This window comes from Pseudonocardia oroxyli, from assembly GCF_900102195.1.
Classification (GTDB): domain Bacteria; phylum Actinomycetota; class Actinomycetes; order Mycobacteriales; family Pseudonocardiaceae; genus Pseudonocardia; species Pseudonocardia oroxyli.
Genome location: NZ_FNBE01000012.1, coordinates 1 through 55,379 on the forward strand (window position 1 = coordinate 1; position 55,379 = coordinate 55,379).

Annotated in this window: 59 protein-coding genes, 2 tRNA genes and 1 rRNA gene (1 of these 62 running past the window's edge); 39 read left to right on the forward strand and 23 right to left on the reverse strand. The window is 72.0% G+C overall.

What is annotated here, in order from left to right; all coding sequences use genetic code 11:
• The 5 genes from BLS43_RS18085 to BLS43_RS18105 form a co-directional block, all read right to left on the reverse strand.
• Positions 1-299: ribosomal RNA gene (locus BLS43_RS18085) — 16S ribosomal RNA — on the reverse strand; the annotation flags it as partial.
• Positions 300-1,066: 767 nt separating this feature from the next.
• A complete protein-coding gene (locus BLS43_RS18090; RefSeq protein WP_245707562.1) occupies positions 1,067-1,552 on the reverse strand; it encodes a hypothetical protein in 486 nt (161 codons plus the stop codon).
• A 93-nt stretch (positions 1,553-1,645) separates the two neighbouring features.
• Entirely contained in the window at positions 1,646-2,098 is a 453-nt protein-coding gene (locus tag BLS43_RS18095) for a MarR family winged helix-turn-helix transcriptional regulator (RefSeq protein ID WP_245707563.1), read from the reverse strand.
• Between the two features lie 69 nt (positions 2,099-2,167).
• The gene (locus tag BLS43_RS18100; protein ID WP_093086343.1) at positions 2,168-3,133 is read right to left on the reverse strand and encodes an iron-siderophore ABC transporter substrate-binding protein; all 966 of its coding nucleotides are present in this window, start codon (positions 3,131-3,133) and stop codon (positions 2,168-2,170) included.
• 25 nt (positions 3,134-3,158) lie between these two features.
• On the reverse strand, positions 3,159-3,593 hold the full coding sequence (locus BLS43_RS18105) for a Fur family transcriptional regulator (protein ID WP_093086346.1): 435 nt from the start codon (positions 3,591-3,593) through the stop codon (positions 3,159-3,161).
• A 92-nt stretch (positions 3,594-3,685) separates the two neighbouring features.
• Between BLS43_RS18105 and BLS43_RS18110 the strand changes: the two genes are divergently transcribed.
• The 10 genes from BLS43_RS18110 (at position 3,686) to BLS43_RS18155 (ending at position 11,941) form a co-directional block, all read left to right on the forward strand.
• Positions 3,686-4,183, forward strand: coding sequence for a Dps family protein (locus BLS43_RS18110; RefSeq protein WP_093086349.1), 498 nt, complete (start codon positions 3,686-3,688; stop codon positions 4,181-4,183).
• Between the two features lie 154 nt (positions 4,184-4,337).
• Complete coding sequence (locus BLS43_RS18115) at positions 4,338-4,682, forward strand: YciI family protein (protein WP_093086351.1); 345 nt, start codon at positions 4,338-4,340, stop codon at positions 4,680-4,682.
• Positions 4,679-5,854, forward strand: a complete 1,176-nt coding sequence (locus BLS43_RS18120) for an RNA polymerase sigma factor (protein WP_093086354.1) — start codon at positions 4,679-4,681, stop codon at positions 5,852-5,854. Before BLS43_RS18115 ends, BLS43_RS18120 begins: the two co-directional genes overlap by 4 nt.
• A gap of 263 nt (positions 5,855-6,117) precedes the next feature.
• Positions 6,118-7,971 (forward strand): hypothetical protein, encoded by a 1,854-nt coding sequence (locus BLS43_RS18125; protein WP_093086356.1) that lies wholly within the window; start codon positions 6,118-6,120, stop codon positions 7,969-7,971.
• A gap of 50 nt (positions 7,972-8,021) precedes the next feature.
• Positions 8,022-8,738, forward strand: a complete 717-nt coding sequence (locus tag BLS43_RS18130; protein WP_218129889.1) for a class I SAM-dependent methyltransferase — start codon at positions 8,022-8,024, stop codon at positions 8,736-8,738.
• 22 nt (positions 8,739-8,760) lie between these two features.
• Entirely contained in the window at positions 8,761-9,573 is an 813-nt protein-coding gene (locus BLS43_RS18135; RefSeq protein WP_093086358.1) for an alpha/beta fold hydrolase, read from the forward strand.
• 14 nt (positions 9,574-9,587) lie between these two features.
• Positions 9,588-10,268, forward strand: coding sequence for a class I SAM-dependent methyltransferase (locus tag BLS43_RS18140; protein ID WP_093086360.1), 681 nt, complete (start codon positions 9,588-9,590; stop codon positions 10,266-10,268).
• Positions 10,265-10,783: a GNAT family N-acetyltransferase gene (locus BLS43_RS18145; protein WP_093086362.1), complete on the forward strand. Its 519-nt coding sequence runs from the start codon at positions 10,265-10,267 to the stop codon at positions 10,781-10,783. The genes BLS43_RS18140 and BLS43_RS18145 overlap by 4 nt, the downstream gene beginning before the upstream one ends.
• Before the next feature lie 5 nt (positions 10,784-10,788).
• On the forward strand, positions 10,789-11,832 hold the full coding sequence (locus BLS43_RS18150) for a DNA cytosine methyltransferase (RefSeq protein ID WP_093086364.1): 1,044 nt from the start codon (positions 10,789-10,791) through the stop codon (positions 11,830-11,832).
• 36 nt (positions 11,833-11,868) lie between these two features.
• Positions 11,869-11,941: transfer RNA gene (locus BLS43_RS18155), tRNA-Gly, on the forward strand.
• A 1-nt stretch (position 11,942) separates the two neighbouring features.
• On the opposite strand, the gene BLS43_RS18160 is transcribed toward BLS43_RS18155, so the two are convergent.
• Positions 11,943-12,521 (reverse strand): TetR/AcrR family transcriptional regulator, encoded by a 579-nt coding sequence (locus BLS43_RS18160; RefSeq protein WP_093086366.1) that lies wholly within the window; start codon positions 12,519-12,521, stop codon positions 11,943-11,945.
• Between the two features lie 105 nt (positions 12,522-12,626).
• On the opposite strand from BLS43_RS18160, the gene BLS43_RS18165 reads away from it, so the two are divergent.
• Positions 12,627-15,296, forward strand: a complete 2,670-nt coding sequence (locus BLS43_RS18165; protein WP_176921399.1) for an MGH1-like glycoside hydrolase domain-containing protein — start codon at positions 12,627-12,629, stop codon at positions 15,294-15,296.
• A gap of 703 nt (positions 15,297-15,999) precedes the next feature.
• Positions 16,000-17,235, forward strand: a complete 1,236-nt coding sequence (locus tag BLS43_RS29460; RefSeq protein ID WP_143030106.1) for a hypothetical protein — start codon at positions 16,000-16,002, stop codon at positions 17,233-17,235.
• Positions 17,236-17,871: 636 nt separating this feature from the next.
• On the opposite strand, the gene BLS43_RS18170 is transcribed toward BLS43_RS29460, so the two are convergent.
• The 3 genes from BLS43_RS18170 to BLS43_RS18180 all read right to left on the reverse strand — a co-directional run bounded on the left by BLS43_RS18170 (position 17,872) and on the right by BLS43_RS18180 (position 20,905).
• Entirely contained in the window at positions 17,872-19,221 is a 1,350-nt protein-coding gene (locus BLS43_RS18170) for a hypothetical protein (protein WP_143030107.1), read from the reverse strand.
• 247 nt (positions 19,222-19,468) lie between these two features.
• A complete protein-coding gene (locus BLS43_RS18175; RefSeq protein WP_093086371.1) occupies positions 19,469-20,137 on the reverse strand; it encodes a YdcF family protein in 669 nt (222 codons plus the stop codon).
• A 3-nt stretch (positions 20,138-20,140) separates the two neighbouring features.
• Positions 20,141-20,905, reverse strand: a complete 765-nt coding sequence (locus BLS43_RS18180; RefSeq protein WP_093086374.1) for a GntR family transcriptional regulator — start codon at positions 20,903-20,905, stop codon at positions 20,141-20,143.
• 191 nt (positions 20,906-21,096) lie between these two features.
• Here BLS43_RS18180 and BLS43_RS18185 point away from each other — a divergent pair, with 191 nt between their 5' ends.
• From BLS43_RS18185 to BLS43_RS29470, 9 genes are all read left to right on the forward strand, one after another.
• Positions 21,097-21,477: a hypothetical protein gene (locus tag BLS43_RS18185; RefSeq protein ID WP_093086377.1), complete on the forward strand. Its 381-nt coding sequence runs from the start codon at positions 21,097-21,099 to the stop codon at positions 21,475-21,477.
• A gap of 352 nt (positions 21,478-21,829) precedes the next feature.
• The gene (locus BLS43_RS29465; RefSeq protein WP_143030108.1) at positions 21,830-22,033 is read left to right on the forward strand and encodes a hypothetical protein; all 204 of its coding nucleotides are present in this window, start codon (positions 21,830-21,832) and stop codon (positions 22,031-22,033) included.
• A gap of 2 nt (positions 22,034-22,035) precedes the next feature.
• The gene (locus BLS43_RS18190) at positions 22,036-23,454 is read left to right on the forward strand and encodes an FtsK/SpoIIIE domain-containing protein (protein ID WP_093086380.1); all 1,419 of its coding nucleotides are present in this window, start codon (positions 22,036-22,038) and stop codon (positions 23,452-23,454) included.
• On the forward strand, positions 23,455-23,670 hold the full coding sequence (locus BLS43_RS18195; protein ID WP_093086383.1) for a hypothetical protein: 216 nt from the start codon (positions 23,455-23,457) through the stop codon (positions 23,668-23,670).
• Positions 23,667-24,236: a hypothetical protein gene (locus BLS43_RS18200; protein ID WP_143030109.1), complete on the forward strand. Its 570-nt coding sequence runs from the start codon at positions 23,667-23,669 to the stop codon at positions 24,234-24,236. Before BLS43_RS18195 ends, BLS43_RS18200 begins: the two co-directional genes overlap by 4 nt.
• Positions 24,233-25,561, forward strand: a complete 1,329-nt coding sequence (locus BLS43_RS18205) for a replication initiator (protein WP_093086389.1) — start codon at positions 24,233-24,235, stop codon at positions 25,559-25,561. Before BLS43_RS18200 ends, BLS43_RS18205 begins: the two co-directional genes overlap by 4 nt.
• On the forward strand, positions 25,558-25,740 hold the full coding sequence (locus BLS43_RS18210) for a helix-turn-helix transcriptional regulator (protein WP_093086392.1): 183 nt from the start codon (positions 25,558-25,560) through the stop codon (positions 25,738-25,740). The genes BLS43_RS18205 and BLS43_RS18210 overlap by 4 nt, the downstream gene beginning before the upstream one ends.
• Positions 25,740-26,915, forward strand: coding sequence for a site-specific integrase (locus BLS43_RS18215; RefSeq protein ID WP_093086396.1), 1,176 nt, complete (start codon positions 25,740-25,742; stop codon positions 26,913-26,915). Before BLS43_RS18210 ends, BLS43_RS18215 begins: the two co-directional genes overlap by 1 nt.
• Before the next feature lie 46 nt (positions 26,916-26,961).
• Positions 26,962-27,786 (forward strand): hypothetical protein, encoded by an 825-nt coding sequence (locus tag BLS43_RS29470; RefSeq protein ID WP_143030110.1) that lies wholly within the window; start codon positions 26,962-26,964, stop codon positions 27,784-27,786.
• A 97-nt stretch (positions 27,787-27,883) separates the two neighbouring features.
• On the opposite strand, the gene BLS43_RS18220 is transcribed toward BLS43_RS29470, so the two are convergent.
• Positions 27,884-27,956, reverse strand: a tRNA-Lys gene (locus BLS43_RS18220).
• 162 nt (positions 27,957-28,118) lie between these two features.
• Here BLS43_RS18220 and dusB point away from each other — a divergent pair.
• Both dusB and BLS43_RS18230 read left to right on the forward strand, forming a co-directional pair.
• Entirely contained in the window at positions 28,119-29,276 is a 1,158-nt protein-coding gene (gene dusB / locus BLS43_RS18225) for a tRNA dihydrouridine synthase DusB (RefSeq protein ID WP_237194332.1), read from the forward strand.
• Between the two features lie 116 nt (positions 29,277-29,392).
• Complete coding sequence (locus BLS43_RS18230) at positions 29,393-30,205, forward strand: GGDEF domain-containing protein (protein WP_093086835.1); 813 nt, start codon at positions 29,393-29,395, stop codon at positions 30,203-30,205.
• Between the two features lie 68 nt (positions 30,206-30,273).
• Here BLS43_RS18230 and BLS43_RS18235 read toward each other — a convergent pair whose 3' ends face one another.
• Complete coding sequence (locus BLS43_RS18235; RefSeq protein ID WP_143030111.1) at positions 30,274-30,486, reverse strand: hypothetical protein; 213 nt, start codon at positions 30,484-30,486, stop codon at positions 30,274-30,276.
• 843 nt (positions 30,487-31,329) lie between these two features.
• Here BLS43_RS18235 and BLS43_RS18240 point away from each other — a divergent pair.
• The 4 genes from BLS43_RS18240 (at position 31,330) to phoU (BLS43_RS18255) (ending at position 34,398) form a co-directional block, all read left to right on the forward strand.
• On the forward strand, positions 31,330-32,688 hold the full coding sequence (locus tag BLS43_RS18240) for an LCP family protein (protein ID WP_176921400.1): 1,359 nt from the start codon (positions 31,330-31,332) through the stop codon (positions 32,686-32,688).
• Between the two features lie 80 nt (positions 32,689-32,768).
• A complete protein-coding gene (phoU, locus tag BLS43_RS18245) occupies positions 32,769-33,425 on the forward strand; it encodes a phosphate signaling complex protein PhoU (protein ID WP_093086404.1) in 657 nt (218 codons plus the stop codon).
• Between the two features lie 29 nt (positions 33,426-33,454).
• Positions 33,455-33,664 carry a dodecin gene (locus BLS43_RS18250; RefSeq protein WP_093086407.1) on the forward strand — a complete coding sequence of 70 codons (210 nt, stop codon included), beginning with the start codon at positions 33,455-33,457 and terminating at the stop codon, positions 33,662-33,664.
• Positions 33,665-33,738: 74 nt separating this feature from the next.
• The gene (phoU, locus tag BLS43_RS18255; RefSeq protein ID WP_093086410.1) at positions 33,739-34,398 is read left to right on the forward strand and encodes a phosphate signaling complex protein PhoU; all 660 of its coding nucleotides are present in this window, start codon (positions 33,739-33,741) and stop codon (positions 34,396-34,398) included.
• A gap of 54 nt (positions 34,399-34,452) precedes the next feature.
• Here phoU (BLS43_RS18255) and pstB read toward each other — a convergent pair whose 3' ends face one another.
• The 6 genes from pstB to BLS43_RS18285 form a co-directional block, all read right to left on the reverse strand.
• Positions 34,453-35,232, reverse strand: a complete 780-nt coding sequence (gene pstB, locus BLS43_RS18260; RefSeq protein WP_093086413.1) for a phosphate ABC transporter ATP-binding protein PstB — start codon at positions 35,230-35,232, stop codon at positions 34,453-34,455.
• A gap of 11 nt (positions 35,233-35,243) precedes the next feature.
• Positions 35,244-36,344: a phosphate ABC transporter permease PstA gene (gene pstA, locus BLS43_RS18265; RefSeq protein WP_093086415.1), complete on the reverse strand. Its 1,101-nt coding sequence runs from the start codon at positions 36,342-36,344 to the stop codon at positions 35,244-35,246.
• A 1-nt stretch (position 36,345) separates the two neighbouring features.
• Positions 36,346-37,296 (reverse strand): phosphate ABC transporter permease subunit PstC, encoded by a 951-nt coding sequence (gene pstC / locus BLS43_RS18270; RefSeq protein WP_176921401.1) that lies wholly within the window; start codon positions 37,294-37,296, stop codon positions 36,346-36,348.
• A 99-nt stretch (positions 37,297-37,395) separates the two neighbouring features.
• Positions 37,396-38,499 (reverse strand): phosphate ABC transporter substrate-binding protein PstS, encoded by a 1,104-nt coding sequence (pstS, locus tag BLS43_RS18275; RefSeq protein WP_093086420.1) that lies wholly within the window; start codon positions 38,497-38,499, stop codon positions 37,396-37,398.
• Between the two features lie 234 nt (positions 38,500-38,733).
• The gene (gene mshD / locus BLS43_RS18280; RefSeq protein ID WP_176921402.1) at positions 38,734-39,606 is read right to left on the reverse strand and encodes a mycothiol synthase; all 873 of its coding nucleotides are present in this window, start codon (positions 39,604-39,606) and stop codon (positions 38,734-38,736) included.
• A gap of 61 nt (positions 39,607-39,667) precedes the next feature.
• Positions 39,668-40,456: a winged helix-turn-helix transcriptional regulator gene (locus BLS43_RS18285; RefSeq protein ID WP_093086424.1), complete on the reverse strand. Its 789-nt coding sequence runs from the start codon at positions 40,454-40,456 to the stop codon at positions 39,668-39,670.
• Positions 40,457-40,800: 344 nt separating this feature from the next.
• On the opposite strand from BLS43_RS18285, the gene BLS43_RS18290 reads away from it, so the two are divergent.
• From BLS43_RS18290 to BLS43_RS18315, 8 genes are all read left to right on the forward strand, one after another.
• A complete protein-coding gene (locus tag BLS43_RS18290; RefSeq protein WP_176921403.1) occupies positions 40,801-41,592 on the forward strand; it encodes an LmeA family phospholipid-binding protein in 792 nt (263 codons plus the stop codon).
• A 4-nt stretch (positions 41,593-41,596) separates the two neighbouring features.
• Entirely contained in the window at positions 41,597-42,004 is a 408-nt protein-coding gene (locus BLS43_RS18295; RefSeq protein WP_093086428.1) for a thioredoxin family protein, read from the forward strand.
• Positions 42,005-42,067: 63 nt separating this feature from the next.
• Positions 42,068-42,139 (forward strand): Ms5788A family Cys-rich leader peptide, encoded by a 72-nt coding sequence (locus BLS43_RS32075; protein WP_374205002.1) that lies wholly within the window; start codon positions 42,068-42,070, stop codon positions 42,137-42,139.
• A gap of 37 nt (positions 42,140-42,176) precedes the next feature.
• Positions 42,177-42,599 carry a DUF4395 domain-containing protein gene (locus tag BLS43_RS18300; RefSeq protein WP_093086431.1) on the forward strand — a complete coding sequence of 141 codons (423 nt, stop codon included), beginning with the start codon at positions 42,177-42,179 and terminating at the stop codon, positions 42,597-42,599.
• A gap of 53 nt (positions 42,600-42,652) precedes the next feature.
• The gene (locus tag BLS43_RS18305; RefSeq protein ID WP_093086433.1) at positions 42,653-43,489 is read left to right on the forward strand and encodes a sulfurtransferase; all 837 of its coding nucleotides are present in this window, start codon (positions 42,653-42,655) and stop codon (positions 43,487-43,489) included.
• Positions 43,489-43,788 (forward strand): DUF1416 domain-containing protein, encoded by a 300-nt coding sequence (locus BLS43_RS18310; protein WP_093086435.1) that lies wholly within the window; start codon positions 43,489-43,491, stop codon positions 43,786-43,788. Before BLS43_RS18305 ends, BLS43_RS18310 begins: the two co-directional genes overlap by 1 nt.
• 62 nt (positions 43,789-43,850) lie before the next feature.
• Complete coding sequence (locus BLS43_RS30090; RefSeq protein WP_176921404.1) at positions 43,851-44,009, forward strand: hypothetical protein; 159 nt, start codon at positions 43,851-43,853, stop codon at positions 44,007-44,009.
• Entirely contained in the window at positions 44,006-44,626 is a 621-nt protein-coding gene (locus BLS43_RS18315) for a heme-binding beta-barrel domain-containing protein (RefSeq protein ID WP_093086437.1), read from the forward strand. The genes BLS43_RS30090 and BLS43_RS18315 overlap by 4 nt, the downstream gene beginning before the upstream one ends.
• A gap of 4 nt (positions 44,627-44,630) precedes the next feature.
• Here the strand turns inward: BLS43_RS18315 and BLS43_RS18320 are convergent, their stop codons facing one another.
• Both BLS43_RS18320 and BLS43_RS18325 read right to left on the reverse strand, forming a co-directional pair.
• Positions 44,631-46,031: a hypothetical protein gene (locus BLS43_RS18320; protein WP_093086440.1), complete on the reverse strand. Its 1,401-nt coding sequence runs from the start codon at positions 46,029-46,031 to the stop codon at positions 44,631-44,633.
• A gap of 45 nt (positions 46,032-46,076) precedes the next feature.
• Complete coding sequence (locus BLS43_RS18325) at positions 46,077-47,195, reverse strand: hypothetical protein (RefSeq protein WP_143030112.1); 1,119 nt, start codon at positions 47,193-47,195, stop codon at positions 46,077-46,079.
• 198 nt (positions 47,196-47,393) lie between these two features.
• On the opposite strand from BLS43_RS18325, the gene BLS43_RS18330 reads away from it, so the two are divergent.
• Positions 47,394-47,819, forward strand: coding sequence for a Fur family transcriptional regulator (locus BLS43_RS18330; protein ID WP_245707566.1), 426 nt, complete (start codon positions 47,394-47,396; stop codon positions 47,817-47,819).
• Entirely contained in the window at positions 47,816-48,892 is a 1,077-nt protein-coding gene (ygfZ, locus tag BLS43_RS18335; protein ID WP_093086447.1) for a CAF17-like 4Fe-4S cluster assembly/insertion protein YgfZ, read from the forward strand. Before BLS43_RS18330 ends, ygfZ begins: the two co-directional genes overlap by 4 nt.
• 6 nt (positions 48,893-48,898) lie before the next feature.
• Here the strand turns inward: ygfZ and BLS43_RS18340 are convergent, their stop codons facing one another.
• Positions 48,899-49,732 (reverse strand): DUF8083 family protein, encoded by an 834-nt coding sequence (locus tag BLS43_RS18340; RefSeq protein WP_093086449.1) that lies wholly within the window; start codon positions 49,730-49,732, stop codon positions 48,899-48,901.
• Between the two features lie 234 nt (positions 49,733-49,966).
• On the opposite strand from BLS43_RS18340, the gene BLS43_RS18345 reads away from it, so the two are divergent.
• Together BLS43_RS18345 and BLS43_RS18350 are read left to right on the forward strand one after the other, a co-directional pair.
• Positions 49,967-50,164, forward strand: a complete 198-nt coding sequence (locus BLS43_RS18345) for a DUF3073 domain-containing protein (RefSeq protein ID WP_093086451.1) — start codon at positions 49,967-49,969, stop codon at positions 50,162-50,164.
• A gap of 456 nt (positions 50,165-50,620) precedes the next feature.
• Positions 50,621-51,334 (forward strand): NUDIX hydrolase, encoded by a 714-nt coding sequence (locus BLS43_RS18350; RefSeq protein WP_093086453.1) that lies wholly within the window; start codon positions 50,621-50,623, stop codon positions 51,332-51,334.
• Between the two features lie 204 nt (positions 51,335-51,538).
• On the opposite strand, the gene purM is transcribed toward BLS43_RS18350, so the two are convergent.
• From purM to BLS43_RS18365, 3 genes are all read right to left on the reverse strand, one after another.
• Entirely contained in the window at positions 51,539-52,633 is a 1,095-nt protein-coding gene (gene purM, locus BLS43_RS18355) for a phosphoribosylformylglycinamidine cyclo-ligase (RefSeq protein ID WP_093086456.1), read from the reverse strand.
• Positions 52,634-52,704: 71 nt separating this feature from the next.
• Entirely contained in the window at positions 52,705-54,258 is a 1,554-nt protein-coding gene (purF, locus tag BLS43_RS18360) for an amidophosphoribosyltransferase (RefSeq protein ID WP_237194358.1), read from the reverse strand.
• Between the two features lie 35 nt (positions 54,259-54,293).
• Positions 54,294-55,379, reverse strand: the 3' portion of a protein-coding gene (locus BLS43_RS18365) for a putative bifunctional diguanylate cyclase/phosphodiesterase (protein ID WP_176921405.1). 1,074 nt of this gene lie beyond the right edge of the window; only the last 1,086 of its 2,160 coding nucleotides appear in the window; its start codon lies off the right edge, out of view; its stop codon occupies positions 54,294-54,296.

Below are 55,379 nucleotides of genomic sequence, written 5' to 3' on the forward strand. Positions count from 1 at the left end.
GGTCGCCCTCTCAGGCCGGCTACCCGTCGTCGCCTTGGTGGGCCATCACCCCACCAACAAGCTGATAGGCCGCGGGCCCATCCCCCACCGAAAAACTTTCCACCAACCCCCATGCGAGGGAAGGTCATATCCGGTATTAGACCCAGTTTCCCGGGCTTATCCCAGAGTGGAGGGCAGGTCGCCCACGTGTTACTCACCCGTTCGCCGCTCGTGTACCCCGAAAGGCCTTACCGCTCGACTTGCATGTGTTAAGCACGCCGCCAGCGTTCGTCCTGAGCCAGGATCAAACTCTCCAACAAAAACTGGCTCTAGCTGACAGGCTCGCCCCCGACGGGATCGGAGAAGCGAGCCCCAAAAAGAACTGGCACAAACCACCAGTCCCGATAATCTAGCTCGACACACTGTTGAGTTCTCAAAAGACACCCGCACACCATGGCTCTCCTGTCGGAGAACTTCCGGGGCTGTTTCCGAACCGTACACCCATCAGAAATCCAGAGGATCTCGGGGGCCCGGCTCGGGGGCGGCCAGCGGGCCTGTTGACCGGGCCTCAGGGGCTCGTTCTGTCCGGCTCGTCGCTGACAACGAGAAAGTTACGCGGTGGGGTCGGGGTGGGTCAAATCGGGGTCCCCACCGGTGTTGCGCGCCCGTTTCCGCAGGTGAGCGGCCCGCAGTGCCCGTCGGAGCCAGGTTAACGTCAGATTTCGGGGTTCATGACGGCGGTCACACTTCGCGCTCCCGACTTGCGCGGCGCGGTCTCGGCCAGGTCACGGACGGCGGCCGCGGGCCCTCTCAACTGCGACGACGGCTTCCCGGACGACCCGCGTGCCCGCAACGCGGCCCGTTCTCTCGCGGGAGGCGGCCCGACTTCGCGACATCGCGATCCCCCGACGCGTCGTCGCAGGCAGCGAGCCTGCGACCACCCGTTCGGGCGTGCATCTCCGGGACGATCCGCGCGTTGTACGCACTGAGCGCCTCTCACCGGAGTGCCGCGAACGCGGGGGCGAAGCAATTCCGCGGCCTACGGTGGGAGGCGCTCTTTCCTGCCCGGTGCAGGCCCTGCTCGACATCAAGCCCCGGTCGTCGACCCGGGACGCACGATCAGGAGCACGACGACCACGGCCCAAGGCAGGGCGAACACCCCGGCGCTCGTCGGCGGCGTCCGGATCGCCCGCGCGGTCTCCGGACGCTCCCCCTCCAGGGCGGAGAGCACGGCCGCCTGTCCCGGCAGCACTCGGAGCCCGAGCAGCAGGGCGGCCTCGAGGGTCAGGGCGGTCGAGACCACGAGCCACGGGTCACCCTGGACACCCATGGCCGCGCCCGTCGCGAACCCGAAGACCGGTACCGCGGTCCCGAGCGCTGCGGAGACCCGGCTGATCCGGTGCAGCACCCGCACGACGGCGACCGATCCGCTGCCGTCCAGCGCCCCGCGGGCCACTCGGGGGAGCATCGAGGTGGCGACGGTCACGGGTCCGATGACGACGATCGCCGTGAGCACGTGGGCCGACAGCAGCACCGCGGTCCTCGCAGCCCCCTTCCCACCCCACAGATCCACCGGGAATCCTTCAGTCCGACTGAAACCATGGATGCATCCCTCCCTCGCGGGAACCGCGACAGGAATCAGTCGGGCTGAAACCAGCACCCGGACTCAGCCCGGACCGTCGCCCAGGCGCCCCACCATGCCGACGAGCGTGCGCGTCAGCAGCACCCGTTCGGGACGGGGGAGGGAGGCGAGCATCACCTGCTCCACCCCGGCGACGGCCTTCTCCGCGGTGCCGAGCAGACGGCGTCCGGCGGGTGTGACGTGCAGCTCGGCCACCCGACCGCGCCCCGGCTCCCCGCGCCGCTCGACCGCACCGAGCTCCTCGAGCCGGCGCAGCGTCGCCTGCAGGCTCTGCACGGTGATCCCCGCCCGGCGGGCGAGCTCGCTGTAGGACACCCCCGGCCGACGGGTCAGGTGCCCCAGCGCGGACAGGTGCCGCATCGACAGGTCGAGGGGTTCGAGGGCGGCGTCGATCTCCTCCCGCACCCGACGGCCCAGCATCGCCAGCAGGACGGCGACCGATCCGGGACCTGTGGGCGGTGGGCCGGGAGTCGTCACCACCGCATCCTCCCGGGCAGGCCCCGCGCCGCCGACGCGGGCGTCGTCACCCCACGGGGCCCCGCGCGGTCAGCCCGCCTTGCTCACCGCCGCGGCGAGCTGGGGGACGAGGCTGTCCAGCGCGTAGGGCACGGAGAGGACGGAGTTGTAGGTCATGGCGCCGCGGGTGTCCAGGTCCGGCACCACCATGCGGCCGTCGGTCACCACGGGGAGCTGCTGGAGGACCGGGTCGGCGTCGACCGCGGCGCGGGCGGCGGGCTGGTCGGCCAGCATCACCAGCACGTCCCCGTCCATGATCCCGGCCTGCTCGGGCGCGACCTCGACGTAGAACCGCTCGCCGGTGTCTCGGGCCGCGACGGCAGGCGGCAGCGAGAACCCGAGGGCGGCCATGACCTGCCCACGGCTGTCCCCGGGGGTGTAGGCGCCGTACTTGCCGTCGTAGGGCAGCACCGCGGTGCCGGTCCTCCCGGCGAACCCGGGGTTCGCGGCCACCGCCTCGGCGAACGCGGCGTTCGCCTGCGCGATCAGCCGCTCCCCGTCGGCCTCCCGACCCAGTGCCCGCGCGATCACCCGGGTCTGGTCGTCCCGCGGGACGGCGTAGGCGACGGTCCCGACCGGGCGGGCGACGGTCGGGGCGATGGCGGAGAGTCGGTCGTAGACGTCCTGCTCGAAGCCGGCGCTGACGCCCACGATCAGGTCCGGCGCCAGCCCCGCGATCTGCTCGAGGTCCGGCTCGGTGGAGTCGAGCAGGACGGGGCTGCCCTGGACGAGCGGACGCGCCCACGGGCCCAGGCCGCCCTGCTCCCCGTAGAACCCGTAGCCGGTCAGCGCCACCGGGGTGACCCCCAGGGCCAGCACCGCATCCGCGTCGGTCACGCCGAGGGTGACGACGCGGACGGGGTCCGGGGGCACGGTCGTGCGACCGAAGACGTGCTCGATGGTCACCCCGCCCGAGCCCTGCCCGGGTTCGGGCGCGGACGCGCAGCCGGCGAGCAGGAGTCCACAGAGGAGGACGAACGGGAGGAAGCGACGCACGCCCGAAGATTAGGCGAGCCTGCCCTCAGAGGGAAGTGGCACAGGCCGCGCAGCGACCCCAGAAGACGATCTCCGCCTCGTCCGGGACGAACCCGCCGACCGACGGCGCGTCCAGGCAGGGGGCCGCGCCGATGGAGCACGGCACGTCCTGCACCGCCCCGCAGGACCGGCAGATCGCGTGGTGGTGGTTGTCCCCGGCCTGCAGCTCGAAGAGGGCGGGCGAGCCCGCCGGCTCGATGCTGCGGACCAGGCCGACCCGCCGGAGGTCTTCCAGCACGTTGTAGAGGCCCTGCCGGGAGAGCTCGGTGACCGCGCCTGGGCCCGATGCCGTGCGGGCGACCGCGGAGGCCACCTCGTTCGCCGTGACGTGCGGACGCTCCGCGAGCGCGTACAGCACCGCACGCCGGTGCGGCGTGCTGCGCAGGCCCCGCTCCCGGAGCAGTGCGGTCAGGTCGCTCATGCAGGTGAGGCTACCCCAATACCTTTGAAAGCGTCACTAAGTTGACGCACCTCATAGTTAGACCGAGTCAAGTGTGGGGGTACAGTGGTGTCATGACCACGACGGAGAGCAAGACCAGCGCACTGCCCGGCTTCCAGGGCGTCGTCGCCAGCCCGGACCTCGAGCGCAACCTGCAGAAGGTGCTGGTGGACCTGACCGCCCTGCACCTCGAGGGCAAGCAGGCCCACTGGAACATCGTCGGCGCGAACTTCCGCGACCTGCACCTGCAGCTCGACGAGCTGATCGACACCGCCCGCGACCACGCGGACACGATCGCCGAGCGCATGCGCGCCCTGTACGCCGTGCCGGACGGTCGCCCCACCACGGTCGCGCAGACCACGTCGCTGCCGCTGCAGCCCGCGGGCGAGATCGACACCACCGCCGCCACCAACAACATGGCGGAGCTGGCGCGCCGCACCGCCGCCACCGCCCGCGCGGTGCACGACGCCGTGGACGCCGAGGACCCCACCACCGCGGATCTGCTGCACGAGATCATCCACGACCTGGAGAAGCAGGCCTGGCTGATCGGGTCGGAGAACCGCCGGGTCTGAGTCCCCTGCACGACCGTCAGGTCTGGAGCCACCGCTCCCACCACACCGAGGGCGCCCGCCACGCGCGGGGGCCCTCGGTTTTTTCCGGTCGAGGTGTCGAATCCACGGGCCGCGTTCGTGTAGGAGGTGTTCCCACCCCACACCGGAGGTCGTGATGGCGAAGTACCTGCTCAGCGTCTACCAGCCCGAGGGCACCCCGCCCGCGCCCGAGGAGCTCGAGAAGATCATGGCGCGGGTCGCGGCCTTCCAGGAGGACGCCGAGGCCGCGGGCGTCTGGGTGTTCTCCGGCGGGCTCGACGGCCAGGAGACCGCGACCGTCGTCCACGCCCAGGGGGACGAGGTGCTGGTGACCGACGGGCCGTTCGCCGAGGCCAAGGAGTACCTCGGGGGCCTGACGATCATCGACTGCGCCGACCTGGACGAGGCCCTGCACTGGGGGCGGCGGGCCACGCTGGCGACCACCCTGCCCATCGAGGTCCGCCCCTTCCACTGGGCATGACCTCCGAGGTCGAGCGGGTCTTCCGCGAGGAGTACGGGCGGGCCGTGTCGGTGCTGGTCCGACAGCTGGGCGACATCGACCTGGCCGAGGAGATGGTGGCCGAGGCGTTCGCCGAGGCCGTGCGGCGCTGGCCGCCGGTGCCGCCGAGCCCGGCGGGCTGGATCATCACGACCGCCCGCAACAAGGCGGTCGACCGGCACCGCCGGGAGTCCACCCGAGACGCCCGGCACGCCCAGGCCCACCTCCTCGCGGGGGACCCGCAGCCCCCCGAGGAGGTGGGTGCCGTGCAGGACGACCGGTTGCGGCTCATCTTCACCTGCTGCCACCCGGCACTGGGTCGCGCGGCGCAGGTCGCGCTGACCCTCAAGCTGCTGGGCGGGCTGAGCACCGCCGAGATCGCGGCCGCGTTCCTGGTGCCGGAGCCGACGATGGCCCAGCGGATCGTGCGGGCGAAGCGCAAGATCGCCCGGGCCCGGATCCCCTACCGCGTGCCGCACGACGCCGATCTCCCCGAGCGCGTGACGTCCGTGCTCGCGGTGGTCTACCTGATCTTCAACCAGGGCGCGGCGGCGGCGGCGATCCGGCTCGGGCGCCAACTGCTCGAGCTCATCCCGGACGAGCCCGAGGTGCGCGGCCTGCTGGCGTTGATGCTGCTCACCGAGTCCCGACGGGCGGCGCGCACCGCGGGCGGGTTCGTGCCGCTCGACCGACAGGACCGCACGCTGTGGGACGCCGCGCTGATCGCGGAGGGCCACGCGCTGGTCCGCGAGTGCCTGCGGCGCGGCCGGCCCGGCCCCTACCAGCTCCAGGCCGCGATCCAGGCCGTCCACACCGACCCGCCGACCGACTGGACGCAGGTCCTGGCCCTCTACGACCAGCTCCTCGGCCGGCTGCCGACCCCGGTCGTCGCGCTCAACCGGGCGGTCGCCGTCGCCGAGGTGGAGGGCCCCGCGGCCGCGCTCACCCTCGTCGACGGGTTGCAGCTCGGCGACTATCCGCCCTGGCACGCGGTCCGCGCCGATCTCCTGCGCAGGCTCGGCAGGCGGGCCGAGGCCGACGCGGCGTACGCCCGGGCCGCCGAGCTCGCCCCGACCGAGGGCGAACGGCTCTTCCTCGAAGGCCGGATGACGTCCGGTTCCGGCGGTTCGTGGACCGGACAGGATCGTCCGTAAACGGCACACCCGTCGACTTCCGCGCCCCTTAACGGCCGTTCTCAGGTTGCCCCGCCACCCCGATCGTGTCCGAAGCGACATCTGCGCGCACCTGACCAGGGCCGGTCGGACCAAGCTGGACAAACCCGACGACCATCGCGTTCGTCCGTTCGGCCCTGTGACGTGTGGGGCATTTCGCCGCAACACGAAACGGGGTGGGGGCATCCCGCGATGACACCGGCAAGCCGGTGACCGCCGGCCGGACCCGCAGGACGAGGGGACCCATGCCAGACCGTGCCGCGCCGACCGACGGGCTGCGCGCAGACCCGGGCGTCGGCTCCGGTGGCGGGCGGAGCGCGGCGGTGACGCTCCGGCCGACCATCCCCGCTCCGCGGACGTCGGACCCCGCCCCACCTGCGCCCGACGACCGACCGACCCTGTTCCGGGACCCCGACACCGGGGCGCTGCGGGTGCGGGTGACCGACGGCCGGGCCGGGCTGCCGCGGCACGCGTCGCGGGCGCTGGAGGCACCGACGGGGCCGTTCGCGACCGTGCAGACCGAGCCCATCCCGACGATCCGGGCGGTCCCGGCCCCCGAGCCCACCCGGGCGCCCACGCCGCTGTTGGAGTCGGCGCGCGCCGAGCGGGCACGCACCGTCGAGCCCGAGACCTCGGCCATCGCGGTGCAGGAGGCGTCCACCGCGGCGCCGCGCGCGGGCCGGTGGGAGCTGTGGGTGTCCGGGCTGGTGCTGGCCGCGCTCAGCGGCATGGTGCTGACCTGGCCCTTCCGCGGCGACCAGGCCGTGTTCGCGGCGATCGGGCGGCAGATCCTGCACGGCCAGACCCTGTACGTGGACCTCTGGGACGTGAAGCAGCCCGGGATCTTCCTCTGGTACGGCCTCTTCGGGTTCGGCGAGATCGGGATGCGCGCCCTGGACGTCGTCATGGCGTTCGGGTTCGGCGCCACGGTCTGGGCGCTGCTGCGCCGGCGGACCGAGTCGGCGCGGCTGCGCAGGCTGCTGCCGGTGCTGGCCACGGGCACCCTGCTGCTCGCGGCCGGACCGGGCGACTTCGGCCAGCTCGAGATGCTCTGCCTCGTCCCGGCCGTCGGGGCGTTCGCGTTCGTCGCCGCGACGCCCGGGCCCGAGATCGCCTTCCGCCGGATCGTGCTGGCCGGACTGTGCGTCGGGATCATCGGGGTGTTCAAGCTGCTGCTGGCCGCGGTGGCGGGCGTGGCGCTGCTCGTCTACCTCGGGTTCGCGCTGCGGCGGCACCGGATCGCGGCGGGCGTGGTGCTCACGGCGACCGCGCTCGTGCCCGTCCTCGCGGTGGTGGCGTGGCTCGCCGCCCAGGGTGCGTTGCGCGAGACGCTGCACGTCTGGATCGTCGAGGCGGCGCAGATGGGCGCGGCACCCGGCTCGCGCTCGCCCGCCCGCGTCGCGGAGGGACTGGGCCGCTACCTCGCGTGGATGTTCCCGGTGGTCGTCCTCGCGGCGTGGCGCTCGGCCACGGCCTGGCGCCGGCGAGACGCCCTCGACCTGGCGATGATCGCGTTCGTCCTGCTCGACGTCGTGGCCATCGCCACCCAGTTCGCCTGGTGGTACCAGTGGTACTTCGCGTCGGCGCCGCTGGTGGTGCTGGCGCTGCGGCAGCTGGACGTCGTGCGGTGCCGGCCGCGCACCGCCGTCGTCCTGGGACTGGTCTGCCTGCCGATGCTGGCCCACGCCGGCAGCTGGGCGCTGCCCACCGTGCTCGACGGCGGCGGTCTCACGGCCGCCAGCCGCGAGCGGATCGACGAGCGCGTGGCGGACTACTCCACGATCCGCGCCGAGCTCGCCGCCGCCGACGTGCAGCCCACCGACAGCCTCTACGTGCTCGGTGACCCGCTCTACAACCGGCTCTCCGGCACGCCGCTCACCGTCCGCTTCGACGGTTGGGCCTACGACCTCATGTCCGACGACCAGTGGTCCGAGGTGGCCCGCGAGGTCGCCGCCGTCCACCCCTCCGTGATCATGGTGAGCACGGACGCCGCAGGCTGGGTCACCGACCGCGGGCCGCAGGTCCGCGAGGTGTTGGACCGGGACTACGTGCAGTACCGGACGAGCGACGAGGGCACCTGGTACCGCCTGCGGTCGTGAGCGGCGATGGTCGCCATGACGACGATCGCCGCGCACGGCATGATTCGCGGGTGCGGATCGAGCCCACCGGCGTGCCTCGCGCCTTCGACGACCACGCTCCCTCCTACGACACGCTCGTCGGGCGCAACCCCGGATACCACGAGCACCTGCGCCGCTCGGCCGAGCGGCTGCGGCCCACCGGCCCCCGGCTGCTCGACCTGGGCTGCGGGACGGGCGCCTCGACGGCGGCCCTGCTGGCCGCCCACCCGGACGCGGAGATCACCGCGGTGGACGGGTCGGCGGAGATGCTGGCGGTCGCGCGCGGGAAGCGGTGGCCGGACCGGGTGCGGTTCGTGCACTCGCGCCTCGAGGAGCTGGAGGAGCAGGGCCCGTTCGACGGGATCCTGGCCGCCTACCTCGTGCGCAACCTCGCCGACCGGGACGGCGGGCTGCGGGCGATCCACGACCTGCTCGCCCCGGGCGCACCCGTGGCCGTGCACGAGTACTCGGTCGCGGACAGCCTGCGCGCCAGGGCCGTCTGGACGGCGGTGAGCTGGGGCGTCATCATCCCGATGGGGAGGCGCGCCACCGGCAGCGCCGATCTCTACCGCTACCTCTGGCGCAGCGTCCTGGACTTCGACGGCGCCGCCGCGCTGAGCGCAAGGATGCGGTCGGCGGGGTTCGCGGACGCGCGGGTCGAGCCGATGACCGGCTGGCAGCGCGGGATCGTCCACACCTTCCTGGGGCGGCGGGTCGATCCGGGCGGGCCCGGTTCGTCGTCGGGGTGAACCGACTCCCCGAGGAGGAGCGATGAGCACCCTGTCCCGACCCGACGCCACCCTGTACTTCGAGGTCCGCGGCGACGGCCCGCTGGTCGCGCTGGTCGGTGCCCCGATGGGCGCGGACGCCTTCGCGCCGCTCGCGGACGTCCTGGCCGCCGAGCACACGGTGCTGACCGCGGACCCGCGCGGCGTGCACCGCAGCGTCCTCGCGGACCCGGACACCGACTCCACCCCGGAGCTGCGGGCGGACGACCTGGCCGCGCTCGTCCGGCACGTCGGGGCGGGCCCGGCCGCCGTACTGGGCTCCAGCGGCGGCGCCGTGACCGGGCTGGCCCTGGCGCAACGGCACCCGGACCTGGTCCGCACCGTGATCGCCCACGAGCCGCCGCTCGACGAGCTGCTCCCCGACCGCACGTCGCTCCGCACCCGGACCGACGCGATGTGTGCGGCCTACCTCGCGGGCGACGTCGTCGGGGCGTGGACGGAGTTCTTCGCGATCGCCGATCTCGGGATGCCTCCGGAGACGATCGCCGCCTGGTTCGGTGGCGAGCGGGACCCGCAGCAGGTGGCGGACGAGCGGTTCTGGTTCGCCCACGAGCTGCGGCCGTCCGTCCGCTTCGTTCCCGACGCGCAGGCCCTGCGGCGCAGCAGGATCGTGCCCGGGATCGGCCAGACCTCGGCCGGTCAGCTCTGCGACCGGGCCACCCGTGCGCTGGCCGCGCTGCTCGACGTCGAGCCGGTGCTGTTCCCCGGCGACCACACCGGGTTCGTCGAGGACCCGGCCGCGTTCGCGACCGCGCTGAAACCCCACCTGATCCAGGGCGTGTCTCCCACTCCCTAGGCGAGAATCGGCCGATGGACGAGGAGATCTTCTGGCGGGTCCACGCCGGGCTGCCCCGCCAGGCGCCCGGATCGGCCGAGACGACGGCGTTGCTGGTGCGGCTCAGCGGGGTCACGCCGCGCCGGATCCTGGACGTGGGCTGCGGGACGGGGGCCTCGGCGATCCCGCTCGCGAGGCTCACCGGGGCCCACGTCACGGGGGTCGACCTGCACCAGCCGTTCCTCGACGCGCTCGCGGGGACCGGCGTCGAGCCGGTGCGGGCCTCGATGGACGACCTCCCCTTCCCCGACGGCGCGTTCGACCTCGTCTGGGCCGAGGGCTCCGCCTACCTCGTAGGCTTCGACCGGGCACTCGCGTTGTGGCGCAGGCTGCTCGCACCCGGCGGCGCGATCGTGCTGACCGAGGCGGAGTGGCTCACCGACACTCCGGCGGCGGGCGCCCGCGCGTTCTGGGACGCCGGCTACCCGGGGATGCGCACCACCGCGGGCAACGTCGCCGCCGCCATGGCCGCGGGCTGGCGGGTCGCGGCCACCTACGTGCTGCCCGACTCGGACTGGGCGCAGTACTACGAGCCGCTGGCGGCGGCCCTCGCGGCCCTGGGCCCGGAGGCCGCGCCCGCCCGCGAGGAGATCGACGTCCGCGCCGCGCACGGGTCCGACTACGGCTACACCGGCTACGTGCTGGTGCCCCGGTGATCCGCCGCGCCACCGCGGCCGACGCCGGGCGCGTCGCCGCGATCTACGCCCCGTACGTCCGGAACACCGCGATCTCCTTCGAGGACGCGCCGCCGACCGCCGCCGACATGGCGGCGCGCCTGTCCGACTCGGTCCTCTGGCTCGTGGACTGCGACGACCGCGGGGAGGTCCGGGGCTACGCCTACGCCGGCCCGCACCGCAGCCGGGCCGCCTACCGCTGGTGTGTGGACGTGAGCGTCTACCTCGACCCCGCGGCCCGGGGCCGTGGGGTCGGCCGCGCCCTCTACGAGGAGCTCCTCGGCGCCCTCACCGAGCTCGGGTACACGCAGGCGTTCGCCGGGATCGCCCTGCCCAACGCGGCGTCCGAGGGGCTGCACCGGGCGCTCGGGTTCACGCTGGTCGGGACCTACCGAGCCGTCGGGTACAAGCTCGGGACCTGGTGGGACGTGGCCTGGTACCAGCGCGGACTCGCCGGCGCGGTTGCGGAGCCGCGGGAGCCGGGCCGGCTAGGCTGACCACCGTGCCCACGCTGATCGACCTCTTCGCAGGCTGCGGCGGGATGACGGCGGGGTTCGTCCGCGCGGGGTTCACGCCCGTGTTCGCGGTGGAGCACGACCTGCACGCCGCCGCGACGTACGCCGCGAACTTCGGCGAGCACCACGTGCACTGGGGGGACATCGCCGAGGTGCCGGACGAGCGGATCCCGCGCGCCGACGTGGTCATCGGCGGGCCGCCCTGCCAGGGCTTCTCCAACCTCGGCAGCAAGGACGTGGACGATCCCCGCAACCAGCTGTGGAAGCAGTTCCTGCGGTTCGTGCAGGTCGCGCGCCCGCAGGTGTTCGTGATCGAGAACGTGGACCGGTTCCGCAGCAGCCCCGAGTTCGCGCTGCTCCTGGACGAGGCGGCGGGCGGCATGATCGCCGACTACGAGCTCGCGCACGCCCACCTGCTCGCCGCGGACTACGGGGTGCCGCAGCGGCGGACGCGCACGATCGTGATCGGCTCGCGGATCGGGCCCGTCGACCACCCGGCGCCGACGCGGGCGCGCGGGCGGTGGCGCACCGTGCGCGAGGCCATCGGCGCGCTCCCGGCCCGCACCGCCACCACCGCGCTGCCCGACGCGCGGACGTCCGTCTTCGGCGAGTCGGTGCCGGGCACGTTCAAGTGGCTGGACCTGCACTTCGGCCGGACCCCGACGCCGTTGTCCCTGCAGCGCTACGCCCACATCCCGCCCGGCGGCGGCCGGTTCGACCTGCCGGACGAGCTGCTCCCCCGCTGCTGGCGGGAGAAGCGGACCGGCACCACGGACGTCATGGGGCGGATGCACTGGGACCAGCCGTCCCTGACCATCCGCACCGAGTTCTTCAAGCCGGAGAAGGGCCGCTACCTGCACCCGGACCAGGACCGGGTGGTCACGCACCTGGAAGCCGCGCTGCTGCAGGGGTTCCCGGAGGACTTCGCCTGGTGCGGCTCGAAGATCCGGATCGCACGGCAGATCGGGAACGCCGTGCCCGTCGGGCTGGCGGCGGCGATCGCCGGGCACGTGCGCGAGCGCCTGCGCTAGCTTGCTACAGTCGACGGGCGCTCTTCGGGGCGCAGTGCGGACGTAGCGCAGCTGGTAGCGCATCACCTTGCCAAGGTGAGGGTCGCGGGTTCGAATCCCGTCGTCCGCTCTCACTTCCCCGGGCCGGTCCCCTGGAGCTCCGCGCCGAAGGCGACCGCCAGCTGGGCGTCGAAGGCGGCGATCGCCGTGGCCGCGTCGAGGTCGCCGGTCAGCACCTGCATCCCGAGGCCGTCGATCAGGCCGAGCAGGGCGACCGCGGTGACCTCACCCCCCGGCACCTGCGCCGCGACGTACGCCCGCATCCGCCTGCCGTCGTCCCGGAGCTCGGCCGCGGCGGCGGGATCGACCGCGGCGTACGCCAGGAACGCCAGCGCCACGCGGCCCTCCCGCGCCCGCTCGTCGTCGAGCGGCAGGAGCTGGCGGAACAGGGCGCGCAGCAGCTCGCGCGGCGGGGTGTCCGCGGGCAGCAGGGACAGCCGCCGCTCGACCGCCGCGCCGACCCGCTCCATCGCGGCCCGCATCAGCTCGTCCTTGGTGCGGAAGTAGTGCTGCACCATCCCGGCGGACACCCCGGCCTCCGCCGCGACGTGCCGGACGCTGGCCTGCTCGATCCCACCCCGCGCGACGACGGCCAGCACCGCGTCCGCGATCACGGCCCGACGTTCGGCGTGGTCCACCCGCTTCGGCACGCCTTCACCATACGACCGTCCTGCCATCCGAGGATGGAGCTCCGCGCCGGAAGTGGGCATAGTCGGGGTGATCGACGTGGGCTGTCTGCGGAGGGGCACGAGCCGATGGGTGCGGAACGGGAGCGGGCAGCCGGTTTCGGGCGGCTGGACCTCGGCCTGCGGCAGGCGAGCGACTGGTACCTCTGGGGCCCCTACCTGGCCGAACGGCAGTGGGGCACGGTCCGCGAGGACTACAGCCCCGACGGCGAGGCCTGGACCCACCTGCCGCACGACCACGCCCGCTCCCGCGCCTACCGGTGGGGCGAGGACGGCCTGGCCGGGTTCAGCGACGTCGAGCAGCGGCTGTGCCTGGGCCTGGCCCTGTGGAACGGCCGGGACCCGATCCTCAAGGAGCGGATCTACGGGCTGACCGGCGACGAGGGCAACCACGGCGAGGACGCCAAGGAGTACTGGTGGTTCCTCGACGCGGTGCCCAGCCACGCCTGGAACCGCTGGCGCTACCACTACCCGCACGCCGCGTTCCCGTACGAGGACCTGCGGGCGACCAACGCCGCCCGCACCCGCGCCGAGCCCGAGTACGAGCTGCTCGACACCGGCGTGTTCGACGACGACCGGTACTGGGTGGTGGAGGTCGACTACGCCAAGGCGGACCCGACCGACCTGCTGATGACGGTGCGCGTCACCAATGCCGGGCCCGAGCCGGAGACCCTGCACGTGCTCCCCCAGCTCTGGTACCGCAACACCTGGTCGTGGCGGGGCGAAGAGCCGGACGAGCTCGTCGGCACCGACGACCGGGTCCGGACCACCCACCCGTTCCTCGGCGAGCTGGAGCTGACCGCGGAGCCCGCGCCGGACGAGTTCCTGTTCTGCGACAACGAGACCAACACCGACCGGCTCTACCATCGCCCCGGCCCGAGGTACCCGAAGGACGGGATCGGGGACCACGTCGTCGAGAAGGCGGCCACCGTGAACCCGGAGCGTCGGGGCAGCCGGTGCGCCGCCTGGTACCGGCTGACCGTGCCGGGCGGGGCGACCACCGAGATCCGGCTCCGCCTGCGCCCGCCGGGAGGGACCCCCACCGATGCGGACGAGGTGGTGGCGCGGCGCCGGGCCGAGGCGGACGAGTTCCACGCCGAGCTCGCACCCGCCGCGGCGTCCGCCGACGAGGCCGCGGTGCTGCGCCAGGCGGTGGCCGGTCTGTTGTGGAGCAAGCAGCTCTACTCCTACGACGTCACCCGCTGGCTCGACGGCGACCCCGATCAGCCGCCACCGCCGCCCAGCAGACTCGGGGGGCGCAACGCGCGCTGGCGGACCTTCAACGCCTTCGACCTGATGTCCATGCCGGACACCTGGGAGTACCCCTGGTTCGCCGCCTGGGACCTCGCCTTCCACTGCGTGGCGCTGGCGCACGTCGACCCGGCCTTCGCGAAGTACCAGCTCGGCCTGCTGTGCCGGGAGTGGTTCCAGCACCCCAACGGGGCGCTGCCCGCCTACGAGTGGGACTTCGACGACGTCAACCCGCCGGTGCAGGCCTGGGCCGCGCTCGAGGTGTTCGCCCTCGACGGCGGCACGGACCTGGACTTCCTCTCCCGGGTGTTCGACAAGCTGCTGGTCAACTTCACCTGGTGGGTCAACCGCGAGGACGCCGACGGCTCGAACCTCTTCGAGGGCGGGTTCATGGGGCTGGACAACATCGGCCCCATCGACCGCTCCCACCTGCCCCCCGGCTGGCGGCTCGAGCAGGCCGACAGCACCGGGTGGATGGCGGGCTACGCGGCCGCCATGGCCACGATGGCCGCGATCCTGCACCGCTCCGGGCGACGGCCCGCGGTGGACCTGGTGCAGAAGTTCCTGGAGCACTTCGCGCTGATCCGCGAGGCGCTCGACGGCGCCGAGCTCTGGGACGACGACGCCGGCATGTTCCACGACCGGATCACCCTGCCGGACGGCCGCTCGGCGCCGGTGCCGGTCCGCTCGGTCGTCGGGATGATCCCGATGCTGGCGGGCGGGGTGGTCGGCGAGGAGGGGCTGGACCGGTCCCTGGTCGTCGGGAAGCGGTTCGCGCGGTTCCTGCAGCGCCACGGCGTCGCCGAGCCGGACGCGCTCGCCGCCGCCGGGCTGCTGCGCGGGGCCGAGGGCGAGCGGCGCCTGCTCGTCGGCGTGGTCGACGGGCCCCGGGTGCGGCGGCTGCTCACCGCGCTGTTCGACGAGGCCGAGTTCCTCTCCCCGCACGGGCTGCGGTCGATGTCGGCCCGGCACCGCGAGCACCCCGCGGTGCTGGACGTCGGCGGCCTGCACGCCCAGGTCGACTACGAGCCCGCCGAGTCCACCGGCCCGATGTTCGGCGGCAACTCGAACTGGCGCGGACCCGTGTGGTTCCCCGTGAACGCCCTGGTGATCTCGGCCCTCGAGCGCTACCACCGCTTCTACGGCGACGAACTGGCCGTCGAGTACCCGACCGGGTCCGGCCGCACCCTCCCCCTCGACGAGATCGCCGTGGACCTGCGTCTCCGGCTGATCTCGCTGTTCCTGCCCGGCGCGGACGGCCGCAGGCCCTGCTACGGCGCCGTGGACCGGATGCAGACCGATCCGCGCTGGCGGGACACCGTGCAGTTCCACGAGTACTTCCACGGCGACGACGGCGCCGGGCTCGGCGCGTCCCACCAGACGGGCTGGACCGGGCTGGTCGTCGACCTGATCCGCCGCAGGCACGGCGCCGTCCTGCCCACCTCCGAGGTGCTGCAGCGGCTGGCGGCGGAGGGCCCCGAGCGCTGAGAAGCCACCTGTCCGACCCGCGGTCAAGATCCGTTCGTCGGGAGGAGCACGGTCGAATCCCGACCGTCCGGCTCCTGAAGTGTGGATCAAGAACGCGCCCGGCACGCTGCAGGCGTCGAAGGAGTGGGCCCCCAGGGGATCGAACCCTGAACCCGCGGAGACAAGATCCACTACTTCCGCGGGTTCCGGACGTCTGCCGTCAGCCCTCGTACACTGCGCGGACTCGCGACCGCACCTGTGGCAGGCGTGGGTTCGTGATGAGCTTCTGCCGTTGATCTCCGGGGGTACTCCGGGGGTGTTCCCCGCCGCGCCTACTGAGTGCCATCCCGTCGACCCGTAGCCAGACCGATCACGCGGACAGCCGTGGGCGGCCCTCGACCCACCGCGCCCGACCCTGCCACGCTCCCCCACGGGAGGCTGTGCGGAACGCCGCCCGAAGATCGTCGGACGGCATGAGTCGCCGTCCTGGAGACCTGCTCGCCCAGTCAAGGGCACTCGTCCAAGGTGTGCTGGCGCCTTGTCAGGAGGGTAGAACCGGAATCGACCAGCGAACGACGACAACCAGACCCCATCTGCTTTAGCTACTATAACTACGACTGTCGATCAGGGGAGTCGCTGCGCAGATCGGATACCCATGGAATCAGATTTCGAACATAGGATAGCAGCACTCCGTGAAGCATCAGAGTTTATGAGACTCTCAGTCGTGCAGGAGATCGAGCGTAGAGTACGGGAAAGTGAGCTGAACTATTCATGGGTAAGCTGGAAGGGCGGAACAGGCGAACCATGGCTCGAGATCAGCCTCCAGGGAGGACATGAGATAGTTGTCAACCGAGAATCCGCTGAGGCAATCGCCGCCTGCAGTTTCGAGCATTGGCGAGGCGTTCCGGATTATCATGCATACGTCGACCTAGCAAAGAACACGATTAACGCACGGCTTCAGGGATCGTACGTATACCCAAGTGTTCTAGATTCGCTCGGGTTTCGGTCCGTCACAGAGGCCGACACTCGGAACGGGACCAGTGAAGCTCCGAGGCGTTTTACCGTCGTCGACGACTCTTCGGTCGACTACTTCACCCTCGAGTCTCTGACTTTGCACCCCGGACTGCAGATAGTCACCAGTGGCAGTTCGAGCGATCTAGCCCTCACGATATCCCCGGCGAACGTCGACAACGCAGAGTCCGCCAGGGTGAGATTAACGCGGCTAGCTGGCGCGATACTTTTCGACCTAGATAACCAGACGAATCTTTTCCTTCAGCTAAGCAGAAGGGGCGATGGTAAACTCAGCCGAGGGCGGCCGATAGTTGCCGCGACAGAGGCAATCCGCTACCCGCGGAGAACTTACGACTCCGACGCGATGACTCTATACAACTTCGCACGCGACTTGGTGTCCGACACCTTGATGCCTATGCGCTCGGCCTGCTATCTGGGGTACTACCAGGTCTTAGAATACTTCATGCCAGCGTATTCGCGCGCCGAAGCGGTGAAGCGACTTCGAAGCCACCTCAAGGATCCCACGTTCGACCCGGATGACGACATTCGTGTCGGACGACTATTGAACGAGACGAATGCAATCAAGCGTCAGGATTCTGAACGCAATCAATTGAGAGCGACACTGCGAGCCTGCCTCTCTGACGATGATCTCGCGGCATATCTAAGGATACATGCCGACGATGCGACGGCTCTTGCTAGCGCAGGCCACATAAGTGATGTACGCAGGATCAGCGCTAACGACAGCGCAACACTAGTCGATCAATGTGCGGATCGTGTTTACGAACTTAGGTGTCGAATAGTGCATTCGAAGGACTCCGATTTTTCGGGTCGCCCTCGGGCCATACTGCCATTGAGCGATGAGTCCGCTCTGCTGGACGCAGACATTCAGCTCATAGAGTTCCTAGCGCGCCAGGTGCTAGCTTCGTCTGGTAAAGACCATATAACATGAGGCGCTGATTCTACTTTGTCACCTCAGTGCGGTACGAGGGATTCACGCTGGTGCGCCTCTGCTTCGCCAATGTCCCACAAGCGGCAGCCCTCAGGGAGGCCGCCGCATTGGCGCCTCAAGCACTTACAAGAGCACTGCCCTGCGGCAAGGGCAGTTGCACTGCAACGCTCTTCGTCGAGGGAGACCTTCGGTGTTTCAGACCGTCCTGTGCCGTCCGGCACGTCTGAGCTGCGCGTTCTAGCTCTTGCCTCACGTCTCGTGATGACCGCTCGTCCGCTGATCGCTCCTGAATTGCTACGAGCTGACCACCTCGATGCGAACTACCGGCCCCGCCGTCAGCAAGGGTCGAGCAAGGCCCTGACCAGCCGCTGACGCTCGGCGTAGGTCAGGCACGGACGGCTCAGTTGCTGTACTTCGCTGCTGTACAGCAGCACTCCCCCGCCCGCTGAGTGCCATCCCGTCGACCTGCTGCAAGCCGACCGCGCGGACGTCCGTGGGCGGCCCTCGACGCTGCCGCCGGCCGACCTACGCCCGCTCCGCCCACGGGTGGCCGTGCGGTAGCCCTCCGGGAGGTCGTCGGGATGGCACGGGCCGCCATCCTGTTGATCTGCCCGCCCGGCGAGGGCAGACAAGCCGTTATTGATCTACGCCAGTGTCGCTGTCGGACTGCATATTGAGTTCGGCTTCATACTCACGCACACCGCGAAGCATGGGCCACGTCATCCAGTCCTCGGTAGACATCTCGCCGCTCGCCCGCAGCTCCAATCCTAAACGCAGCGCATCCTCATTCTTATCCAAGAGGGCGTCTTGCGCAAGCCTGAATCGCTTGGCCATGGCCAACGTTTGCCACGCCTGCACCTCCTCCTTTATTGCAGGCAACCCGTAGAGCTCCTTGCGAGCAACCCAGCCATTTACCTGCATAATTGCAGCAAGGCTCTGATCTGTACACAATGCATGCTCGGTCGCTACGAGCTGCTCCACAGTGCTATATCTACCCCTCAGTAGAAATCTGTATGAGAGCTTGTAAGCAAGATCATCAGCTGGCCTGCCGGTCAAATCATTGGACTTGTCTAGCTTGCGGAGGAGTCTGATCCCGAGCAAGACGCCAGCAAGCGTTAGAAGATCCAGGGCTCGCGTTACGTAGTCGGGACCGACGAAGAGTCGGACACCCAAAGCAGGTGCGTCCGACGCGCTTGTCTTGAGGAGATACTGCCTATTTACCACCCCGCCATTGTGTACAACCAAGTGCCGCCGTTGGAAGACTTCACGCAAATCGTCCGGCTCTCGCGCGAAGTCATTCCAGGAGATATTCAAGTTCTTCTCAAACCACTTAACCCACTCGTCCAGTCCACCAAACATCAGCGAATCAACGCTGCGGTCGGCACAGAACTCGCGAAACTCGTCGATCGTGGCGAAACCCTCAATGTCCGCAAGGGTGTACGTCGCCCCTCCAGCTCGGAGAGCCTCCGGCTTAAGAGCATAGAAGGATCGCGCGAGGCGCGAGATCAACACTTCGAACCCACTGACCGCGGTCGTCAGGAGTGCCGACAAGAGAAGGGGGGTCCTCAGTGGTCGCTCCACTGACTCTCGCCAGGCCGAGATGACGATGGCGATTGCCGTTGGCTTATTAAGAAGATTGCCAACCTCTCGGGTGACCCTATTAAGAATTTCGATTTCTCGACCATGATCAGGCCCGCCCCCGTCGCCTTGCTCGGCGTCGACTCCCTCCCCCTCAAGGGGAAGCAGGGCTTGAAGTTCGTCAAGGGCGTTCTGCCACTTCTCGATTGCAGCCCTACGATCTGAAGTCGAAGTTTGAGGAAGCGCCTGCCCTAGGGCGATCTCGAACGCTGCGTCCATGTTATCGAGCTGAGGCACCAGCTGCAGTGATGAATGCATGAGCTCACGAACGGCATCCATCTCGTTGACAAACTCTTCTACCGCGCCAGCGGCAGTCGATGAGTCAGATGACGTGGCGGTGATCTTCACCGATGGCGCTCCGCTGGTCGTAGGTGCTGTTCAGCCTTTGCTCGTCGTGTACACACCTAGAATCGTTACATGGTTCGACTCGCGGGATACGGCGAATGCAACGACGTTCGGCCACGACCTGAGGTCGGAGTACCGCTGAGCGGGGACCGGCCGGAGGCCGCAGCCCCGCCCAGCAGGCGCCGGAGGCGCCCTTGAACAAGTAGAGAAAGTTTGAACCCCGCAGCCTGGCGGCGTGCGTGACCAGCCCTCAGAGAAGGCGGTCTGTGTAGCCGCGGGCGGCGAGCAGGGTCATGGCGTCCCAGATCTCGGCAGGCATGGGTTCGGGTGCTGCGTGGCCCCGGGCGGCGTAGACCTGGATGCGTTGGGTGTCGCCGACGAGCATGGAGATCACGCGGTGCTCGTCGCCGATGCTGGCGATGTAGTCGCGCAGGCTCATCTGGGCGCCTGCGGTGACGGGCTCGACCTCGGGCCAGAGCTTGCGGCAGGTGGCTCGGGCTCGGCGCTGTTGGTAGGGCCGGCTGATGAGGGTCACCGTGTGCACCTGGTGGCCGGTGGCGGCGAGGAGGTCGCGGGTGAAGGTGACGTTCTCACCGGTGTTGGTGGCTCGGTCCTCGACCAGGATGGCGTCGGCGGGGACGCCCAGCTCGATGGCGTGTTCGCGGTAGTGCACGGCCTCGCCGCGAGGGAACCGGTCGAGGGTCGTCGGAGCGTTGGCACCGGTGAACACGATCAGCGGGAAAAGGCCGCGGTGGTAGAGCTCGGCGGTGGTGGTGGCGACGGAGAGGTCGTGGCTGCCGAGTCCGATGCCGACGTCGGTCCGGGTGTCGGTGCCGTTGTCGAGGCGGTGGTAGTTCCACAGGACCTCGACGGCGTGGGCGATCTCGGGATCGCCGAGGGCGGAGCTGGTGCGGGGCATGGCTCAGTCGGGGATCTGGAAGGTGTAGGTCCAGGCGAACCGGCTGGCGGCGTGGACTCCGCGGGCGAACTCGACGCAACGACCGTCGGCGCTGAAGGTCTGGCGTTCCAGGATCATCACCGGCTCCCCCGCGGGCAGTTCAAGGGTCTCGATCTCCTCGGGGGTGGGCATGCGGGAGTGGATGGTCTCGGTCATCCGCTCGGGCTCCATGCCCTTCGAGGTGAGAACGCCGAACCCGCCGCCGCCGGGGATGGGGCCGGGCGTGGGGTCGACGATCGGGGTGCCCTCGACGTCCCCGGGCCGGTAGTAGCTGGCGAGGGTGTGGGTGGGCTGCCCGTCGTCCTTGACCAGGCGGGCGCGCTCGTAGACCTCGGCGCCAGGCTCGACGTCGAGCGCTTTGGCGATGGCGTCGTCGGCGGGGACCTTGGCGACGGTCTGAGTCTGGTCGCCGGGCTTCCACGGCACCCCGGACGCCTCGCGGTCGGCCGAGAAACCGATGATTCCGGCCTTCCAACGGCTCTTGGCGTAGCGCTCGGTCCCGAGCCGGCGCATAGGCGGCCGCGCCCGCACGACCGTGCCGCGTCGGCGGATCGGGGTCACCAGGCCTTCGGCTTCGAGCTGGGCGACGGCCTTGCGCACGGTGTGGATGTTGACCTCGTGGCGCGCGGCGATCTCGTCCTGCTTGGGCAGGGTCGAGCCCGGCGGGTACTCCCCCGCCTCGATCGCCGCCCGCAGGGCGTCGGCGACGTCCCGGTAGCCGCTTGCCATGTCACCTCCATCTCGCGTGCCCGCTGACCAGCGGAAACCATTGACGCTCGCCGAAAGCCTGCCTGTCGCTTGTCAAGGCTATCTCTATGCCATCCGGGCGATAGAGCTATCTCTGTTTGACAGGCGCCGCCGCGCGTGCTGCACTGGGTGAGCCCGATAGAGATAGCTCAATCTCACCCGGAGGTCCACTCATGCGAGACATCCCCGTCAACCTCGGCGGCTACAAGCTCACCGTCGTCGAGCCCCCTGCACCGAAGATGCGCGAGGACGCCAACGGTGCCCAGATCCCGGTGACCGACCGGGACGGCGCCACCCAGTTCACGGTGTCGCTGTTCGCGAAGCTGCGAGTCAAGCCCGGGGAGAAGGCACCGAAGGGCGAGGAGATCAAGGTGACCCTCGGGACCGATCCCGGCCCCGAGTTCGGAGAGGACGCCCGGGTGGAGCTGATCGACGCCCGGGTCACCCCGTACCAGATGGAGACCGCCGGGCGGGTCAACGCCGGTCTTGCCTGGCGAGCCATGGGTCTCAAGCACGCCCCCGCCCCCGCACCGCGCCCGCAGGGCGACAAGTAGCACCACCCCGGGCCATCAGGCCTGGCATCCCGGCGGCCTGACCGGCCGGTTTCGGGCACGGGGCAGCCGACCCCTTCTTTCGGCGAAACCAGCAGCAATTCCGCAGTGGCTGCCCCCTGCCCGAAAACAGCCGCGCCCACCACCAGGAGACCCGCGTGAGCACCACGACTGTCTGCCCGGACTGCACCGGGTCCGGGTCCTGCGACACCTGCGACGGCTACGGCACCGCCCCCGGCACCCACCCCGTCGCAGGCGACAGCCAGGACTGCCCTGCCTGCCTCGGGGACGGGGTCTGCCCCGGTTGTCACGGCACCGGAATCCCCTGCACCGCAACCACTCCCATGGAGACGTCATGCCACTGACCAGCACTGGCCCTCGGGCTCAGCACGGCCGCCGCGCCACTCGCGGCGTCGGGCGACTCGTGCGCCGCCTCGATCGAGAGCGCCGCCGTTTCCTGCACGCCACCGCCCCGGAGGTCCCCACCGAGCAGGCGTGGCGGGCCGGGGTCGCCGAAGGGCTGCGGCTCGCGCAGCTCGCCATCCGGAAGGGAGTCTGACCATGAATCGCCCCAGTAACCGCCCGTCCCTGCGCCACCATCGCGAGGTCGTCCGCCACTCGTCCCGACCCGTCGGTGGGGAGTTCCGCGGCCTGGCCTGGCTCGTCAGGCATCCGCTGTTCGCGCTCGTCCCGACCGCCCTGATCGCCGTCTCGGTGATGATCGGGGCGATGCCCACGGCGGCCGCGCTCGGGCTCCTCGCCCTCACCGCGGTGGTCTGGGGGCGGCTGCACCCGCCCTCCTTCGACCGGTGGGCCGCCCCGACCCTGCGGGCGTTCTGGCGGCGCTGGACCACCTACCGAGGACGGCGCTGGGCGTCGGTTCTGGCCGACTGCGGGCTCGCGCGGGAGAACCCGCACACCGGGCGGATCGACGCACCCCGGGTGCTGCGGGTCCGGTCGGCCACCCGCTCGATCGACACCCTGCGTGTGCGCCTGACCCGCGGCCAGGACCTCACCCTGTGGGCCGGGCGGACCGAGACCCTCGCGGACGCCCTGCGCGCCCATCGGGTCGCCGTGACCCGCCACCGCCCCGGAGTGCTCACGATCGTGGTCGAGCGACAGATGCCGTTCACCCTGCCGATCCCCGCCCCAGCCATCCCCGCCGACACCGACGCGGTCGACCTCGCCGCGCTACCGGTCGGGCAGGACGAGTACGGCCACCCCTTCCACCTCGCAGTCCCGGGCCGTCACGTCCTGGTCGCCGGCGCCACCGGCTCTGGGAAGGGCTCGCTGATCTGGGCGCCCCTGCGCGCCATGGGACCGGCCATCCGCGACCGGCTCGTGCGCGTGCACGTCATCGACCTCAAAGGCGGCGCCGAGACCCAACGCGGTGCCCGCCTGTTCCACCGCCACGCCACCACCCCGGCCGAAGCCATCGCCCTGCTCACCGAGGTACGCGACGAGATGAAGGCCCGCCAGGCCCACATGGCCGAGCACGGCCTGCGCTGCCTCGACCTGACCTCGGACACCCCGCTGGATCTGGTGATGATCGATGAACTGGCGATGCTCACCGCCTACGGCGAACGCGCCGACGTCCGCGAGGCCCTGCGCCTGCTCGCCGAGATCCTCACCCAGGGCCGGGCCTGCCTCACCAGCGTCATGGGCTACGTGCAGGAGCCCTCCAAGGACGTCGTGGACGTGCGGGAGCTGTTCCCGACCCGGATCTGCCTCGGGGTCACCGCGTCCTCGCACGTGGACATGGTGCTCGGCGACGGGGCCCGGGAACGGGGTGCGCTGGCAGACGAGATTCCGGGCGATCTCGCCCATGCCGGGATCGGCTACGTCATCGACCAGGCCTCCCGGCTGCCCGTCCGGTTCCGCGCTGCCCTGGTGACTGACGACGAGATCGACGAGCTCGTCGCCCGGTGTGCCCCGCCCGCCTCGCCGACGCTGCGTGCGGTGGATGGGGAGGTGGCCTGAATGTGGGCCGTCACCGGATGGGCCGCCGCGACCTGGCTGCGCGTCACCCTCACCCTCGCCGCCCTGCTCGGAGCGCTCTGGCTCGTGCTCGGTACCGGGTCCGGCTGGTTCTGGATCGCTGTCGTCGGGGCGGTCCTGGTCGAGTACCGGGCGACGAGGGCCCTGGCCACTGAGTGGGGTGCTGAGGCCCGCTACACGTGGTGGTGGACCCGATGAGCCGCCTCCCCAAGCAGCGGCGCGAGGTCGACGGCCAGGGCCTGCTGTTCGACGACGACACCGCCGACCGCGTCCTGCGCGACGCCCACGACCCCGGCTACGTCCTGGTCGGAGTGTCGGAGTCGGTGCACACCCGCCACATCGGTGCTCGGGCCGCCGAGCACGCCATCCCCGTCCGCCCGGACGTCGCCACCACCGTGCACCAGCTCATCGCGGCTGGGCGACTGCTGCCCGGGTCGCGGATCTCGGTGACCGTCGACGGACGGCCAGAGCCCGAACCCGCCGTCACCGTGGATGTCGCTTCCACCGTCGCAGGACCGCAGCCCGGGGAGTCGGTGCGGGTGTTCGTCGACGTCGTCCGCCCCGGCCACGGACTGGTCACCGCCGACGCCTTCACCGGCGCCATCGTCCGCGACGGCAGCGCATACCTCGTCGAGACCGATACCGGGCACGTCATCGGCCGGGCCCGTTCCTTCCGCGCCGGAGCCGAACGCCTCGCCCGCCACCACGGGCTGCGCGCGGACTCGGTCGAGATTGACCACGAACACAGGGACTACGCACGATGAGCGACCTTGATCTGTCGACCCGGCTGCGCAGCTTCGACTACCCGGCCTGGCGAGCCCGAATGGAAGCCACCAACGGCTGCGCCCACCCCGTACGGCTCCGCGGCTCCTCCACCATCACCACCAACGACGGCACGGTGCTCGCCCAGCGGTCCGGGGAGGTGTGGGCGCCCTGCGGGAACCGACGCGAGACCGTCTGCCCGGCCTGCTCCGACCGCTACGCCGCCGACGCCTTCCACCTCATCCGCGCCGGACTCGCCGGCAAGGAACGCGGCATCCCCGCCTCCGTCACCGACCGACCCCGGGCCTTCCTCACCCTCACCGCCCCCTCGTTCGGGCCGGTCCACACCAGACGGCTCACCACCCGCGGGAAGGTCATCCCCTGCTCTTGCGGAGAGCACCACCGCGAGCCCGACCCACGCCTGGGCGGCGCGATCGACCACGACACCTACGACTACACCGGCGCGATCCTGTGGCAGGCCCACGCAGGGAAGCTCTGGCACCGGTTCACCATCACCCTGCGCCGAGCCCTCGCCGCCCGGCTCGGCATCTCGGGACGGCAGTTCGGGAAGGTCGCGCGGCTGTCCTACGCCAAGGTCGCGGAGTACCAGCGGCGTGGGCTCGTGCACTTCCACGCCGCGATCCGCATCGACGGCCCCGACGGGCCCGCTGATCCGCCACCGGTCGGGTTGACCGCCGAGACCCTGCACGACGCCGTGCGGGAGGCAGCGGCCGCGACCGTCCTGGACGTTGCCCGGCCCGACGGGACCACGCTCGCGCTGCGCTGGGGCGCGCAGCTCGACCTGCGCGAGATCACCCCCACCGCCCACGACGCCGTCACCGACGAACACGGCGAGATCACCGACTCCCGCCTCGCCGGGTACATCGCAAAGTACGCCACCAAGGGCACCGGCAAGACCGACGGCCACCCGGACCGGCCGATCCGGTCGCTCGCCCACCTCGAGCAACTGGACCTGGCCGAGCACCACCGCCGGCTCATCGAGACCGCATGGCACCTCGGCGGCCTCCCGCAGTACGCCGAGCTGAACCTGCGCAAATGGGCCCACATGCTCGGGTTCCGCGGCCACTTCCTCACCAAGAGCCGCGCCTACTCCACGACCTTCCGGATCATCCGCGGCGAGCGCCGGGCCTATCGGCTCACCGAGCAGCTCGCCGAGCTGGGCCACCCCGCCGACCAGCCGGTGATCGTCGTCAACACCTGGGCGCTGGTCGGGATCGGGCACCACACCGACGCCGACCGAGAACTCGCCATCGCCCACGCCGAACGCATCCGAGACGACCGACGCGCCACCAGGAGGACGACATGAACGAGCGACTGTGGGGCGTCAAGGACGTCGCGGAGTACCTCGGCATCCCGGTGCAGACGATCTACCAGTGGCGTACCAAGAACTACGGCCCGCCCGGCCGTCGGATGGGCAAGCACGTGCGGTTCGTGCCCGAGGAGGTCCGGGCCTGGGTCGCGAGTCTGAGCCGAGAGGTCGCCTGATGAGCCGGCCGCCTCTCCCGCTGGGGACGCACGGTCGCATCCGGATCTACAAACTCGGGCCCAAGCGGTACCGGGCGCGCACCCAGATCCGGGACTACGACGGCGTCGTGCGGGACGTCGAGCGGACCGGGCAGAGCGGTGCGGCGGCCGAGATCGCGTTGAAGGCGGCGTTGCGAGACCGGGGACGAGCGGCCCGGGACGGCGAGATCAACAGCGAGTCGACCGTCCGGCAGCTCGGGGAGCTGTGGTTGGCCGAGATCGACCGGGCCGTCCGTCTCGGCAAGCGCTCGCCATCGACGGCGCAGGCGTACCACTACCGCTTCGGTCGCCACATCCGCGACGGCATCGGGGCCCTGCGGCTGCGGGAGCTGTCGGTGTCCCGCCTCGACCGGCTCGTGATCGAGGTGCACGACCGCTTCGGCACGTCGGCGGCCAAGACGACCCGCACCGTCCTCAGCGGAATGATCGGGCTGGCCGTCCGGCACGACGTGCTCGACCGCAACCTCGTCCGCGACGTCGGCCGGATCGAGAGCGACACCTCCTCGGCCCGCGCCCTGACCGTCGACGAGGCGCGCGACCTGCGGGCGAAGCTACACGCCGATCAGCGTTGCCGGGACTGGGACCTGGTCGACTTCACCGACTTCATGCTCGCGACGGGTCTGCGGATCGGCGAGGCGTCGGCCATGACGTGGGCTGCGCTCGACCTCGAAGCGGGCACGGCGGAGGTGCGAGGCACGGTCGTCCGGATCACGGGTGAGGGCCTGGTGATCAAGCCGCGTCCGAAGAGCAAGAGCGGGTTCCGGAAGCTGGAGCTGCCGACGTGGGCGGTGGGGATGCTCATGCGCCGTCGGGCTGCCGCCGCTCCGAACCGGTGGGACGCCGTGTTCACCTCGCCGAACGGCGGGCTCCGCGACCCGTCCAACACTCAGTCCGATCTCCGGAAGGTGTTCACCGACGCCGGCTATGACTGGGTGACCTCGCACGTCTACCGCAAGACCGTCGCGACGCTGATGGACCAGGCCGGGCTCACCGCCCGCCAGGCGGCAGACCAGCTCGGCCACTCCAAGGTGTCGATGACGCAGGACAACTACTTCGGGCGGAAGGTTGCCGAGACCGGCGCCGCCCGCGTCCTTGAGATCTTCGGCGAGTCAGGGACTCGACCGACGAGAGAGTGACATAGCTTAGCCCTCCTGAAACGTGACCGGGAGGACGTGGCCAGCCATGCTTCACGAGAGGCCCCCGCATTGGACCCCTCTGTTGCGGGAGGCGGCTATCGCCGCAGAATCACTCTTCTCCGGACTCAATGCTCTCCGCAAGGCGGACCATACCTCAGAAGGGAGATATAGTCAGGCATTCTTCGGCATCACCATTGGCCTCGAAAGACTTTGCAAGCTCGCCATCCTCCTTGACTCAAAGATTTCATCCGGCCATTTCCCGTCGTCGAGAGAGCTCAAGAGAGAATATAGGCACGATCTGACGAGACTCTTCGCAAAGATCGATGAGCTACGAGCGCCTTGGCATGAAGAGCTTCGATGGAGCCTCCCAGACGAGACCATCTGCAGGCGAGCGCTTCAGATACTCTCGGGCTTCGCCCAGATAACTCGCTACTACAACCTTGGCCAGCTTACCGGCGACTCCAACCCTGGAGCACGGGACCCCATCGAGGAGTGGTACGACGAGGTCGGAGGCTGGATCCTTCGTGAGCGATACACACAGAAGCGAAGAGCCAGGGATGAATCAACCGCCAGACAGCTCCAGCGAGACCTCAGCATCGCCTACGTGGGCCACACCGCCGAGGACGGAACTTCCCTCGATACCGTCTATGCAGCAGCGCTACACGAACTACAGACTGACCTGGTTCAGCAGGAGGGCGTAGTAATCTGCGCATGCCTGGGGCGACATGTATCCGAGCTACTGCGAAGGTTGGTATGGAAGGCCCGAACAATCGACCTCTACATGGCCCCAGACCTTGACGAGTTCTTCCCACTCCTCAACCAACCCGAATCCGTCTTCCGACGGAGAAGGCGATACTCCGCCTACTGCTGACACCATGACATCTCGGGGACCTGGGACGCATTACTGGGGGTATTCCGGGGCCGCAGCCGCCGCAGGCTCGCGTCCGACGTCCTGACCTGCTGCTGAGTGGGCCCCCAGGGGATCGAACCCTGAACCCGCGGATTAAAAGTCCGCTGCTCTGCCGATTGAGCTAGAGGCCCCGTCGCCGGCGGGCCGGCGCGTGAGGTCGAGCCTACTGGTCGGACGGGCGGAGATCGCGGGGACTGGAGCAGGATCCGCGCTGAGCGCGGGTTCCGCTCCAGTCGCGGTGATCATGGGGCGGGTCGCGCCTGCGGCGACCCGGGCGTGGACAATGGGGAGCCGTGACACTGCTGGACTCCGCCCCCACCACTCGACCGGTGCTGCCGCCGTTGCGCATCGGGCGGCACGAGGTGAGCACGCCCGTCGTGCTCGCGCCGATGGCGGGGATCACCAACCCGGGGTTCCGGCGGCTGTGCCGGGAGCAGGGCGCGGGGTTCTACGTCTGCGAGATGATCACCAGCCGCGGGCTGGTGGAGAAGAACCCGCTGACCTTCCGGATGATCGCCTTCGACCCGGACGAGCAGCCGCGCAGCATGCAGCTCTACGGCGTGGACCCGGCCGCCATGGGGCGGGCCGTCGCGATGATCCGCGAGCAGGACCTGGCCGACCACATCGACATGAACTTCGGCTGCCCCGTGCCCAAGGTGACCCGCCGGGGCGGCGGGGCGGCGCTGCCGTTCAAGCGCAGGCTCTTCGAGCGTCTGGTCCGCGCGGCCGTGGACAACGCGGGCGACCTGCCCGTCACGGTGAAGATGCGGATCGGCATCGACGACGAGCACGAGACCTTCCTCGAGGCCGGCCGGATCGCCGTGGACTCGGGCGTGGCGGCCGTGGCACTGCACGCCCGCACCGCCGCGCAGCGCTACTCCGGCCAGGCGGACTGGACGGCCATCGCGCGGCTGAGGGACCACCTGCCGTCGAGCATCCCGGTCCTGGGCAACGGGGACATCTTCTCCGCCGCGGACGCCCTGCGGATGGTGCGGGAGACCGCGTGCGACGGGGTGGTCGTCGGGCGGGGGTGCCTCGGGCGGCCGTGGCTGTTCGGGGACCTGGAGGCCGCGTTCGCCGGTCGCCCGCTGCCGACGCCACCGAACCTGGGGCAGGTGGCCGCCACGCTGCGCAGGCACGCCGTGCTGCTGTGCGAGCACATGGGTGACCACAAGGGCATCCGGGACGTGCGCAAACACATCGCCTGGTACCTCAAGGGCTTCGCGGTGGGCGGGGATCTGCGCCGCGCGCTGGGGATGGTCGAGAGCATCGACCAGCTCGACGAGCTGTTGGCCCAGCTCGACCTGGACCAGGAGTTCCCCGCCGACGCCGAGGGTCCGCGCGGCAGGCAGGGCTCGCCCGGCAAGGTGGTCCTCCCCGAGCACTGGCTCGAGGACGCCGACGACCCGTCCGTGCCCTTCGGCGCGGAGCTCGACCACTCCGGCGGGTGATCACACCCGCTCGCCCGGTCGGGTGGGCGGGCACGCGAACGGGTAGGAACGCCCCTGGCGTCTCAAGAACCCCATCCGTCACGACGACAATAAGAGCGTCGGGGGAGGTGGACGCGATGGAGACCGGGACGGTCCGGACGTTGGTGCACGAGGCGCCCGCGTCCGGAGAGATCGAGGTGCCGCCCACGTCGCCGCACGCCCGCGCCGCGCTGCACACCGCCGCGGCCGAGCGGCTCGCGGCGGAAGGCGTGTGGGAGCAGGCGTACGACCATCTGCACGCCGCCGTCCGCCTGCTGCAGGGGGTCTCCGCGCACGACGAGCTGGACCGGCTGCGCCGCGAGCACGCGGAGGCCCGCGAGCAGAGCCGCCGCGACAGCCTCACGGCCAGCTACAACCGCCGCTACCTCGATGAGCGGCTCGCCGCCCTGCTCTCGGAGGTGGAGCTGCGGTCCGGGCTGTGCCTCGCGTTGGTCGACATCGACCACTTCAAGCTGGTCAACGACACCCACGGGCACCTGTTCGGTGACCGGGTGCTGCAGGCGATGGTGTCCGAGCTGGACGCCGCACTGCCCGAGGCCGCCTTCTGCGCGCGGTACGGCGGCGAGGAGTTCGCGCTGGTGCTGCCCGGGCGGGACCTGGCGCAGGCCGTCGAGATCTCGGAGCAGGCCCGGGAGCGGATCGCCCGCTTCGACTGGTCGGAGCTGCACACCGACCTGCGGGTCACCGTGAGCATCGGGGTGGCGCACGCGGCGGGGCGGATCGCGGACGTCGAGCGGCTCATCGGCGAGGCCGACCTGCTCCTCTACACGGCCAAGGCCGCCGGGCGGAACGCCGTGGCCTACCGCGCCGCCCGGGGTGGCCGGGTGCGGCTCGCCGGCGCCGCCGGGGCCCGCCGCTCCATCCCCCAGCCGGTCCGCACGACCGGCTGACCCTCCGCCGGGTGGAGTATTGCGGCTCCGTAAACTCCGCGGCCGGGGGCGGACACGGCCGGTGACGGTCATGCCGCCCTCCGCTGTCGACGGGTGGAGGTGGCGTGGCGGACGACGGGGACCGGGAGCAGGGTCGGCGATCCCGCGCGGCACGGCGCGCCCGCGGGGAGGCGCCGTCCGACGACGTCCTCGCCCGCCTCGGCATCCGCGCGCCCGCCGAGGAGCCTGCCGCGCGCTGGCTGGACCGGGACGACGACCCGATCACCGAGGTGCACGGACATCCGCCGGTCCCGCCGCACCCGGTCGGGCCCACGGCTGCCGGTCCGGTTGCGGGGCCGGTTGCAGCTCCGCCGCCCGGCGCCCGGTCGCGGACGCCGGGTGGGCGCGCTCCGGCGTCTCCGCCGGTCGGTCCACGCGTCCCGGCTCCCCCGCCGAGTCACGGCGTGCCGCCGGAGGTGCGGAACCGCGGTCAGCGCGGGGCCGCGCCGAGGAGTGGGCCGGGCGATCTGCGGGCGCCGGCTGCGGAGGCGCGGACGCCGACAGCGGACTCGCGGCAGCCCGGTACGGATGCCCGTCCGCCGCGTGCGGACGTGCGGACGCCGGGCGCGGACGTGCGGACGGCGGGTGCGGACGTGCGGACGGCGGGAACCGATGCGCAGACGCCCGGTCCGGATGTGCGGAGGCCGATGGGGGAACCGCGGCCGCCGGGTGCGGATACGCGGGCAGTGCAAACGGGGCGGGGGGAGCGGGCAGAGCAGCCGGGGCGGTTCGAGCGGGCCGAGCAGTCCGAGCGATCGGCGCGATCCGAGCGGGCTGAGCCGTCCGCCCCGCCCGGCCCGTCCGCGCGGGCAGACCAGGCTGCCCCGCCCGCACGGGCAGAGCAGGCTGCCCCGTCCGCGCGGGCAGAGCGAGCCGAGCGACCGGGACGGGCCGAGTGGTCCGAGCCCTCCGAGCGACGGGCGCGGTCGGGGCAGGCCGAGCCGTCCGAGCCGCCCGAGCGGGCTGGATCGTCCGAGCGGCCGGCGGGATCTGAGCAGGGAGAGCGGGCCGAGCGCACCCGGGCGATCGACGCGAGCCTCACCCGGCTCACCGCCGCGCACGCGAGTGCGGACGAGGAGCCGCCCGTGCGGCGGGTGGGCCGACGGGCCGACGCCCCGCCTCGGCCCTCGCGGGCACGGACCGTCGGCCGGGTCGCGGTCGCGGCGGGCGCGGCGCTGGTGTTCCTGCTGGTCGCGGGCGGGTGGGGCGCGCAGCGCTGGATGGACTCGACCGTCCGCACCGTCTCCGCGCTCGAGCCCTCGACCGGCGTGGTCGACGCCGCCGCCCAGGCGGGTGACGAGAACCTGCTGATGCTCGGCACCGCCTCCGGGACGTCCGGCACGCCCGGGGCCCGCAACGGGACCGACACCGTGGTGCTGACGCACGTGCCCGCGGACGGGAGCCGGGCCGTGGCCGTCTCGTTCCCGACGGCGTTGGAGATCAACCGTCCGCCGTGTCCGCGCTGGGACGCCGCGGCCGCGACCTACCTCGACGAGACCGTCCCGGCCGAGACCCGGACGTCGCTCGCGAGCGCGTACCGGGTCGGCGGTCCCGGATGCCTGGTCCGGACGGTGCAGCAGATGTCGGGCATCCCCATCACCAAGTTCATCGCGTTGGACGTGCCGGGGATCGCCGGGATGGTGGACGCGCTCGGCGGCGTGGAGATGTGCGTGGAACGGCCGATCGGCACGGTGCCCGCCGGGACGTCCCGACTGGACGGCGCCCAAGCCGCCCTCGTCGCCCAGGCGGCGGGGAGCCCGCCGGAGCCGGACACCGTGCTCGTCGATCGCAGGCAGCGGCTGCTCGCGGCGACGTTCGGGGAGGCGCTGTCGGCGTCCACGCTGCTCTCCCCCACCGCCACCCGGGACTTCGCGGCCGCCCTTGGCCGCAGCATGCTGGCGGACGGGGCCGGGATCCAGGACGTCCTGCGCCTGCTGACCGGGGAGGCGGAGCGGACCGTGGTCCCCCTGCCGGTCGGCTCCGTGCCCAACACCCGCGGCAACCTCGACCTGCAGGACGCCGAGGCCAACCGGCTGTTCAAGGCGCTGCGCGAGCACGCGCCGCTGCCGGAGGTCACCACCCCGGTCGCGACGGCCTCGGGGCCCGAGCCCGCGGACGTCACCGTCAACGTGCTGAACGCGGCCGACCGGACCGGCCTCGCGGGCCAGGTCGGCGACAGCCTGCGCGCACTGGGGTTCGGGGTCGGGGAGGTCGGGAACGCCGCGGAGCCCTCCACCGACACGGTGCTGCGGTTCTCGCCCGACCGCGCTGACGCCGCGGGCCTGCTCGGCCGGGTCGTGCCCGCCGCGCGTCTCCTGCAGGACCCCGCCGGGACGAGCACGCTGCAGCTGGTCCTCGGGACCTCGTTCGACGGCACCGTGCGCGCGCCCGCCGCGGACGACACCGCCGCCGGGCCCGCCGCCGATCCCGTGAGCTGCGCCTGAGGCGAACGGCGCACCGACCGTTCATCCGCGGTTCACGTCCTGCTGCTGTGCGTCCCGGCCCGCCCCTCTACCCTCGGCCTATGCGCGACGCGTACACGGACCAACTCGACGAGCTGGCGGGGGCCCTCGCCGGCATGTGCGAGGACGTCGCGACCGCGATGGAGAAGGCCACCCGCGCGCTGCTCGAGGCGGACCTCAAGCTGGCCGAGCAGGTCATCGACGAGGACCTGAAGATCGACGAGATCCGGCACGCCGCCGAGGAGAAGGCCTTCGCCCTGCTCGTCCTGCAGGCCCCGGTCGCCACCGACCTGCGGATCGTCGTGTCCGCGATCCACGGCGCGGGGGACATCGAGCGCATGGGCGATCTGGCGCTGCACGTGGCACAGGCCGCGCGGCGCCGACACCCGCAGCCCGTCCTGCCCGCGGAGATCGCCCCGTACTTCGCCGAGATGGGGCGGATCGGTGTGGAGCTGGCGCGCAAGGCCGTCTCGGTGATCGAGACCCGCGACCTCGCCGCCGCCGCGGAGCTCGAGTCGGACGACGACGCGATGGACGACCTGCACAAGCACATGTTCACGGTGCTGATGGACCGCAACTGGGACCACGGCGTCGAGGCGGCCGTGGACGTCACCCTGCTGGCCCGGTTCTACGAGCGCTACGCCGACCACGCCGTCGCCGTCGCGCGGCGGATCGTCTACGTGATCACCGGACAGATGCCGGGCCCGCTCGCGGTTTGAGCGGATCCCGCCGGGGGCACACCGGTCGCATGTCGAGTCACGTGTACCGGGTCACCGAGATCGTGGGCACCTCCCCCGACAGCGTCGACGACGCCATCCGCAACGGGGTTCAGCGGGCGTCGCAGACGTTGCGGGAGATGGACTGGTTCGAGGTGACCGAGATACGCGGACACCTCCAGGAGGGCGCGGTCGAGTACTTCCAGGTCGGGCTCAAGGTCGGCTTCCGCCTGGAGGAGTAGGCACCTCCCGGCGTTCACCGACCGTTCATCCGGTCTCGCCCGCCCGTTGGCCGGGCGCTCCGTACGCTGGGCCCGTGCGGCGGGAGACCATGGCGGAGAACATCGCCGCCCTGCAGGCGATGCTCGGTGAGCTCGCGGACGCCGTGGTCGTCGCCTTCCGCGGGGCCACCACCGCACTGCTCGACGGACGGGCCCGCGTGGCCGATCGCGTGATCGCGGGCGACCCGGAGCTGGACGATCTCCGGGCCCGCATCGAGGCGCTGGCCACCGAGACCATCACGATCTTCGCGCCCGTCGGGCCGGACATGCGGATCCTGGTGTCCGCCATCCAGTCGGCCCACGAGCTGGAGCGGATGGGCGATCTCGCCCAGCACGTCGCCGAGATCGCGCAACGCCGGGCGCCGGAGCCCGCCGTCCCGTCGGTGGCCCACGACCTCTTCCGGGACTTCAGCGCGCAGGCGATCGCCATGGTCGCCAAGTCCGCGCAGGTCCTGCGCACGCGCAACGTCGTCCTCGCGCTCGAGCTCGAGCAGGACGACGACCGGGTGGACGCCCTGCACCGGGAGCTGTTCGCCCTGATGTTCGGCGAGCAGTGGACCTGCGGCATCCCCGCCGCGGTGGACGTCACGCTGCTGGCGAGGTTCTACGAGCGGATCGCCGACCACGCCGTCGCGCTGTCCGAGCGCACGGTCTATGAAGTGACCGGGCGCCACCCCGAATCCCTGCAGCTCTGAACCCGTGAGCGGCGATCGTCGCCATGGCGACGATCGCCGCTCACGGGTCGGGGGTCAGCCGAAGCGGCCGCTCACGTAGTCCTCGGTCGCCTTCTGCGTGGGCTGACTGAAGATCGTCTTGGTCTCGTCCATCTCGACCAGCTTGCCGGGCTTGCCGGTGCCCTCGATGTTGAAGAAGCCGGTGTAGTCGCTGACCCGCGCCGCCTGCTGCATGTTGTGGGTGACGATGACGATCGTGTAGTCGTTCTTCAGCTCGTTGATCAGGTCCTCGATCGCGAGCGTGGAGATGGGGTCCAGCGCCGAGCAGGGCTCGTCCATGAGCAGGACGTCCGGCTGCACCGCGATGGCCCGGGCGATGCAGAGCCGCTGCTGCTGGCCGCCGGAGAGCCCCGAGCCCGGCTTGTCCAGCCGGTCCTTGACCTCGTTCCAGAGGTTGGCGCCGCGCAGGGAGCGCTCGACGGTCTCGTCGAACTCCTTCCTGCTCGCCCGCTTGTTGTTCAGCTTCATGCCCGCGATCACGTTGTCGTAGATCGACATCGTGGGGAACGGGTTGGGGCGCTGGAACACCATGCCGATCTGGCGGCGCACGATCACCGGGTCCATGCCCGCGCCGTAGAGGTCCTGGCCGTCGAGCTCGAGCTTGCCCTCGACGTAGGCCCCGGCGATGACCTCGTGCATGCGGTTGATGGAGCGCAGGAACGTCGACTTGCCGCAGCCGGACGGGCCGATCAGGGCCGTGACCGTCTTCTTCTTGATCGACATGTTGACGCCCTCGACGGCGCGGAAGGACCCGTAGTAGATGTTGAGGTCCTTGGCCTCGATGTTCTTGCTCATGTGTCCAGTCCTCAGCGAGTCTTCGGCGCGAACGCGCGCGAGATGATCCGGGCGATGATGTTCAGCAGCATGACGATGACCATGAGGACCAGCGCCGCCGTCCACGCGCGGTCGAGGAACGGCTCGCGCGGGATGCCCGGCGCGACGTAGCTGTAGTAGGCGAAGACCGGCAGCGTCGCCATGCGGTCGTCGAACGGGTTGAGGTTCACGCCCGTCGTGATGCCGACGGCGATCAGCAGCGGCGCCGTCTCGCCGATGACCCGGGCGATGGCCAGCGTGATGCCGGTGGCGATGCCGCCCGCCGTCGTCGGGATGACGATCTTGAGGATGGTCTTCCACTTCGGCACGCCCAGCGCGTAGGAGGCCTCGCGCAGCTCGTTCGGGACGATCTTGAGCATCTCCTCGGTGGAGCGCACCACGATCGGGATCATCAGCACCGTCAGGGCGACGGCGCCCGCGAAGCCCATCCGGACCCCGGGGCCGACGATCAGCGCGAACAGGGCGTAGGCGAACAGGCCCGCGACGATGGACGGGATGCCCGTCATGACGTCGACGAAGAACGTGATCGCCTTCGCCAGCCTGCCCTTGCCGTACTCGACGAGGTAGACGGCCGTCAGCATGCCGATCGGGATCGACATGGCCGCCGCGAGGCCGGTGATGATCAGCGTGCCGAGGATGGCGTGGTAGGCGCCGCCGCCCTCGCCGACGACCCCGCGCATGGAGTAGGTGAAGAACTGGGCGTCGAACCGGGCGATGCCGTTCGACACGACCGTCCACAGCACGGAGACCAGGGGGATCATCGCCACGCCGAAGGCCGCGCTGACCACGACCGTGACCAGCCGGTCCGTCGCCTTGCGCGCCCCCTCCACCACCCGGGAGAGCACGTAGGTCGCCACCGCGAACAGCACGACGGTGAGGACGACCCACAGCCCGATGCTGAAGCCGGTCGCGGCCAGGATGCCGCCGACGACCAGGGCGGAGGCGACGAAGACGCCCCAGGCGGTGCCCTTCGGCAGGGTGCCCTTGGCCTTCGGGAGGAGATCGGGCGAAGCGGGAAGGTCGAGTTCGGGGCCCTGCGTCACGGTGTCGGTGCGTTCGGTTCCGGTGGACATGTCAGTTCGCTCCGGAGAACTCGCTGCGGCGGTTGACGATGTAGCGGGCGAGCATGTTGACCGCCAGCGTGACCAGGAAGAGCACCAGGCCGGAGGCGATCAGCACGTTCACCCCGAGGCCCGAGGCCTCCGGGAACTGCAGCGCGATGTTCGCGGCGATCGAGGACGGGTTGCCCGAGCTGACCAGGTTGAACGTGACCACGCCGGACACCGACAGCACGATCGCGACGGCCATCGTCTCGCCGAGCGCGCGCCCCAGACCGAGCATGGCCCCCGAGATCAGCCCGGACCGGCCGAAGGGCAGCACCGCCATCTTGATCATCTCCCAGCGGGTGGCGCCGAGAGCCAGTGCGGCCTCCTCGTGCAGCCGGGGCGCCTGCAGGAACACCTCGCGGGCGACCGCGGTGATGATCGGCAGGATCATGACGGCCAGCACGAGGCCCGCGACGAGCATCGTGCGGCCGGTCGCCGAGACCGGGCCCGCGAACAGCGGGATCCAGCCGAGGTAGTCGTTCAGCCAGGTCATCAGGCCGACGGAGGCCGGGGCGAGCACGCCGACCCCCCACAGGCCGTAGACGATCGAGGGCACCGCGGCGAGCAGGTCGACGAGGTAGCCGAGCCCCTGGGCGATCCGGCGCGGCGCGTAGTGGCTGATGAACAGGGCGACGCAGATCGCCAGCGGGGTGGCGATGACCAGCGCGATCAGGGCGCTGAGCAGCGTCCCGAACAGCAGCGGCCAGATGTAGACGGCGAGGTTGTGCTCACCGGGCAGCTCGGACGCGGGCGCGACGAGCGCCGGGAACGCCTCGGTGAGCAGGAAGGCGGCGACGCCCGCGAGGACGACGAGGATCAGGATCCCCGCACCCTTCGCCGATCCGGCGAAGACGCGGTCACCCAGCTGCGTGACCGGTCTGGCGGTGCGCGGCGTGGGCGTCACTTCGGTTGTGGTCACGACGTTCCCTCGGGGCTGGGCGGACGGGGGCGACTACGGGCTCGAGCCCCGGTCGTCGTCACGGGCGCGTGACGACGACCGGGGCTCCGGAGCGTCGGCTCAGCCGGCGGCCTTGATGCCGTCGACCACCGGGGTGATCTGCGAACGGAGCGTGTCCGACAGCGGCGCGGAGCCCGCGGCCTGCGCGGCGGCCTGCTGGCCCTCCGGGCTGATCACGTAGGACAGGAACGCCTTGGTCAGGTCGGCCTGCGCGGCGTCCGGGTACTGCGGGCACGCGAGCAGGTAGGAGACCAGGACCACGGGGTACGTGCCCGCGGAGTCCGTGGTGCGGTTGAGCTTGTAGGCGAACGAGGTGTCGCCCTGGCCGGCGACCCGCTCCGACTCCTCCAGGATCTTCGCGGCGGCCTCGGGCGTCGGGCCCACGTAGTCGGCGCCGACCTTGACGTTGGCCTTGCCGAGCTGACCGGCCTGGCTGGCGTCGGCGTAGCCGATCGTCCCCTGGCCGCCCTGGACCGCGCCGATGACACCGGAGGTGCCCTGCGCGGCCTCGCCGCCCTGGATCGGCCACTCGCCCTTGGCGTCGTACGACCAGGCGTCCGGCGCCGCGGCCTTGAGATACTCGGTGAAGTTCTGGGTGGTGCCCGACTCGTCGGAGCGGTGCACGGGCGTGATCGCGGTGGCCGGGAGGGCCACGCCCGGGTTGTCCGCGGCGATGGCCGGGTCGTTCCAGGTGGTGATCGTGCCGGCGAAGATCCCCGCGACCGCGGCGGGCGAGAGGTTCAGGTTCGAGACGCCCTGGAGGTTGTAGACGACGGCGATCGGCGAGACGTAGTTCGGGACCTCGATGACGTTGCCACCACAGCGGGTCTTGGCGTCGGCCAGCTGCTGGTCCTTCAGGTAGGCGTCGGAGCCCGCGAAGGCGACACCGCCCTGCACGAACTGGGTGCGGCCACCGCCGGAGCCCACCGGGTCGTAGTTGACGGTGGCGCCGGAGTTGGCGCCGGTGAACCCGGCGATCCAGGCCTGCATGGCGGCCTGCTGCGAGCTGGCGCCCGCGCCGGAGATGGTGCCGGAGACGCTGGACTCCGCGGCCCCACCGGAGGACGAGCCGCCCTCGTTCGCCGCGCCGCAGCCGGCGAGGAAGAGGGCGCCGGTGGCGAGGGCGCCGACGGCGGCGACGCGCGAGCGGCTGATGGTCTTCACTGCTGGTTCCTCCGAGGTTCGGGTGCGACGCCCGGGGTCGTCGGCGCCGCAGCGAACGGCCGCGTCTGCGGCCTCTCGGCGGGAGACGCTAAGCGGACCCGGTGGACGGACCCCCCACGGAAGATGAACGGGGAATGAACAGGTTCCCCGGTCGGGTGATGGCCACTCTCCCGTCTCCGGAGCGTGACATCGCCGCGACCACGGCGGACACGCCCCGTGCCCGGTCGATCGCGCTCAGCCGCGGTGGTACATCACATCGGAGGTGTGGACGACGAACCCGAGCTTCTCGTACACCCGCACGGCGGGCGCGTTGTCCGACTCGACGTAGAGCAGCACGGTGTCCAGCCCGCGCTCGGCGAGATGGTGCAGGCCGGCCAGCGTGAGCACGCGACCGAGCCCGCGGCCGTGCGCGGCGGGATCGACCCCGAGGACGTACACCTCGCCCATGACGGGATCGGTCTCGTGGTGGACCTTGGTCCAGTGGTAGCCGAGCAGGGTGCCCTGCTCGTCCTCGGCGAGCAGGAACCCGGCCGGGTCGAACCAGCTCTCGCCCTCGCGCTCGGTCACCTGCGCGGTGGTCCAGCCGCCCTGCTCGGGGTGCCAGTCGAACGCGGCGTTGTTCACCCGGAGGAACTCGTCCTCGTCCTGCCCCACGACGAACGGCCGGATCGTGATCCCCTCGGGGACGACCAGCTCGGGCAGCGCCCCGCCGGTGCGGCGCATCTGGAGCAGGACCCGGGTGCGGGTCAGGCCGTGGGACGCGGCGAGCGCGGCCGCGGCGGGGAGGTCGCCGTGGGCCCAGACGTCGAGGGTGGGGCCGATGCCCAGCAGCCCCTCGAGCAGGGCGGCGCCGACGCCCCGGCCGCGATGGTCGGGGTGGACCGCGAGCTCGGCGGCATCCCGGTCCCGCTGCGCGTACCCGACGACCGCGCCGTCCTCCTCGGCGAGCAGGTGCGCCACCCGGGGCCGGGCGCGGCCGTTCAGATTGATCACGAACTGCTCGGAGAGCGGCTCCCGCCCGTCGGCGGCCGTGGCCGCCTCGGCCAGGGCGCGGACCGCGGCCGCACTCGTCGGATCCACCTCGGCCACCCGCCGGACAGCACTCACCCCGGCGACCTTACGCGGCCCGCCGGGGCGAGAGGGGGATCAGGAGTGGATCAGCAACGGATCAGTGGAACTGCACCGGTGAGCGGCGCAGACCGGCCCGCTCCACCGCGCGGTCACCCGCTCGGTCGTCGTCCCCGTCGTCCGAGTCCTCGGCGACGCCGCCCGCGGGCACACCCAGCCCGGCGCGGCCGGGGCGGACGAACTTGTAGCCCACGTTCCGGACCGTGCCGATCATCTGCTCGTGCTCGGGGCCGAGCTTGGCCCGCAGCCGCCGCACGTGCACGTCCACGGTGCGGGTGCCACCGAAGAAGTCGTAGCCCCAGACCTCCTGCAGCAGCTGGGCGCGGGTGAACACCCGGCCCGCGTGCTGCGCGAGGTACTTGAGCAGCTCGAACTCCTTGTAGGTCAGCTCGAGCAGGCGGCCCTTGAGCCGGGCGGCGTAGGTCGCCTCGTCGATCACGAGCTCGCCGAGCACGAGGGCGCCGCCGGAGCTGGCGGCGTCCGCACCGGGGCGGGACTTGAGCAGCCGCAGCCGCGCGTCGACCTCCGCGGGCCCGGCGGACGGGAGCAGGATCTCGTCGACCACCCACTCGCCGGAGACGGCGACGAGGCCGCCCTCGTTGAGCACGGCGATGACGGGAACGTCGGTGCCGGTGCTGCCGAGCAGGCGGCACAGGCTGCGGGCGGCCACCAGGTCGGTCCGCGCGTCGACCAGGACCGCGTCGTGCGGGCCCGCGTCGAGCAGGGCGGCGACCTCGGGCGCGGCCGTCCGGACGCCGTGCGGGAGCAGGGCGAGCGCGGGCAGGACAGTGCCGGGGTCCGTGTCCGCAGTCAGCAGGAGCAGTTCCACCGCCGCCTCCTCTCCACCGGAAGTGTCGCGGACGCCACGCCCGGCGTCCGTCGAAACTGTGCGCGGGGGGCGACGGTGACCGTCCGCTCGCTCCGCGCGACCCGGCGGGTCCGTCACGCGGATCGGGTCAGGATAGACAACAGGACGCGCCGAGCACGAGACAAGCGACTCGGCTCACGCCGAACGGCAGGCTCGTGCGCTGCGGGAACGCCGGAGCGTCAGCACCCCCGTCACCCGTTCGCGAGCGTCCTGACCTGCGGCGCGACCGGCGTCCCCCGGTCCCGGTGACGGGCCCCGACGGCGCGGACTCTAGATTCACCGGTTGTTCCGACCGGAGGTCCCACGTGCTGAAACGCCTGATCATCACGGTCCTGGTGCTCGCCGGGGTCCTGGTGGCCGCCGACTACGCCGCCGCGGCGGCGGCCGAGTCGGTCGTCTCCCGCCAGCTGCGGGAGCGGCTCGACCTGGCGGACGACCCGAACGTCCGCATCAACGGCTTCCCGTTCCTGACCCAGGCGGTCGCGGGCGAGTACGGCTCGATCGAGCTCACCGCGGACCGGCTCAAGGTCGGCGACCTGCAGAACGTGCAGCTGCGCGCCAACCTGCACGACGTGCAGGCGCCGCTGTCCGGGCTGCTCGGCTCGGGCACCCCCGGGCTGCGCGTCGGGACCGCCGAGGGCGCGGCCCGCGTGGGCGCCGACGACATCAACCGGATGCTGCCCGGGATCGACCGGCTCTCACTGGGCAACGTCGACGCCAACGCGATCGCGGACCTGATCACCGACGGCGCGGACCCCTCCCTGCGCGCCCTGGACCCCGAGTCGGTCGCCCGGATCTCCGGGGACGTGCCGGTCGGCGGCGGCCGGACCGAGTCCGTCGTCGTGTTCGCGGAGCTGCAGGTCGCCGACGGCGCGATGCGCGTCGTCCCGCGGGTCGTGCGGGACTCCTCGGGCGACGAGCTGCCCGAACCCGTGGCGTCGATCGTGCGGCAGACCTTCGCGCTGCGGGTCGACCCGGGCGGACTGCCGTTCGGGGTGGTGCCCACGACCCTGCAGGTCCGGGACGGCACGCTGGAGATCGCGGGCGAGGCGTCGGACGTCGTCATCGGCGCGGCGCCGGGGACCGTCGTAGGCTGATTCCGTGGTCGGTCTCCTCGTCCTGGTCGGGGTCCTCGCCGCGGCGACCGCGGTGGGCCTGGTGCTGCGGTCGCGTGCGGGCCGGGTGCGCACCACCGCACGCCCCGCCGCGCCGAACGGGTGGGACCTGGCGGGCACGCCCGCGGGCGACGCGCGGTTCCTGCTGCTGCAGCTGTCCTCGCCCATCTGCACGCCGTGCCGGCAGACCGCCGTTCTGCTCTCCGGAGTGGCCGCGCAGGACCCCGGTGTGCGGCACGTCGAGATCGACGTCGCCGACCGGCCGGACGTCGCCCGCGAGCTGTCCGTGATGCGCACGCCCACCACGATCGGGTTCGACCGGACCGGACGCGAGGTGCTGCGGATCTCCGGGGTGCCCCGCCGCGGCGAGCTGGTCACGGCCCTGGAAAGGTGATCTCCCGCCCACCTTGTGGGATCGGTGGGATGTGACGCGCACATTTCGGATACCCTCACCCCCGTGAACTGGCCGCTGACCAAACGCCGCGCAGTAGACCTGTGCCGCGTGGCCGGCTGCCTGTGTCGTTCCTGAAGAACCCGGTACCCCCCACCGTCTTCAGGAGTTCCCCATGTCCGCACCCGACGGGCCGCTGGACCCACGTGGAGTGCGCTTCGCCGCGATCGTGACCACGGTCGTGCTCGCGCTCGTCCTGCTCAGCGGCAGTGGCTGGTTGGCCCTGGCGCAGACGCTGGTGTTCGCGCTCGGCGCGTTCGCCGGAATGCGCTTCACCCCCTACGGCGTGCTCTACCGGCTCGTCGTGGCCCCGCGCCTGGGCCCGCCCGCCGAGCGGGAGCCCGCGGCCCCGGTCCGGTTCAGCCAGCTGGTCGGGTTCGTGTTCGCCGCGGTCGGCACGGTCGGCTACCTCGCCGGGCTGCCCGTCCTGGGGATCGTCGCCATCGCGTTCGCGCTGGCGGCCGCGTTCCTGAACGCGGCGTTCGGGTACTGCCTCGGCTGCGAGATGTACGGGCTGCTGGCCCGCGCCCGCGCCTGATCACCCCCACTTCGTTCGCACCACACATCGACACACACAGGAGTGACATTTCCATGAGCCGCGAGGACGTCCTGGTCACCGCCGACTGGGCGGAGAAGAACCTGGGCACCGAGGGCATCGTGTTCCTCGAGGTCGACGAGGACACCACCGCCTACGACGGCGGCCACCTCCCGGGTGCCGTCAAGATCAACTGGACCACCGAGCTGCAGGACGAGGTCCGCCGCGACATCCCGACGCAGGAGCAGTTCTCCGCGCTGCTGTCGGCCAAGGGCGTGAAGAACGACGACCTGGTGATCCTGTACGGCGGCAACAACAACTGGTTCGCGGCCTACGCGTACTGGGAGTTCAAGCTCTACGGGCACGAGAACGTCAAGCTGCTCGACGGCGGCCGCAAGAAGTGGGAGCTCGACGGTCGCACCCTGACCACCGAGGTCCCCTCCCGCGAGGCCACCACCTACAGCGCCAAGCCCGCCGACGACTCGATCCGCGCCAAGCGGGACGAGGTCGTGGACGCCATCGGGAACAAGAACCTGGTCGACGTCCGCTCGCCCGACGAGTTCTCCGGCAAGATCCTGGCGCCCGCCCACCTGCCGCAGGAGCAGTCGCAGCGGCCGGGGCACATCCCGTCGGCGATCAACATCCCGTGGTCGAAGGCGGCCAACGAGGACGGCACGTTCAAGTCGGACGAGGACCTCACCGCGCTCTACGGCGAGGCCGGCTTCGACGCGGGCAAGTCGACCATCGCGTACTGCCGCATCGGCGAGCGCTCCTCGCACACGTGGTTCGTGCTCCGCGAGCTGCTCGGCCACGACGACGTCAAGAACTACGACGGCAGCTGGACCGAGTACGGCTCGCTGATCGGCGTCCCGATCGAGCTGGGTGCGCGCTGATGTGCGGCGCTCCCGACCAGGCCGTGGCGCTGCCCGCGGGCACGGACCTGACCAAGGAGACCGTCCTCGCGGGGCGGGTCGTGGCGGACGGCAGCCCGGTGGGCGGCGCATTCGTGCGGCTGCTCGACGGGACCGGCGAGTTCACCGCCGAGGTCGTGTCCTCGGCGTCCGGTGACTTCCGGTTCTTCGCCGCGCCGGGCACCTGGACCGTCCGCGCGCTGTCGCGGCGGGGCAACGGCGAGTCGGTGCTGACCCCGGAGGCGCCCGGCCTGCACCAGACCGAGATCGCGGTCGCCTGACGCCACCCTCGTGACACGCCCCGGCGGGCTCCCGCCGGGGCGTTTCACTATGCTCGCCCGCCGTGCACTGGTTCTACACCGTGCTGCTGATCGCGGCGAGTCTCGGCACCGTGGCGTTCACCGGCGCCCTCCTGCGTCGGCTCTTCACCACCGCGCCCGACGCCGCCGCCGCGCTCGCGGCCCACCCCACCGAGGATCCCCCGGAGGAGCCCTCCGCATGACCGAACCCGACGTGCCCACCACCATCACCGGCCCCGCCAACGCCGCGCCGGACTCCCCGCAGCGCAACCGCCCGCAGTGGACGGACCTGCCCGTCGAGGACGACACCGCCAACCTGCGGCTGGGCCCGAGCCTGCACGACCAGTGCCTGCCGCTGCTGCCGCTGATCGGCGTGTGGCGCGGCACCGGCGAGGTCGTCTACCCCACGATCGACGGCCCGTTCCACTTCGGGCAGCAGCTGGTCTTCGCCCACGACGGGCGGCCCTTCGTGTCCTACGAGGCCCGGGCCTGGCTGCTCGACGAGGACGGCGGCGTGATCCGCCAGGCCGCCCGCGAGACCGGGTTCTGGCGGCCGCAGGAGGACGGGTCGCTCGAGGTCCTGATCGCCCACCACACCGGCATCATCGAGGCCTGGTACGGGGACAAGGGCGACCTGCGGTCCTGGGAGATCGCCACCGATGCGGTCGTCCGGACCCCGTCGGCCAAGGACGTCACCGCGGCGAAGCGGCTCTACGGCCTCGTCAACCAGGGCGACCTCGCCTACGTGGACGAGCGGGCCATGCAGGGCCAGCCGATGCAGCCGCACATGTCCGCGCTGCTGCACCGGGTGGTGGGTTAGGGCCCTACCGCGGGTCTCCGAGCAGCTCGGTGACCTCGCCGGGCTCCAGGCCCGCCAGCCGGGCGACCTGGTCGCACGACAGGCCCGCGTCCGCCAGCCTGCGGACGACGGCGCCGAGCTCCACGCGCTGCACCCGCATGGCCTCGGCGATCCTGGCCAGCTCCTCCTGCTGCGACTGCAGGTCCACGGCGGCGCCGACCGCGCGCACCGGGTCGTCCAGCAGCACGGCGAGCAGCCGGTCGCGGGCGTCGCCGCGGCGCGGATCCACCGCCTGACCCGCCTGCGCGGCGCGGGCGCGGGCCGCGAGGGCCTGCTGCACGGCGTTCGCGACGGCGGGGCTGGAGCCGGTGCGGTCCTCCTCGGCGCGGGGCGGGACGACCGGCCAGGCGCGGGCCGGGGTCGCCGCCGAGGCGTCCCCGGCGGCGTCGGGGGTGGGGGTGCTGTCCGGGTCGGGCGTGCTCGCCGCGGGCCGGTCACTGTCGGCGGGGGCCTGGTCCTCGTCGGGGGTGGTGGGCTCGGCGGACCCGGTGAGTCCGGTGGGCTCGCTCGGCTCGCTCGGCTCGCTCGGCTCCGTGGACCCGGTGGTGTCGGCGGACTCGGCCTGACGGCTCTGCGCGGCCGCGACCGTCGGGCCCGCCACAGCGGCGAGGCCGGCCGCACCCGCGGCCCCCAGGGCCGCGAGCTGCGCCGCGGACGGGCGCTCGTCGGCCGGGGCCGTGCCCTCGGTCGGGACATCGGTCGAGACGTCGCTCGGGACGTCGCTCGGGACGTCGCTCGGGACGTCGGGCGCGGCGTCGGGCGCGGCGTCGGGCGAGCGGTCGGCGACGGGTTCGGGGGCCGCGGCGTCCGGGGTGCTCGGCGGAGTGTCACCCACAGGAGCCCCAGAGTCCGCCTGCGCGGCCCGCGGTGTCGGGCTGGGGTGGGGAGCGGGAGGTGTGGTCTGCGGGACGGCAGGGGCGCTCTCAGCCGCCCGCACCGGCGTGGCGTCGGGAGTCGCGCTCTCCTGCTCGGCGGGCGGCGGGTCGGCGGCGAGGGCGGCCTGCCGGGCCGCCTCCTCGGCGGCCGCGCGGTGGGCGCGGGCCCGGGCGAGCAGGACGTCGGACTGCACCGGGAGCGGCGCGGTGTCCGCCTCACGCACCGCGACCATGTCCGCGACCGTCACCGGGCGGCTCCCGCTCTGCGCGAGCGGCGCCGCGGATGCGGCGGGCGCGGGCGCGCCGATGAGCGCGGGCTCGGGGCCGTCGACGGACTCCCCGGTCCAGTCCGCGTGGGTGGGTTCGGTCGCCGCCACCGGCCGCTTCCGGGCACGTGCCGCGCGCACCACGACGATCAGGATCGCGATGACCAGTGCCGCGGCCCCGACACCCAGCGGTACGAGGACGTCGGCCGAGAACGCCTGCTGCATGGCCGGGAACGCTACGCCGACCTATGTCACAGTGCGCAACTAGTCTTATCCGGAGCGTGACCCCGAGGACGACCGGTCGGTGCGCGCGCCCGCCTCGGCGGACGCCGATCCGGAACGATCGCCGGACGGGGGACCGCCGCGACCCTCGTCCGGCTGCCCTGACCTGCCGTTTCGTGGCGTGGAGCCGCCCTCGGACGGCGCCTGGGCCGGACGCACGGCGCTCACCCGGACGGTCTCCGACGCGCCGTCGGCCGGTCGAGCGGCCGCGCTGTCACTCTTCGTGTCCGGCGTGTCGCGCGGCGTGTTCTTCCCGGCGGGGCCGGACTTTTCATCCGATTCGGTGTCCCCGGATCGCTGCACGGTGGACACCGCCATGGTGCGGTCCGGCTCGACCGAGCGGGCGGTGGGCGCCTCGTCGTCCGCGGGCCGGAACAGGTCACCGGCGTCCGGGCGGCGCACCGCGGTGGTCTCGTCGCTGCTGCCGGACGCCTCCGACGCGGGCTTCGGACGCGGGCGCGGACGGGGCTGCTCGTCCCGCGGGGCGCGCTCGCCCTCGCGCGCCTCGGCCTGCCGCTCCGCCGGGCGCGGACGCGGCGCACCGGCGGCCCCGCCACCCGAGGCGGGCGGGGTCACGGCGAACCGGGCGGTCGGCGCGGCGAGCATGCCCTCGAGCTGTCCGCGCAGGCGGGTCAGCTCGGCCACCACGGCGTCCCGCTGGCGGTGCAGCTCGCCCAGCTCGGTGCGCAGGCTCTCGCTCTCCTGGCGCGACGAGTCGTGCACCGCGGACGCGTCCCGCCGGGCGGCCGCGCGGATCTCCGCGGCCTCCTCCTCGGCGGCCTGCAGGATGCTCTGCATGCGGTCGGTGAAGGAGCCGATCATGTCCGGCGACTCCGCCGGGGCGCCGGGGCGCGGGCGCGGCGTGGGGCGCGGACGCCCGCCGGGCTGCGGACCGCCGGGCGGCATCGGCCCGGGACCCATGCCCGGCGGCGGGCCGACCACGGGGAACGGCTGACTGCGGGCGGCGTCGAGATCGGCGCGCATGCGGGCGAGGACGCGCTGCAACCGCGCGACGTGCTCGTCCACCTGCCTCCGGTCGTAGCCGCGGAGGACGACGTCGAACCGCGGGGCTCCGAGCGCGCGCTCTCCCCCATCTGCGGTGGTCATGACCTGCACCTTCCGTCGCCGCCCCACCCGTTCATCTCGCCGAGGGTAGGGAGATCCGTACTCTCCATGAGGAGCGTTCACCCTAACGGAGCATGTTCGTGCGGGGCCACTCCCCGGCTGAGCGCGAACTGTGGACAACTCCTCCTCCTGCGTCCCGACCAGGGACCCCGGGTCCGCCCGCAGGCCTACCATCGAGCCGTGGACACCACGCTGAAGTCGACCCTGCACCGCAAGGGCCTGCGGATGACGCCCCAGCGCCAGCTGGTGCTCGAGGCGGTGCGGGAGCTGGGTCACGCCACACCGGAGCAGATCTGCGCCCGCGTGCAGAGCGCCGCGCCCGCGGTGAACATCACCACCGTCTACCGCACGCTGGACCTGCTCGAGGAGCTCCGGCTGGTGCGGCACACCCACCTCGGGCACGGCGCACCGAAGTACTCGGAGCGCGAGCACGAGCACGTCCACCTCGTGTGCCACTCCTGCGGGTCGGTCGTCGAGGCGCCCACCGAGGTGATGGAGGAGCTCGCGGCCCAGCTCCGGGCCAAGCAGGGCTTCGTACTGGACGTCACGCACGTGGCGCTGTCGGGGCGGTGCGCCGAGTGCGCCACCGCCGAGGAGGCGGAATGACCGAGGCCGAGATCGTCGTCGTGCCCGACCCGGACGAGGCGGTGCCCGCCCACCGCGGGGACCCGCCCGCCGAGCAGCGTGCGATGGCACGCACCGCCGCGGTGGTGGACCGCTCGCACCGCGGCGTGATCGCGGTGCCCGGCGAGGAGCGGCTGAGCTGGCTCCACCTGCTGCTCAGCCAGCACGTCAGCGCGCTGCCGGAGGGCTCGGGGACCGAGGCGCTGATCCTGGACGCGCAGGGGCGCGTGCTGCACCACATGGTGGTGTCGCACGTCGGGGACACCGTGTGGCTGGACACCGACCAGGCCGATCTGCCCGAGCTGCTCGCCTACCTGCAGAAGATGGTCTTCTGGTCGAAGGTCGAACCGCGGGACGCCACGGGTGAGCTGGCCGTGCTCTCGATCGTCGGCCCGGAGACGGCGTCGGTGCTGGCGAAGGCGGGCGTCCCCGTGCCGGAGGGCGCCCACGCGAGCGCCGCGTTGCCCGGGGGCGGTGTCGTCCGGCGGATGCCGTGGCCGGGGCCGGATGCGGCGGACCTGCTGGTCCCGCGGGCCGAGCAGGCGGCCTGGTGGGAGCGGCTCACCGCGGCGGGCGCCCGCCCGGCGGGGACGATGGCCTTCGAGGCGCTGCGGGTGGAGTCCCGCAGGCCCCGGGTCCACCTGGACACCGACGAGCGCACCATCCCGCACGAGGTCGACTGGATCCCGAGCGCCGTCCACCTCACCAAGGGGTGCTACCGCGGGCAGGAGACCGTCGCTCGGGTCGCCAACATGGGGCGCCCGCCGCGCAGGCTCGTCCGGCTGCTGCTCGATGCGGGGGACGAGGAGCTGCCCCTGCCCGGGGATCCCGTGCTGCGGGACGGGCGACCGGTCGGCCGTGTGGGAAGTGTCACACAGCACCACGAGCTCGGGCCGGTGGCGCTGGCGCTGCTCAAGCGGTCGGTCCCGGTGGACGCGCCGCTGACCGCGGGCGCGGAGGACCGGATCTCCCCCGCCGTCGTCGACGCGGACTCCTACGTGCCGGACGAGGAGGCGCCCCCGCCCGGGCGGGCCGCGCAGCTGCGGATCCGCTGACCCGCGCTAGCCCTCCTGCCTGCGGGCGGCCACCGCGCCCCAGAACTCGCGCAGCGCGGCGTAGTTCTCGGCGGCGCCGTCGGTGTCGCCCGCCCGCAGCAGGCGCAGCGCGCGCTGCACCCGGGAGGCGGAGTCGTCCGCCTCGATCGTCGCGTCGTCGAGCAGCTCGACGAGGCCGCCGTAGTCCAGCTCGACGATCGAGTTCCGGTCGAAGCGCCCGAGCCAGCCGCGCGTCTCGGCGAGCACCTCGGCCGCGCCGCCGTCTCCCAGCGCGCCGCGCACCACGCGTTCGGCGTGGGCGGCCCGGCTCAGCGCCTTCTCGATCGGCACCCGCCACCAGATCCGGCGCTGGGCCCCGAGCTTGACCTGCCGTTCCTCCGGGTCGACCAGCGCGAACCACGGCAGCGGCACGGTCCAGCCCGCCGTCACGACGTGGGCCGCGGCCTCCCCGAGCTCGGCGACCGCGCGCTCGGCCCGGCGCCGCGCCGACGCCTCCGGCACGACCAGCGCCGCCGCGCGCAGCAGCGGGTCCTCCTCCGCGAGGAAGCCGAGGACCGCCGCCGCGGCGCGGGGGCGGGTGTCCAGCGGGCAGACGTAGGGCTCGCCGCCCTCCCCGCCGAGCACCAGCACGTCGACGGGGGCGTCGGCGGCGCCGAGGTCCCCGGGCAGCAGCCGGCCGCGGACGGTGGCCCGCAGGCACAGCTCGCGCTCGCGGCGCCCCACGCGGTCCGGCCGCACCGCGCCGCGGGCCAACCCGGCGCGCACCGCGGCGCCCGCCGGGCCCTCGAAGGCCCGGAGGGGTTCGTAGACCCGCAGGTACGACACGAACGGCGACGGCATGATGAATGATCCTCTCGCACCGCACCCGCTCCGCGACACAACCTCCGGAGCGGCCTGGGACACGGCCGGGCACCCCGCGCGGACGACTGCCCGACGGGGGACTCGTCACACCATCGATGCCACGTCGCACGCTCGTGGGATCACACGGTATTGTTGTCGCCAGGACAGTGATGACGTTGAAAGGGGCCGCCGTGACTATCGGCCGCCCCTTCCCTTGTGTAAGGGGGACCAGCCATGGGGCGCGGACGAGCCAAGGCCAAGCAGACGAAGGTGGCCCGAGAGCTCAAGTACAGCACCCACACGATGGATCTCGACGCGCTCCAGCGCGAGATCGGTAGCGGGACGGCTGTGGACGACAAGGACGAGGAGTACGACGAGTACTCCGCGCGCTACGGGTCCTACGCGGACGACGAGGACGACGACCGCAAGTAGGCGTCGCCCTCCGTGCCCGGCCGTCTGAGTGGTCGGGCGTTCGTCTTCTCCGGCGGGTTCACTCGGAACCGACGCGTACCTGACCGCTCGTCCTGGTCGTTCCATGACGAGAGGCGGGCGGTCAGGACCCGCCGATCAACCCGAGTTCGTGGCGTCACACTGTTCCCTCACCGGGCAGGCCGACGACACCGTGACACGCGGCCTGCTACTCGGGTACGACTCGGCCTCGCGTGAGGCCCTGCCGAACCGTGCTGATGCGCGGCTCGCGCGGGATCGCCGGGGTCACCGCGGGTGATCAGCTGCCGCCCGCCCGTATCGCCGACGTGAGCATCCGCACCCGTGCCGGCCGGTGACCGCACGCTGCGCGACGAAGCCTCCTCGAGCTGCGGTGCACCGCCCTGTGGCGCGCGTGCGATCTTCACCCGATAGCCTCACGCCGACGAGAAGGAGTGCGGCATGCGCGGGAACCTGTTCGCGGTGGCCGTGGACCTGGTGGTCCTCACGGTGCGCCGGGACCAGCTCTGCGTGTTGCTGGTCAAGCGCGGCGAACGACCGTACGAGAGCCACTGGTCCCTGCCCGGCGGGTTCGTCCAGGCGGACGAGGACCTCGGGGACACCGCGGCGCGCGAGCTGGCCGCGCAGACCGGTGCCGCCACCCAGGGCGCGGTGCAGGGCCACCTGGAGCAGCTCGCGGGGTACGCCGCGCCGGGCCGCGACCCGCGCGGACGGGTGCTGAGCGTCGGCTACCTGGCGCTGCTGCCCGACCTGCCGGACCCGGAGGGCCCCGCGTCCGGCTCGGCGGCGTTCCTCCCGGTGGAGGACGTCTACGGGCTGGCCTTCGACCACGACCGGATCCTGGCCGACGGAGTGGAGCGGGCCCGCGCGAAGCTCGAGTACACCACGCTCGCGGCAGCCTTCTGCCCGGCCGAGTTCACCGTGTCCGACCTACGCCGGGTGTACGAGGCGGTGTGGCGGACCGAGATCGACCCGCGCAACTTCCAACGCAAGGTCACCAGCACCCCGGGCTTCCTGATCCCCACGGCGACCCGGGTCACCGGCGGACGGGGCCGACCCCCGCAGCTCTTCCGCAGGGGCGAGGCCACCACCCTGCACCCACCCATGCTCAGAGAGCCCACCCGGGAACCGGCGAACGGCGCGCTCGCTCACTAGTGCCCCGTCCAGAAACGTTCAGGACCGAACTCGGCGGCCCAGCCACCCGTGGGCGGCGTTGCCACCCCGGCCGAGTACGCCCGGTACGAGACCGGGGCGGCCCCTTGCCCACGAGCGGCTGGATCCCCCGATTCCGGCCCCAACGTTCCTGGACGGGGCACTAGGTGGCAGCGAACGCGCCGTCCGCCGTCAAGGCGGGGGTCGTCAGAAGCGGGGGTGGGTGCCGCGGAGGGTGACGCGGCCGCCGATGTGCTCGGGCTCGTCGCCGGTGGCCCGCTTGACCTCGCCGAGGACCCAGGCGGGGACGTGGCGGGCGGTCAGGACGGCGAGGGCGCGGTCGACGTCGTCCGGCGGGAGCACGGCGACCATCCCGACGCCCATGTTGAACGTCTTCTCCATCTCGGCGCGCTCCACCCGACCCCGGGCCGCGATGAGCGCGAACACCTGGTCGGGGGTCCAGGACCCGCGGTCCGCGTCCGCGACCACGCCCTGGGGCAGCACCCGCTCCAGGTTGCGCGCGAGCCCGCCGCCGGTGATGTGCGAGAACGTGCGCACCCCGGTCTCCGCGGCCAGCGCGAGGCAGTCCCGCGCGTAGATGCGGGTGGGGATGAGCAGCTCCTCGCCGAGGGTGTGGCCGAACTCCTCCACGTGCCCGTCGAGCGGCATGCGGGCGATCTCCAGCAGCACGTGCCGGGCGAGCGAGTAGCCGTTCGAGTGCAGCCCCGACGAGCCCATCGCGACCAGCACGTCTCCCGGGCGGACCCGCTCGGGCCGCAGCATCGACTCGGCCTCGACGATCCCGACGCCGGTGGCGGACAGGTCGTACCCGCCCGCCTCCATCAGCCCGGGGTGCTCCGCGGTCTCGCCGCCGAGCAGCGCGCACCCGGCCTGCTGGCAGCCCTCCGCGATGCCCTTCACGATCGAGGCGATCTGCGCGGGCACCAGCTTGCCGACGGCGATGTAGTCCTGCAGGAACAGCGGCTCGGCCCCGCAGACCACCAGATCGTCCACGACCATGGCGACCAGGTCGAGCCCGATCGTGTCGTGCTTGTCCATGGCCTGGGCGATGGCGACCTTGGTGCCGACGCCGTCGGTCGAGGCGGCGAGCACCGGCTCGGTGAACCTGCCGAGCTTCGGGGCGAACAGCCCGGCGAACCCGCCGATGCCGCCCAGCACCTCGGACCGGGTCGCCTTCTCCGCGTACGGTCGGAGCTGCTCGACGGCGGCCTCACCCGCCTCGATGTCCACGCCTGCGGCGGCGTAGCTGGCGCGCGGGTCCTGGTCGCTGGGGCTCGACATGGGTGTATCGCTCTCGTTCCTGCTCGTTCGCGGCGGTGGTCCCCGCCGGGTGTGGAGAAGCGCCCGAGGTCCTACGGCCTGCTCAGGGCGTCCGAAGCACCGTATCCCACCGACAGCGGCGCGGGGGCCTCCCGGACGGGGCCGGGGTCGCCGGAGGCCGCGCCGCTCGCGTCGAGGGCGGGGGTCTCGAGCAGGTGCTTGCCGAGCCGCGCCTCCTCGGGCAGCGGGATCGGGTACTCCCCGTCGAAGCAGGCACAGCACAGGCGGGACCTGGGCTGCTCGCTCGCCGCGACCATGTTGTCGACGGAGACGTAGGCGAGGGTGTCCGAGCCGATCGAGCGGCGCACACCCTCGACGTCGAGCCCCGAGGCGACCAGCTCGGCGCGCGAGGCGAAGTCGATGCCGTAGAAGCAGGGCCACCGCACGGGCGGCGACGCGATCCGGACGTGCACCTCGAGCGCCCCGGCCTCGCGCAGCATGCGGACGAGCGCGCGCTGGGTGTTGCCGCGCACGATGGAGTCGTCCACCACGACGAGCCGCTTGCCGCGGATCACGTCCCGCAGCGGGTTGAGCTTGAGCCGGATGCCGAGCTGGCGGATGGTCTGCGACGGCTGGATGAAGGTCCGGCCGACGTAGGCGTTCTTGACCAGGCCCTGGCCGTAGGGGATGCCGGAGCCCTGCGCGTAGCCGATCGCGGCGGGCGTGCCGGACTCGGGGACCGGGATGACCAGGTCGGCCTCGACCGGGGACTCCAGGGCCAGCCGCCGTCCGATCTCGACGCGGGTGGCGTGCACCGAGCGGCCGGAGATCGTGGTGTCCGGGCGGGCCAGGTAGACGTACTCGAAGACGCAGCCCTTGGGTTCGGGGCTGGCGAAGCGGGAGCTGCGGATGCCGTCCGCGTCGATCGCGAGGAGCTCGCCCGGCTCGACCTCGCGGACCATCGAGGCACCGACGATGTCCAGCGCCGCCGTCTCCGACGCGACCACCCAACCGCGCTCGAGGCGGCCCAGCACCAGCGGCCGGACGCCGTGCGGGTCGCGGGCCGCGTAGAGGGTGTTCTCGTCGGCGAAGGCCAGTGAGAACGCGCCGCGCACGCGCGGCAGCAGCCGCATCGCGGCCTCCTCGAGCCCGGTGTCCGCGGCGGTGGCGGCCAGCAGCTCGCAGATCAGGTCGGAGTCGGTGGTCGACAGGATCCGGGAGGCCTTTCCGCCCAGCGCCGCGACCTCGTCCCGCAGCTCCGCGGTGTTCACGAGGTTGCCGTTGTGCCCGAGTGCGACCCCGCTGCCCGACGCGGTGGTGCGGAAGACGGGCTGCGCGTTCTCCCAGGTCGTGGACCCGGTCGTGGAGTAGCGGCAGTGCCCGACGGCGAGGTGGCCCTTCAACGAGCTGAGCGTCTGCTCGTCGAAGACGTGGCTGACCAGCCCGAGCTCCTTGAAGACGATGATGCGGCGGCCGTCCGACACGGCGATGCCCGCCGCCTCCTGCCCGCGGTGCTGCAGGGCGTAGAGGCCGTAGTAGGTGAGCTTGGCGACGTCCTCACCGGGAGCCCAGACGCCGAAGACGCCGCACTCCTCCTTGGGCGAGTCGTCGGTCTCAGCTGCGGAGGGGTTCCGGTCGGAACTCAACGCACTCGCTCCAGGGGTGTCGACAGCGCGCGGGCTTACCCGATGGTACGCGGCGAATCCGCGGGAACCCATCCCGCGGGACGGGCGTCACCGAACCATCGCCCCTGCCCGAGGTCGCAGCCGAGCGCTTCCAGCCGGTCCGCCTGGACGCGCGTCTCCACCCATTCGGCCGTCACCTCCAGCCCCAGGGCGTGGGCCATCGCGACCAACGAGCCGACGATGCTCTCGTCGACGGGGTCGGGGTGCTCGTGCCGGAGGCCGTCGATGAACGAGCCGTCGATCTTGAGGGCGTGGACCGGGAGCCTGCGCAGCCAGGCGAGGCTGGAGTAGCCGGTGCCGAAGTCGTCCAGCGCCAGGCGGACGCCGAGGGACCGCAGCGCCGACAGGGCGTCCATCGAGGCGGCCTCGTCGGCCAGCACGGCCTGCTCGGTGATCTCCAGCTGCAGCTTGTCCGGGTCCAGGCCGGTCCCCTCCAGCAGTGCCACGACCTCGTCGACGAAGCCCTGCTCGGGCAGCTGCACGGGCGAGACGTTCACGCTCACGTACGGCGCGTCCCGACCCAGCTCGGCCTGCCAGCGCGCGGCCTCGCGACAGGCCTCGGTGAGCACCCAGCGCCCGAGCTGCACGATCGCGCCCGACCGCTCCGCGAGCTCGATGAACCGGCCCGGGCCGAGCAGCCCGTGCTCGGGGTGCTCCCAGCGGACGAGGGCCTCCATGCCGCGCAGCGTCGTGTCCGACAGCCGGACGAGCGGCTGGTAGACCAGCCGGAACTGGTCCCGGTCCACCGCGCCGCGCAGGTTGGCCAGCAGGGCGAAGCGGGCGGCCTCGCCCGCGTCCCGCTCCGGGTCGAAGACGGCGCGGGTGCCGCCGCCCTGCCCCTTCGCCCAGGTCAGCGCGACGCCGGCGGCCCGCAGGAGCTCCGCGGGGCACTCGGTCGAGGTGAGCGCCTCGGCCACCCCGACGCTGGCGGTGACCGCGATCCAGGCGCCGCCGAGGTGGAAGGGCGCGGCCAGGGCCGCGAGCAGTCGGTCCGCCACCGCCAGCACCTCCCCCACGCCCTCGGGATCGGTGAGCACCACGGCGAACTCGTCCCCACCGGTGCGGGTGAGCAGGTGCGGGCC

Excerpts from the sequence above, each read along its gene's own strand:
- BLS43_RS18105 (WP_093086346.1), bottom strand. The coding sequence starts at position 3,593 with ATGAGCGACCTGACCGCACTGCTCCGGGAGCGGGGCCTGCGCAGCACG.
- BLS43_RS18110 (WP_093086349.1), top strand. The coding sequence starts at position 3,686 with ATGACCACGACGGAGAGCAAGACCAGCGCACTGCCCGGCTTCCAGGGC.
- BLS43_RS18115 (WP_093086351.1), top strand. The coding sequence starts at position 4,338 with ATGGCGAAGTACCTGCTCAGCGTCTACCAGCCCGAGGGCACCCCGCCC.
- BLS43_RS18120 (WP_093086354.1), top strand. The coding sequence starts at position 4,679 with ATGACCTCCGAGGTCGAGCGGGTCTTCCGCGAGGAGTACGGGCGGGCC.
- BLS43_RS18125 (WP_093086356.1), top strand. The coding sequence starts at position 6,118 with ATGCCAGACCGTGCCGCGCCGACCGACGGGCTGCGCGCAGACCCGGGC.
- BLS43_RS18135 (WP_093086358.1), top strand. The coding sequence starts at position 8,761 with ATGAGCACCCTGTCCCGACCCGACGCCACCCTGTACTTCGAGGTCCGC.
- BLS43_RS18140 (WP_093086360.1), top strand. The coding sequence starts at position 9,588 with ATGGACGAGGAGATCTTCTGGCGGGTCCACGCCGGGCTGCCCCGCCAG.
- BLS43_RS18165 (WP_176921399.1), top strand. The coding sequence starts at position 12,627 with ATGGGTGCGGAACGGGAGCGGGCAGCCGGTTTCGGGCGGCTGGACCTC.
- BLS43_RS18175 (WP_093086371.1), bottom strand. The coding sequence starts at position 20,137 with ATGCCCCGCACCAGCTCCGCCCTCGGCGATCCCGAGATCGCCCACGCC.
- BLS43_RS18180 (WP_093086374.1), bottom strand. The coding sequence starts at position 20,905 with ATGGCAAGCGGCTACCGGGACGTCGCCGACGCCCTGCGGGCGGCGATC.
- BLS43_RS18185 (WP_093086377.1), top strand. The coding sequence starts at position 21,097 with ATGCGAGACATCCCCGTCAACCTCGGCGGCTACAAGCTCACCGTCGTC.
- BLS43_RS29465 (WP_143030108.1), top strand. The coding sequence starts at position 21,830 with ATGCCACTGACCAGCACTGGCCCTCGGGCTCAGCACGGCCGCCGCGCC.
- BLS43_RS18190 (WP_093086380.1), top strand. The coding sequence starts at position 22,036 with ATGAATCGCCCCAGTAACCGCCCGTCCCTGCGCCACCATCGCGAGGTC.
- BLS43_RS18195 (WP_093086383.1), top strand. The coding sequence starts at position 23,455 with ATGTGGGCCGTCACCGGATGGGCCGCCGCGACCTGGCTGCGCGTCACC.
- BLS43_RS18200 (WP_143030109.1), top strand. The coding sequence starts at position 23,667 with ATGAGCCGCCTCCCCAAGCAGCGGCGCGAGGTCGACGGCCAGGGCCTG.
- BLS43_RS18205 (WP_093086389.1), top strand. The coding sequence starts at position 24,233 with ATGAGCGACCTTGATCTGTCGACCCGGCTGCGCAGCTTCGACTACCCG.
- BLS43_RS18210 (WP_093086392.1), top strand. The coding sequence starts at position 25,558 with ATGAACGAGCGACTGTGGGGCGTCAAGGACGTCGCGGAGTACCTCGGC.
- BLS43_RS18215 (WP_093086396.1), top strand. The coding sequence starts at position 25,740 with ATGAGCCGGCCGCCTCTCCCGCTGGGGACGCACGGTCGCATCCGGATC.
- BLS43_RS29470 (WP_143030110.1), top strand. The coding sequence starts at position 26,962 with ATGCTTCACGAGAGGCCCCCGCATTGGACCCCTCTGTTGCGGGAGGCG.
- BLS43_RS18230 (WP_093086835.1), top strand. The coding sequence starts at position 29,393 with ATGGAGACCGGGACGGTCCGGACGTTGGTGCACGAGGCGCCCGCGTCC.
- BLS43_RS18235 (WP_143030111.1), bottom strand. The coding sequence starts at position 30,486 with ATGTCCGTGCACCTCGGTGATCGGGTCGTCGTCCCGGTCCAGCCAGCG.
- phoU (WP_093086404.1), top strand. The coding sequence starts at position 32,769 with ATGCGCGACGCGTACACGGACCAACTCGACGAGCTGGCGGGGGCCCTC.
- BLS43_RS18250 (WP_093086407.1), top strand. The coding sequence starts at position 33,455 with ATGTCGAGTCACGTGTACCGGGTCACCGAGATCGTGGGCACCTCCCCC.
- pstB (WP_093086413.1), bottom strand. The coding sequence starts at position 35,232 with ATGAGCAAGAACATCGAGGCCAAGGACCTCAACATCTACTACGGGTCC.
- pstA (WP_093086415.1), bottom strand. The coding sequence starts at position 36,344 with ATGTCCACCGGAACCGAACGCACCGACACCGTGACGCAGGGCCCCGAA.
- BLS43_RS18300 (WP_093086431.1), top strand. The coding sequence starts at position 42,177 with ATGTCCGCACCCGACGGGCCGCTGGACCCACGTGGAGTGCGCTTCGCC.
- BLS43_RS18305 (WP_093086433.1), top strand. The coding sequence starts at position 42,653 with ATGAGCCGCGAGGACGTCCTGGTCACCGCCGACTGGGCGGAGAAGAAC.
- BLS43_RS18310 (WP_093086435.1), top strand. The coding sequence starts at position 43,489 with ATGTGCGGCGCTCCCGACCAGGCCGTGGCGCTGCCCGCGGGCACGGAC.
- BLS43_RS18315 (WP_093086437.1), top strand. The coding sequence starts at position 44,006 with ATGACCGAACCCGACGTGCCCACCACCATCACCGGCCCCGCCAACGCC.
- BLS43_RS18320 (WP_093086440.1), bottom strand. The coding sequence starts at position 46,031 with ATGCAGCAGGCGTTCTCGGCCGACGTCCTCGTACCGCTGGGTGTCGGG.
- BLS43_RS18325 (WP_143030112.1), bottom strand. The coding sequence starts at position 47,195 with ATGACCACCGCAGATGGGGGAGAGCGCGCGCTCGGAGCCCCGCGGTTC.
- ygfZ (WP_093086447.1), top strand. The coding sequence starts at position 47,816 with ATGACCGAGGCCGAGATCGTCGTCGTGCCCGACCCGGACGAGGCGGTG.
- BLS43_RS18340 (WP_093086449.1), bottom strand. The coding sequence starts at position 49,732 with ATGCCGTCGCCGTTCGTGTCGTACCTGCGGGTCTACGAACCCCTCCGG.
- BLS43_RS18345 (WP_093086451.1), top strand. The coding sequence starts at position 49,967 with ATGGGGCGCGGACGAGCCAAGGCCAAGCAGACGAAGGTGGCCCGAGAG.
- BLS43_RS18350 (WP_093086453.1), top strand. The coding sequence starts at position 50,621 with ATGCGCGGGAACCTGTTCGCGGTGGCCGTGGACCTGGTGGTCCTCACG.
- purM (WP_093086456.1), bottom strand. The coding sequence starts at position 52,633 with ATGTCGAGCCCCAGCGACCAGGACCCGCGCGCCAGCTACGCCGCCGCA.